We start from the raw sequence: 57,671 nt of genomic DNA on the forward strand, positions 1-57,671 counted from the left end.
GCCCCGTCGCCACGGGTTCCAACGGCAAGGTGCCGGTCCCGCCGGCCGCGCCGTCGCCCGGCCAGACCGGGGCGTGGGGCGATGACGACACCGCGATCCCCACGGCCATTCCGAGCGCCGCCCCCAACTCTGCGACATTCGCACCGGCCCGCAGCGCGGCCTCGTCAGCCACCATGGTCGCCCCGCCGCCGGCACGACCGATGCGCGACCCGGACGACGTGACCGACGGTGCCGATGCACCACCGACCAAGGACCGGATCGAGTACGTCCTGCCGCCGATCACGGCGCTCGAGGACATCGCCATCCCGTTGCATGCCGGTGGGGACGAGGCATCCCACAAGCGCAACGAGGAGATCATCGTCAAGAAGCTGGCCGGCTTCGGGATCCCGGCCAGGATCGTCGCGCGCAATGCCGGCCCGGTGGTCACCCAGTACGAGGTCCAGCCGGCACCCGACGTCAAGCTGAGCCGGGTCGAGGCGCTCTCCGACGACCTTGCCATGGCCCTCGCCGCGCGCTCGCTCCGGATCGAGGCGCCGATCCCGGGCAAGAGCGCGGTCGGCATCGAGATCCCGAACGCGGACTTCAACATCGTCGCGCTGCGCCGGATCCTCGAGGATGTCGACTTCAAGGCCTCGGGCTCCACGTTGACCTTCGCCCTCGGGCGGGACGTGGCGGGCAAGGCCCAGGCCGTGGACCTCGCCAAGATGCCGCACCTGCTGATCGCCGGCGCGACCGGTTCCGGAAAATCCGTCTGCGTGAACACGATCATTACGAGTCTCGCCTATAGGCATACGCCGCGCACGCTGCGATTCCTGATGGTCGATCCGAAAATGGTTGAACTCAGTGTCTACAACACGCTACCGCATCTGCGCCACAAGGTGATCACCGACAATCGCGACGCAGCCTCGGTGCTCAAGTGGGCCGTCATGGAGATGCAGGACCGCTACCGGTTGCTCGAAGCGAATGCCTGCCGCAACCTGCAGGAGTTCAATCGTCGCGTGCAGCAGCACGCCGACGGCGAGGGGGCATCGCTCCAGAAGCCGCGCAATCTCGAAGTGGCCTTCGAGGATCGCACGTACACCGGCGGCGTGTTGCCGTACATCGTCGTCGTGATCGACGAAATGGCCGACCTCATGATGACGGTGCAGGGGGAAGTGGAAACTCCGATCGCGATGCTGGCGCAAAAAGCGCGTGCGATCGGTATTCACCTGATTCTGGCCACGCAACGTCCCAGTGTGAATGTGATCACGGGCCTCATCAAGGCGAACTTTCCGTGCCGCATTGCCTTTCGCGTGGCATCGCAGGTTGACAGCCGCACGATCATCGACGGCGCCGGCGCCGAGGCGCTGCTCGGCAACGGCGACATGTTGTTCCTCCCGCCCGGCAAATCGGAGCCTGCGCGACTGCAGGGAGCGTATCTCTCCAGTGAGGATACGGAGCGCTTGCTCAAGTGGTACGAGGACGCTCGAGCCCGTCATGAGGCGGGCGAGGGGATCACGGCCGAGCCGGACATTCTCGAAACGGTGCGAGCCCTTGAAGCCAAGGGCGACGGTGGCGATGACGAGGATGGGGACCGCGCGTCGGACGAGCGAGATGTACGTTTCCGTGAAGCGGCTGAAGTCGTCATTCAGCATCGGCAGGGATCAACGTCGCTTCTGCAACGTCGGCTGAAAATCGGCTACGGGCGCGCCGCACGGATCATCGACCAGTTGGAAGCGGCCGGCGTGCTGTCACCCACCGAAGGCGCGGCGCGACCGCGCGAGGTGCTGGTGGGTGCGCAGGATCTGGATCGCATCTGCGGGTCCTGACGTTTGCAGATTCTCAGCCGTCTCTCGGTACGACGTATTGACGGGGTGTAACGGTCCGGCGAACATTGATGCGGTTAGTCCCTCCTCCTCCCGCTCCCCCTCCCGCGGGCCGCCGGACCTCGACGTTTTTCCTCCCTTCCGAGGTGTTAGATGTTTCTTCTTCGCGTTCGACGAGTACTGACTTCGACCTTACTTGCGCTCAGCGCGCTGCCCATCGTAGCGGCCGGAGTGGCGGCCCAATCCGGAGCCATTTCCGGTAAGGTGACGAACGCCGAGAGCGGTCGCCCGATCGAGAATGCAACCATCAAGGCCTTGGTTTCCGGAGGCACTGCGTACGGGGCCGTCAGCGGCGCCGATGGTGCGTTCCGTATTGTGAATCTTCCAAACGGCTCCTACACGGTGAGCGTGTCGGCCATCGGCTTTGCGCCCAAGAGTTCGGCCAACGTACAGCCGGGGGCCGCGCTCACGATTGCGATGACGCCACGCACGAACGTTCTCGAACAAACGGTCGTCACGGCCAGTCGAAGCCGCCCTGAAAAGGTGCTGGATGCGCCGGCCCAGATCCTGACAGTCACGAGCCAGCAGATCGAGGAGCGCCCGGCTGTCACTGTCACCGACCACCTGCGCTCGACGCCCGGCGTGGACATCAACCGCGGTGGTATCGCGCAGGCAAACGTCGTGGCACGCGGGTTCAACAATGCATTCAGCGGTAGCATGCTCATGCTGCAGGATTACCGCTTCGCTGGTGTGCCGTCGCTCCGAGTGAACGTGCCGTTCCTGTTCACCGGTACGAACGAAGACATCGATCGCATGGAAATCTTGCTTGGACCGGCATCGGCCTTGTTCGGACCGAACAGTTCAAACGGCGTGCTCCACGTGATCACGAAGTCACCATTCCAGTCGCAGGGCACCACCATCAGTGTTGACGGTGGCGAGCGCTCGGTGCTCCGCACCGGTCTGCGCCATGCGGGCAAGATCAACGAGAAGGTCGCCTACAAGCTTTCGGGCGAATACATGCAGGGAAACGACTGGGAGTACAACGACCGATCGGAGCCGGCACTCTTTCCGAACACGGCCAACGTGCCGGAATCGCGTCGGGGTAAGGCGAACCAGCGTGATTTTGAACTCCAGCGCTACACCGGCGAAGCGCGGGTCGACGTTCGTCCGCGCGAAGGCATGGAAGCCATTTCAACGCTCGGTTACACCAAGGTCGGCAATGGGATCGAACTGACTGGTGCCAACGGGTCATCTCAGATTAAAAACTGGACGTATCTGAGCTTGCAGCAGCGGTTCCGCTGGAATCGTCTGTTCGCACAGGCTTTCATCAACAGCAGCGACGCGGGCAACGATGCGGCGTCGTCGGACAAAGGTACGTTTCTGCTGCGATCGGGCCAGCCGATCGTCGACCAGTCTCGCGTGGCTTCAGCGCAGTTGCAGCACGGCTTCGACCTTGGCGCCAAGCAGAGCTTCACGTACGGTGCCGACTATATCTGGACCAATCCCCGCACTTCGAACACCATCAACGGCCAAAACGAAGACGTGGACAACGTGACAGAGTATGGTGCGTACATCCAGTCTTCGACCAAGCCGATTAAGCAAGTTGAACTGCTGCTGGCTGCCCGAGGCGATGCGAACACAGTGATCGCAGGTACGTTTTTCTCGCCTCGCGCGGCGCTCATCTTGAAGCCGAGCGCGAACCAGAATATTCGGTTCACATTCAACCGCGCCTTCTCCACGCCTGGCAATTTCTCGTTCTTCCTCGACCTTATTCAGTCACCGAACGCCGGTGGATCGGGCTTTGACGTACGGGCGCGGGGTAACCCGCCCAAGGAAGGTCACCAGTTCAACCGCAGTTGCGGCACGGGAAGCGCGTTCGGCACGTACTGCATGAAGTCGGCATATGCCTCTCAGGGTGCGTTTGTCGGAGCCAGCGCAGCGGCGGCGTTCCCGGGCGCCATCCAGGCACTTGCCCCGCGACTCACGCCCGGCATCGCTGGCGCGCTGCAGCAGGCTGGTATCCCGGCCAGCATCGCCGCCACGCTCGCCGCAGGCGCGGTACAGTTCCTTGGCACCCGCACGCCGACCAACGCCGACCTGTCGACCCGCGTCTCGTATCTGTCGACGGCCACGACCGCACTGCAGACCACGCAGTTGCCCGATATCAACCCGCTGCAGGCATCTTTCAACAACACGTTCGAAGTCGGCTACAAGGGCACCGTCGGCGGCAACGTGACCTTCGACGTGGCGCTCTGGGGTCAGGAGCGTGGCGATGTCGGCACGCCGGCGGCACTGGCAACACCAAACGTGTTCTTCGGTAACCCGCAGCAGCTGGGCGGTTACCTCGGCGCGCAGCTCGCGGCAAACCTTGGACCGCAGCTCGCACAGCTCGGCCTCACACCAACGCAAATCGGTGCGGTCGTGAACGGTGTCGCCGGAGCGCTGACGCCCAGCGTTGCCTCGCTGCCGGTGGGTGTGGTCACCTTCGCGAACGGCAACACGCTGCCGAACGCCGTGTACGCGACGTACTTCACGTCGGCCGGGAAGCTGTGGGTGCGTGGCCTTGACCTCGCCACCTCTGTGGCGGCCACCGAACGCGTCACCGCCGATCTGGCGTACAGCTATCAGAGCCAGAACGTGTTCCGGGGCCTGAACGGCGGCAACGGTCTACCGCTGATGTCCAACTCACCGAACTCGCGTGGCTCCCTCGGCATGCGCTATCGCAACGAAGACAACGGCGTTGGATTCGAACTGAGAACGCGCTACAACGAGGCGTATCCGGTGAACTCCGGGGTGTACGCGTCGAACTTCGCGTTCCCGATTGCCGCCGGCCAAGCGGGTGCAACCACCACGGCGACCGCGGGCGGACCGGGGCGATGCTCGCCGGCACCGGCTGGCACGTTCTGCTACGAGAACGTGCCCGAAGCGTTCACGTTCGATGCTCAGGTGACGAAGCGCTTCAACCTCGGTGAGAACAAACTTGCGTGGACGCTGAATGCGACCAACCTGTTCGACAATCGCGTGCGCACTTTCCCGGGCGTGCCCGAGATCGGACGCATGATCATGACGCGCTTGCAGTATTCGTTCTAATCGGATTCGGTCGGCGGCCTGGTCGCCGGCCGTCGTCGAGTTCGATGTTCGCGCGGGGGCGGTGCACACGGTGCGCCGCCCCCGCGTACGCTTCCGCTATCTTGAAGGATGATTTTGCTCGACCCCAACGCCCGACCCGTGATCGGCCATCGCGGGAATCGTGCGTATGCCCCGGAGAACACCCTCGAGTCGCTGCAGGAGGCGGTCGCGCTTGGCGTGGATGCCGTCGAGTTCGATGTGCAGCTCTCGAGCGACGGCGTGTTGCTGCTCATGCACGACCGCACGATCGACCGGACCACCAGCGGCTCCGGCGCGGTCGCCACGCAGACGTTCTCGGAACTCCGGGCGCACGATGCCGGCGCTTGCTTCACATTGAATCGCGGTCGGACATTCCCTTGGCGCAATCGCGGCGTCGTGATTCCGACCTTCGATGAGGTTGTGGACGCGCTGCCGAGCACGCTCCCGTTGATCGTGGAGTTGAAAACGCCCGCGGCGGCGGCGGCACTGCATGCGGCCATCGTTCGGCATGGGATGCAGAAGCGCGTGATCGTGGCCGGATTCGAGGCGGCCAGCACACAGCCGTTGCGCGGACAGGGGTTCGCACTTGGCGCGAGTACACCCGATGTCGTTCGCCTGCTGCTCCCGTCGCTGCTGCATCGGCCGATCCCGACACCGTGGTATCAGGCCCTCTGCATTCCGCCAATGCACAACGGCATTCCGTTGCCGATCGCCGCGATTGCGCGTGCCGTACGCACGTCGGCGGTGGTCACGCACATCTGGACGGTGAATGATCCGGCGAAGGCCATGCGGCTCTGGGCGGACGGCGTACAGGGAATCATCAGCGACGATCCCGCATCGATCCTTGCCGCACGATCGCGCGTGGCGTTCGTTTGAGTCCCCCTGCGCAGTTCTGGTGACACACGTCGCGGGCAACCGCGATACCGTGCACCATGACCAAACAACGACAAGCGCTCGGGTTGCTGGGCGAACGCATCGCCGCGCGATGGATGCGACGCGACGGATGGGAATTCGTCGCGCATCGCTTCCGCAGCGGGCATCGCGATATCGACCTCATCATGCGACGCGCAAACGAGATCGCGTTCGTGGAAGTGAAGGCCAGACGAGGCGACGCCTTCGGCCATCCGGTGGAAGCGGTCCACTTCCGGAAACGCCGGGAACTCGGCCGGAGCGCCCGTGTTTGGGTCGATCGACATGGCGCTCCAGAGCTCGTCTATCGCTTCGATGTGATCGGAATCCTCGTTTCCGGTCAGAATGTCCGAGTCATGCACGTCGAGAATGCCTTTCTGTTGCCCTGAAATCAGACAGTGCAGGGGAGTTGTCCACATCGAAAGTTCTTCGTATTTTATTCGGGTCTTGGTCCTGGTCGCGTTCCCGGTAGATTCTCGCGAGCCAGGGCATGGCGGCTTCACCACTCACGACGGCGGTATCTATGGCGGGCACAGTGATGTCAGACGACAAGCGCAAGGCCCTGGCGCTCGCAGTCGCGCAGATCGAAAAGAGCTGCGGTAAAGGTTCGATCATGCGCCTCGGTACCGATTCCAAAGTGCGCGTCGAATCGATCCCCACAGGCGCGATTAATCTTGACGCGGCAATCGGTGTCGGCGGTATTCCGCGCGGCCGCGTCACCGAGATCTACGGACCGGAGTCCAGCGGTAAGACCACGCTCTGTTTGCATGTGGTCGCCAACGCTCAGAAGCTGGGCGGGGTGGCCGCCTTCATCGACGCCGAACACGCACTCGACACCGAGTACGCCAAGAAGCTCGGCGTCGATGTGGAGAACATGCTGATCTCCCAGCCCGACACCGGTGAGCAGGCACTTGAGATCTGCGAAATCCTTGTGCGCTCAGGTGCCGTCGACGTGATCGTCATCGACTCCGTCGCCGCGCTGGTACCCAAGGCGGAAATCGAAGGCGACATGGGCGACTCGCATGTCGGTCTACAGGCGCGCTTGATGAGTCAAGCGCTGCGCAAACTGACCGGTGCTATTGCCCGATCGAAGACCTCCGTGATCTTCATCAATCAGCTGCGCGAAAAAATCGGCGTCATGTTCGGCAATCCGGAAACCACCACCGGCGGTAAGGCACTCAAGTTCTACGCCTCGGTGAGACTCGATATCCGCCGCATCGGTCCGGTGAAGGACAAAGAAGAAGTGGTCGGCTCGCACGTCCGCGTAAAGGTCGTCAAAAACAAGGTCGCGCCCCCGTTCAAGCAGGCGGAGTTCGACATCATGTACGCGGAAGGCATCAGCCATACCTCGCTGCTCGTCGATATCGGCTCGGAAGCCGGCATCATCGACAAGGCCGGCGCCTGGTACAGCTACGGTACCCAGCGTATCGGACAGGGCCGCGAGAACGCGAAGATGTTCCTCAAGGACAACCCGGTGCTCATGGCGGAGATCGAAGAAAAGGTCAAGGTCTTGCTCGGCGTGAAAGTCGCGGAAGTGCCCGGCGCACCCGAAGAGACCGAGGAGTAGGACACAGGATCTGTCGCATGTCTGAACGTAAAGAGGGCCGAGGGGTCGCTCGCGATGTGAAGTGGTGCCCGGATCACCACGGCTCATTGTGAGTAGCCCCTCGGCTCTTTTTGTACCCCCTCCTGAGCCAGCGAGTGGGCCCGGCACGGTCAAGCACGTGCTGGAATCGTCGCGTCGACCGGGCCGGTTTGTCGTCACGTTGGCCGACGGACGCGTATTCACGGTCACGATTAGCGCCCTGAACGAAACGGGCGCCGCCCGGGCGGGCGTCGAGCTCGACGCGAACGCCGTGGCATACCTCGGCCGAGAATCGCTCATCACCGATCTCAGTGATCGCGCCGTCAATGCGCTGGCGCGTGGCCGAAAAACGCGCCGCGAACTCGAGATCCGCCTCCGTCGGTTGCAGCCTGACGCCGCGCTGATCGCCGAAGCGCTCGACCGACTGACCGCCATTGGTGTTCTCTCAGATAAGGAGGTCGCGCACGCCGAAGCCGCGGCACGGCTCCGGCGCGGTGAAGCCCCGGCAAAAGTTCGCCAGACGCTTCGGCGAAAGGGGGTCGACGGGCGCATCGTCCATGAGGCCGTCAGCGCGGCGATCAGCGAGGATGGCTTCGATGAGCTGGCCGCGTGCCGCGCCGTGGCGGAAAAGCGCGTGCGCGCCCTCGGTGCGAAGGAGCCCGCCGTGCTGCGACGCCGTTTGGTCGCGTTTCTGCAACGTCGCGGCTTCGGCAGCGGCATCATCGGCCAAGTCCTTCGCGAGCTGCTTGGACGACGATATGACAACGAGAGTGCGTAGCCTCCGCACAAAGCACGACCTCTCGTCTATATTTTCGTCTATGCTTGCGTCCGACATCCGCGCCCGATTCCTGGCCTACTTCGAGAAGAATGGCCACGCCATCCGCCCGAGCTCCGCGCTCGTTCCGGCCGATGACCCCACCCTGCTATTCACGAACGCAGGGATGGTTCAGTTCAAAAAGGTCTTTCTCGGCATGGAGGACGCTCCCGATGGAAGTCGGAGAGCGACCACGTCGCAGAAATGCGTCCGCGCCGGAGGCAAGCATAACGATCTCGAGCAGGTCGGCCACACGGCGCGCCACCACACCTTCTTCGAGATGCTCGGCAACTTCTCGTTCGGTGACTACTTCAAGCGCGATGCGATTCGCTTCGCCTGGGAGTTCATTACCGAAGACCTGAAGATTCCTCGTGAGCATCTGCGCGTCACCGTCTTCCACGAGGATGACGAAGCGCGTCAACTATGGAAGGACGTGGCCGACGTCCCGGACAACCGGATCTACGGGCTCGGCGCCAAGGACAACTTCTGGCAGATGGCCGATACCGGTCCCTGTGGTCCGTGTACCGAGATCTACGTCGATCTCGCGCACATGGCCCCCGACTGGGCATTTCCGAACGATGCGCACGGTGAGTGGACGAACACCGACATTTCGGACTATTCGCTCGATGCCTTCGTTGAGGGCGCCGAAGCAGGCCGCTTCCTGGAGATCTGGAACCTCGTCTTCATGCAGTTCGACCGTCAGCAGGACGGAACGATGGTGCCGCTTCCGAAGCCATCGGTCGACACGGGTGCGGGGCTCGAGCGGATCGCCGCCGTGATGCAGGGCGTCACGAACAATTTCCATACGGATCTCTTCCGCCCCCTGATCGCGAAGGTCGAGGACGTCGTCGGAATCGGGTACCCGTATCGTCCGGGTGTAGGCCTCGGAACCGCCGTGGGCAAGGATGGTCGTGAAATCGATCCGGCGTCCTTCCGCGTCATTGCCGATCACGCGCGCGCGACCGCGTTTCTGTTGGCCGATGGTGTCTTTCCGAGCAACGAAGGGCGGGGCTATGTGCTCCGCCGCATTTTGCGCCGCGCCGTGCGCCATGCGTGGCTGTTGGGACGCCGCGAGCCGACGCTCGTGCACGTGGTCGACGTCGTCATCGAAACGATGCGCGACCTGTATCCCGAGCTGCATGTGCGTCGGAAACACATCCTCGAGACGACGCGCGCGGAAGAGGAGCGCTTCCTCACCACGATCGACGCGGGCATGACGCGTTTCGAAGAGTGGGCGCCTGCCGCATCGACGCAGGGTTCGACGACCATGCGCGGCACGCTGTCCGGAGAAGACGCGTTCCGGTTGTACGACACGTTCGGATTCCCGATCGACCTCACCGAGCTCATGGCACGTGAGCGCGGGTATCTCGTGGATATTGCCGGCTTTGAGCAGGCGCTGTCGGCGCAGCGCAAGCAGTCGCAGGACGAACGGAAGTCACGCCAGATCACGGTCAGCGCCGATGATTTCGGTGATCCGACCCAATGGACGCACGACCAGCAGCATGCGGCTAGCCTTGGTCGGTTCGTCGGCTACAACGTGACGGAAGCGGAAACGGTCGTGACCGCAGTACGAGCGCTTCCTGACGGACGCGTGGCCGTTATGCTGCGCGAGTCGCCGTTTTACGCGGAGTCGGGTGGACAAGTGTCGGACCACGGTACCATTACCGGTGCCGGCTGGTCGGTGAGCGTGTCCGACGTCAAGAAGCTCGACGGTCGCATCGCTGCCATCGGCGTGGCCACCGGCGAGATCACGTTTGGTGCCGCGCACGCCGTGGTGCCGCGCGAGCGTCGTCACGATACGGAGCGCAATCACACGGCCACTCACCTGCTGCACGCGGCGCTACGCCACGTGCTCGGCGAACATGTCCACCAGGCCGGCTCGCTCGTGTCGCCCGACCGTTTGCGCTTCGACTTCACGCACCACGGACCGCTTACCCACGATCAACTGGTCGCGATCGAAGCGCAGGTGAACGCGGGTGTCTGGACCGCCGCCCCCGTGAATACAAGGGAGTCCGCGTACACCGACGCGGTGGCGCAGGGCGCTATGGCCCTGTTCGGTGAGAAGTACGGTGATGTCGTGCGCGTGGTCGAGATTTCGAACCTTTCGGTCGAGCTTTGCGGCGGCACGCATGTGCGAAACACTGCCGAGATCGGCCTGATGCGCATTGTTTCGGAGGGAGGTGTCGCGGCCGGCGTGCGTCGCATCGAGGCCGTGACCGGACCGCGAGCGTTCCAGTTCCTCGCCGATCGCGAGCGCGCGCTGGTGCAGGTGGCTACGCGGCTCAAGGTGCCGATGGCTGGTACCGCCACGAACCTCGAGCAGATCGAAAAGAAGATCGATGCGTTGATCGATGAGCGGAGGCAGCTCGAGAAACGCCTCGACGAGGCGATGCGCGGCGGCGTGTCCGGCGGGGGGGTGGCGCAGCAACTGGCCGCTCAGGCCGCCGAGGTTCACGGCATTCGATTCATCGCGACGCGGGTCGAAGTAGTCGATGTGAAAGCGCTCCAGTCGCTCGGTGATTCGCTCCGAGAGGCACTCGGCAGCGGCGTGGCCGTGCTTGGCGCGGTGCTGGCCGATGGAAAGGGTGCATTGCTCGCGGTGTCCACCGATGACGCTCGCGATCGCGGTCTTCGCGCCGACATCGTCGTGCGTGAGGTGGCGGCAACCGTGGGTGGACGCGGCGGCGGCAAGCCGCACATGGCTCAGGCTGGTGTCGATGCAGACAAGTTGGATGCCGCGATCGCCGCGGCGGCCGGGATTCTCGCTCGACTGGCGGCCGCCGGGTGAGCACGGCGACCGGTGCGGTAAGCGTGGCGGAAACGAGCGTGACCACGGTTGGCGGATGGTTCGAGGCCTTGTCGTCCGCTCCCCCCGACGGATTGCGAATTCGACTGGCGTCGTTGCTGCTCCCATTCGCGCATCTGCCCGTACAGCAGGTGCCTGAGGCTTGCCTCGACGCGGGAGAGCGATTGCTGGACGAGTTGTTGGCATCGGGATCCACCTCGCGCGCAACCGCTCTCGATCTGCTCGCGGTCGATGCGTTGGTGACCTACGCGTTTCAGGCCGCCGCTGATGAGCCGGCGCTGCTGGATGCCAGGGCAGCTCGGGCCCTCGCCCGAATCGCCGCGCTCCCTGGAGCATTGGGCGCCTGAACAGACGTATGCGAGCGGTGTCCGCATCGCCGAGCCACGCCAGCCGGGGGGACGCGTCATGATCGACATTCACTCGCACCTGCTGCCGGGAGTCGACGATGGTTCGCCGTCGCTCGAGGTCTCTATTCCTGTACTACAGCGATTTGCGGCGCAGGGCGTTACGCTGCTCATATGCACCCCGCACTTAAATGCGAGCCAGGCCGCCAGCGCACCATACGCTCATCACCAAGCTCTCCACAGGCAGTTGCGGGCCGAAGCTCCCGCCGGTCTCGAGATTCGGCTGGGGTGGGAAATCATGCTCGACAGTCCCGGGGTTGAGCTAACCGCTCCGGAATTGTGCCTGGGGCACTCGCGCGCGCTGCTCGTGGAGTTCACCCGCGGCGGGCTCCCCCGCGGCGCCACGAGCGAGCTACGCCGAATCGCCCGGAGCGGGCGGACGCCAATTCTGGCCCACCCCGAGCGGTACTTCGGCTGTACCCTTGAGCTCGTGCGGGAGTGGAGGGCACTCGGCGTTGTCATTCAGACCGACGCCTCGGTGCTCATGGGGCGCGGGGGCCCGGCCGATCTCGCGAAGGCGATGCTGGCTGAGGGACTTATCGACATCCTCGCCTCGGATAATCATGGAGATGGCCGGTCCCTTGGTGCCGCCCGTGACTGGCTCACGGAGCGCGGAGCCGACGAACAGAAGGACTTGCTGCTTCGGGCGAATGCCGCGCGGGTGCTCGGCGACGAGGATCCCCTGCCAGTTCCCCCCCTCGGAGCCGGGCTGGTCGGACGACTCAAGCGTATCTTCGGTCGCTGACACGATCAATCCTTAAACCTTCCCCAATCCATGTCCAACGCCGATCGAGGCTCCCAGAACGCGCCAGGGGCGTCCGTTGCACCATTACTGACCGCCCTGACTGAGCTCGCGCAGACGGCCGAACGGGTCGCGCGCGATCTGGCACCGGAGATCGAGCGCGCACTGGAGATGGTCCGCACCGCGGTAAGCCAGGGAGGCACGCTGCTGTTCTGCGGGAATGGCGGGTCGGCTGCCGACGCCCAGCACCTCGCTACAGAATACGTGGTCCGGTACATGCGAAACCGTCGAGCCTATCCTGCGATCGCCTTGACCACAGACACGTCCCTGCTCACCGCGGTGGGGAATGATCTGGGCTTTGATCACATTTTTTCTCGGCAAATCGAGGCGCTCGGGAAGCGTGGGGATCTGCTGATCATCCACTCTACGAGTGGGAATTCACCGAACGTCTTACGCGCCGCTGAGGCCGCGAAGGAGAAAGGGATTCCCGTGTTGGCGTTGACCAAGCGGGATGGCGGCGCGCTGAGGGTGATCGCGGATCACACTATTGTGGTGCCGACCGATCGAACGGACCGCGCGCAGGAGATTCATCTGTGCATCCAACATGCGATCTGCGACGCGATCGAGCAGACGCTCTGAGCGAGTCGTCTGTCAGAGCGCGCGAAGCGCCAACTTCGATGAATGTTACCGCAGAAGACACTCTACACTTTCTCAGGCCTATCACGACATGATTTCACTGAAAGGGAAGCGAGCACTGGTCACCGGCGGCTCTCGGGGCATTGGCGCTGCGGTGGCGCGTTTACTCGCGCAGGCCGGAGCCGATGTCGGGATCGCGTACCGGAGCCGATCTGCTGATGCCGAGAGCGTTCTGTTTGATATCACAAATCACAAAGGCATCTATTTTTCGCACATGGGCGATTTATCCACAAAGGCAGCGAATGATTCGTTTGTGGATAAAGCAGTTCAACTGTTCGGCGGTGTTGATATCTATGTGGGAAACTCTGGTTTTTGGCCACCTGATCCGCTCCCCGTGTCGATGTTGGATGACGAGCGCTGGCGGTTTACGATGGCCACGAACCTCGATGGCATGTTTTACGGAGCGCGGGCCGCGGCGCGCGCGATGAGCGATGGTGGTCGAATGATTTTCGTGTCCAGCACGGCCGGGCAGCGGGGCGAGGCTGGGCATGCGGACTACGCCGCGAGCAAGGGCGCGATGATCGCTTTCACGAAATCGATGGCGGTTGAGCTTGGTAGCCGACAGATCACCGTCAACGCCGTGGCGCCGGGCTGGGTCGACACCGAGGCCGTCGAAAAGCCGTTCGCCGTCGGACGCCAACAGATCGAGGCGGCGATCCCGCTCGGGCGCGTGGCCTCTCCGTTGGATATAGCCGGCCCGATTCTGTTCTTGGCGAGCCCGCTGGCCCGCCACGTGACCGGCGAGATCCTGAATGTGAATGGCGGGAGCGTGCTCTGCGGATAGCGCGCTCAGGCGCTGGCCATAGCCTCCGGGTACCCGACCAGGTCATCGAAATCGCCCGCACGCTCCGGCAGGCGGGCTTCGAAACCTGGTGCGTCGGCGGAGCCGTGCGTGACGCCCTCTTGGGCGAGGCCCACCTCGATTGGGATCTGGCGACGGCCGCGACGCCGACGCAAGTGCGCAAGCTGTTCCGTCGAACGGTGCCCGTCGGGATTGAGTTCGGAACCATTGGTGTGTTCGATCGCGACCATCGCATGCATGAGGTCACAACCTTTCGTCGGGATGTGAAAACCGACGGCCGTCATGCAGTCGTGGAGTTCGGCGCGTCGTTGGACGAGGATCTGGCGCGGCGAGATTTCACGATCAACGCGATCGCGTACGACCCGATCGACCACCGCCTGCACGATCCGTTCGGCGGGCAAGTTGACCTGACCCGTCGCGTCGTGCGCGCCGTTGGCGACGCCGAGGCCCGGCTGCGCGAAGACCGGTTGCGGGCGCTGCGGGCGATCCGTTTCGCAGCGCGTTTCGGCTTTGACATCGACCATGACACGTGGCAGGCCATCGTCGGGAGCGCGCCCTTTTTGACACGTTTGTCACCGGAGCGTGTGAAGCAGGAGCTGGAGAAGACGATGGCGCAGGTGCTCGCGCCCTCCACCGCGTTCGTGCGCTGGCGTGACGCCGGGGCCTTCGCCTCCTTGGTGCCTACGCTGGCGCACATCGATACCAGGACACTCCGCGCGATCGATGCCTTACCCCGTCCGGGGCTGCTTGGGCGTCCGCTACGCAAGACCTTACGTTTTGCGGCGCTCTTCAGCGAGGCCGGCGGCAAGCAGACCGAGCGGGCGCTGCGCGATCTCCGCTTCTCCAATCAGGACATCGCGAACGTGTCGGCGCTCGTAGACCGCTGGAGCCGGTATGCGCCGACGCTCACCGAGATGCTCTCTGAAGGTACCTTGCCAGATGATGCGGGTCTGCGGCGACTCGCGGCCGGCGTTGGGCGGCTGCGGGTAGCGGCCTTCGTGCGGTTGGCGGCGGCCCGTTGGAGCGCGGCCGGCGCCGTGCAGCCGTCTTTGGTTCGTCGACTGCATCGTCGGATCATTACGATGGCGTTCCGCGAACCGATCGAGCTCGCGGATCTCGCGGTAGATGGCGACGACCTCCGAAGCGCGGGCATTGCGACGGGGCCGGCCTTGGGGCGAACCTTGCATGCGCTGTTGCAGGTGGTAATCGAAAATCCTGCACTGAACAGCCGAGAGGCCCTGCTCAAGATCGCGCGGACGCACGAGCCCCCTTCCGAAACGGACTGCCGGTCCGCATGAATTTTCAGCTGCGAAACGAGTGGTCGCCGGCGGACGGTGACGAATCGTTACGATTCCGCCCGCCATCGGATTGGTTCGTCGCATCCGTGCGTGACGGAGTATTCATCGCGCGCATCGGAACAACGGCCGAACGGGTGGTCGATCTGATGCACTCGCTAGCGATCCATCTTGATCCGGCCGTCGACGTCGTCATGAGCGACTGGCGAAGCGGAACGGAATGGGTGGGCGTCGGCGTGGCGCTGCCGGATTTCCGTGATGCGCTCGGTCGGCTACGCTTTCCGTTGGCGACGTATGGCGGCGTGGAGCTGACGGTGTTGAACCCGAGCGATCAACTGTCGCTGACGCCTGAGCTCCTGCTCGTGATTTACTCGCGTTCCGATCGCTGGTACTTCTTGCTCGACGGACTTGGACTGTCCGAACGCGCCGTTCCGCCGCCACCGGTTTGGATGCCGACGCGCTCCATGCTGACGCACTCACCGGAGCAGTCGACCGCTCTGGCCGCGGCCGCGGCGCGACTGGGCTTGAGCGCGGGCACTGTGTCGATCCAACGATGAGTCCGACGTTATTTGCGGCGAGCTCTCCAGAACCGTTGGCGGCGCGCATGCGCCCGGAGCGCCTTGACGACGTGGTTGGGCAGCAGCATCTGCTGGCGCCCGGCCGTCCCCTTGGCGACGCGATTCGCAATGGCTCGATCGGTAGCGTCATTTTGACGGGGCCGAGCGGAACCGGAAAGACAACGATCGCCAGCCTGATCGGGCGGTATACGCAACAGACGGTCGTTGTCCTGAACGCGGTGACCGACGGTATCCCACGTCTTCGTGAAATCGTTGCCGACGCGGAGAAGCGTCGCCGCTACGAAGGACGTCGCACGCTGGTGGTGATCGACGAAATCCATCGCTGGGCGAAGTCGCAGCAGGACGCGTTGCTTCCACATGTCGAGACCGGCGTGATCACGTTGTGTGGGGCAACCACGGAGGTACCGGGATTTGCCGTCGTGGGGGCACTCCTGTCGCGGTCTCGCGTGTACGCGCTACGTCCACTCACGGTCGACGATGTGGTGAGTGTCTGCGCGCGAGCGCTCGCCGACGAGCCGCGAGGACTTGGGGCGCAGGGGCTGCAGGCCGACACCGATACCCTCCGCTGGCTCGCCGAGCACGCGGACGGCGATGCGCGTCGTGCCCTGGGTGCGCTCGAAGCCGTGGCACAGGTGCTGCCGGCGGGCGCCAGCCTGACGCGCGACACGCTCGCCGATGCCCTCGGTACACGAGTGGTCAGCTACGATCGCGTCGACGTCGACCGCAATGCAGTACTGTCGGCGTTTCATAAATCACTTCGCGGCAGTGACCCGCATGCCGTCCTGTACTGGCTGGCGCGCGGGCTACAGGCGGGAGAAGATCCGCAGATTTTCCTGCGCCGGTTGGCCGCCATGGCGACGGAGGACATCGGTCTGGCTGATCCGCAGGCGGTCGGTATCGTGATGACGGCGTGGGACACCTTCCGGCGGCTCGGTCCCGCCGAGGGCGAACGGGCGGTCGCGCAGGCGGCCGTGTACTGCGCGGTGGCTCCCAAATCGAACCGCCTGTATCTCGCGTGGTCGGCGGCCCGCGCCGCCGCGGCTGACTCACCGTCGGTGCCAGTGCCGGCGCATCTGTTAAACTCCGAGATGCACCTGCGCGCCGACCCCGATCGCCGTCTGCCGTACGAGTATCCCCACGATCATCCCGGAGCCTTCGTGGCGCAGCCGTACCAACCACCGGACCTTCAAGGTCAGACCTACTATCATCCCTTGTCGGTTGGCGAAGAAAAACAGATCGCCAAGCGACTCGCGTGGTGGGCGGAGCGGGGTGGTCCACCTGTCGCCGAATAGCGGTCGAACGATGTCGATTCCGGTGCGACGGTCGTCGGCTGTACGGAACACGACCGTCGGCACGGGTATCAGACGTCGACGTGCTGCACGGCCGACAATGGCGGCATCGAGCACTTCGAGCAGACCTTTCAGCTCCTGGGGATATGAGATGCGCATGACGAGGGCGGTACGGCGCTGGATGACCGGTGGTGCGGTCGTGGCATTGGCCGCGGGCGGTGCAGCCTGCGCCTCGCTCGGGCGCGCCACGTTCAACGAGCCGGTGGTCACATTGCGTGAATTCAATGTGACCGGACTTGGCCTTACCGGCGGGAGCGTGGATGTCGTCCTGTCGGTCTATAATCCGAACGGCTACAAGCTTGACGCGCTAAGCATGACCTATCAAGTGGACGTCGACACTATCAGGCTGGGCAGCGGTGCGCTCGATGGACGCTTCGTGGTCCCGGAAAAAGACTCCTCGCTGGTGCGATTGCCGGTACGTTTCACCTACGCCGGACTGGGAGCGGCTGGTCGGTCGCTGCTCACGGCGGGAACGGTGAACTATCGGGTACGCGGTGATTTCACCGTGTCCACGCCGCTCGGCAATTTCACCCGTCCGTACGATCGGACGGGACGCTACTCCTCGGTGTCCGGCAACGGACGCTGATCGGCTTCGCCCTCTCAGATTAGGTAGACGCACATCAGCCGCGAGATCATCTCCCTTACGCCGCCAGTCGAGCGCGCGGTGCTCGTCAGTGCACCGTCAAAGCGTGGCCACGCGCGTCATCAGTCCGACGAACACCTCGAAGAACTCGCGCGCTTGGCGGACACGGCGGGCGCGATCGTGGTGGGCCGGCTCACGCAGGCGCTCGATCGACCGCACCCCGCGACGTATCTCGGCAGCGGCAAGGTCGAAGAGCTCAAGCTGAGAATCAACGAACTTGGCGCCACGCTGGTGATCTTCGACGACGAGCTTACGCCGGCGCAAGGCAAGAACGTCGAGGCGATCGTCGGTACGCGTGTGATGGACCGTGCCGAGCTGATTCTCGACATCTTCGCCACGCGGGCGCGTTCTAGCGAGGCGCGTAACCAAGTGGAGCTCGCGCAATTACAGTATCTGTTGCCGCGCCTTACCCGCATGTGGACGCACCTCGAGAAATTTCGTGGTGGTATCGGCGTGCGCGGTCCGGGCGAAACCCAGCTCGAAACCGACCGTCGACTCATCCAGCATCGTATTCGCGTGCTCAAGGCGCGGCTGGCCGACGTCGAACGGGCGCGCGAAGTGCAGCGCGAAGGACGCAAATCGCACTACCGGGTCGCCCTCGTCGGCTACACGAACGCGGGCAAGTCGTCCATTTTGCGGCAGATGGCGGATGACGTACAGGTTTTCGTGGAGGATCGACTCTTCGCCACGCTCGATCCGCTCACACGCGAAGTCGAGGTGGGCGACGGGTACACGGTGCTGCTCACCGACACCGTCGGATTCATCCGAAAGCTGCCGCACCATCTGGTCGCATCATTCCGCGCCACGTTGTCCGAGGCGAAGGAAGCGGACTTGCTGTTGCACGTGATCGACGCAAGTCATTCGGTGTGGGAAGAGCAGCGCGATGTTGTGGACGGTGTGCTGGCGGATCTCGGTCTGGCCGATCAGCCAAAGCTGTACGTGATGAACAAGATGGACTTGCTGCCCACCGAGGAGGCATCGGCCGTTCGTGAACGGGTGACGAACATTCTCCCGAATTCGCTGTTCGTGTCGGCGATCGAGCAGGGTGGTCTCGATGTGCTTCGGGCATCGCTGCTCGATAGCTTGCGGCGCCAGCGCCCCGTGCTCGAGGTCCGACTTCCGGCGGCCAATGGCCGGATGATCGCGGAAATGCATCGCGATGGTGAAGTGCTCGACCAGCGTACCGACGAGGATGTCATCGTGCTGCGGGCGCGACTCGACGACCGCACCATCGGTCGGCTGCGACAGGCCGGCGCGCGGATCACCGTGCTCAGGGGCGTTGAGCGGGTCAAGGCTCCTATCGAGGCGGTCGAAGCGTTCTAAGCGTGCCGCTCCGTCCTGCTATGCAAACGGCCGATCATCAGTGACGATGACCGGCCGTTTACGATGTAAGGCAATGGCAATGGCAATGGTGATGGGCGTGCAGGGACTCGAACCCCGGACCTCTGCTGTGTGAAAGCAGCGCTCTAACCAGCTGAGCTACACGCCCGAAACATCCCGCGCTCGACAACTCAACGCGCGGATCAAGAACGTAACGGAGGGGATCGACGCTGGGAAGGCCTCTCGCCTTGCGAAAAGACAAACGCCCCGGTGCAGGGCACCGAGGCGAATGGTCCGGGTGGGACTTGAACCCACGATCCTTCGATTATGAGTCGAGCGCTTTAACCAACTAAGCTACCGGACCGAACGTGACAAACATCCGCCAACGCCTGTGGCAAATGTACGTCAATCGCCCGCAATGTGTGCGTCGTAGGCTTCGAGGACTTCGCTCGGCGTCACCGTCGCGGCGCCAAGCTTTCCCACCTCGACCCCGGCCGCGTAGTTAGCCACGATGGCCGCTTCGAGCGTCGTGGCTCCGGCGGCCAGCATCGTCGCCAAGTAGGCCGTCACCGTGTCGCCAGCGCCGACCACGTCGTACACCTCACGGGCGGTCGTGGGAACGCGGTGTACGATACCGTCCGAGGAGACGAGCGCCATACCGCGCTCGCCGAGGGTCAGCAGCAAGTGATCGACGCCGAGGCGCGCAAATGTTTCCGGCAGCGCCGCCGGATGCTCGAGATCAACCGCGGCGCCGAGTGCGCTTTCAAGCTCCCGACGGTTCGGCTTGAACACGGTGGCGCCGCGAAACGCGAAGAAATTGCGGAACTTCGGATCGACGACAATCGGCAGCGCGCGCGCACGGGCCAGTGCAATCGCACCTTCGATCACCGCCGGTACAAGCACACCCTTGTTGTAGTCCTCGAACACGAGCGCGGTGGCGTGCGGCATCGCTCGTTCAATGGCGTCGAGGACGCGGGCGACGTCAGGGTGCTCAAGATCCGCGTCGTCTTCCTCGTCGAAGCGCACCAGCTGCTGGGAGCGTGCCATCACTCGGGTCTTGGTCGTGGTGGGCCGACCGACCGTGACCAGCGATCGTGACTCCATTCGGCCGGCCTCGAGCCGATCGCGCAACGTCCGGCCGGCCCCGTCATCCCCGACGACGGCCACGAGGTCGCACCTCGCCCCAACGGCGGCAACGTTCTGGGCGACGTTGGCGGCGCCACCGAGCGCTAACTTCCGGTCGCGCACTCTGACGACGGGGACCGGCGCCTCGGGGGAAATTCGATCGACGTCCCCTCTGAGGTACACATCGAGCATGGCGTCGCCGATGATAACCACATGCTGCGAGGCGGCGTCAGCCAGTAGCGCCTCGAGCCGAGCGCGGGAGATGGTGGGCGTCATGGCGAGGAAACTAGTCGCACCGATTAGCTTCGTCACCGGTCGTGCTGTTCCCGTGCCCCTTCCCACCGAGATGTCCAACTCGTCATCCCCACGCGCATCCCCACGCGCATCCGCTGTCTCGCGCCGATCGCCGGTGCTGGTTTTGGCCGCCTCACTGATCGGCATCTCGTTCGCCGCACCGCTGATACGGCTCTCCGCGAGTTCCGCCATCGTGATCGCCACGTGGCGACTCGGACTGTCGATGCTCATTGTTGCCGCCGCCCTGCTGATCACGGGATCATGGCGCGAGTGGCGAGTGCTCTCCCGACGTGAGCTCCTACTCGCCAGTGGCGCCGGCATCTTGCTGGCGCTTCACTTTTGGAGCTGGAACGCCTCGCTGCGATACACGAGTGTGGCGGCGTCGGTGGCGTTGGTCAATCTGCAGCCCGTGATCATTGCCGGTGTGTCGGCGCGGTGGCTTCAGGAGTCGCCCTCCGGTCGCCAGTGGCTCGGTGTCGTGATTGCCGTGATCGGCGCCTTGGTGGTGGGGTTGGCCGACGTACCAGGGGGGCTCTCGGGAATGCTGTCCGCGATCTCGGGTAGCGCGATGGCCGACGGCAGCAACCGCGCCCTGTTCGGTGATTTCCTGGCGCTGGTCGGCGCGGTCACGGCGGCGATGTACTACCTCATCGGACGCCGACTTCGACAGCGCGTGGGGGTGTGGCCGTATGTGTCCATCGCCTACGGCGCGGCGTTTTTGACCTGCGTGACGATCGCCTTCGCGACGGGAGAGGCGCTACTGCCTCAGCCACGTCGCGAGCTGTCGATCTTCGCCGGTCTTGCCATTGGACCGATGCTGCTCGGACACACGGGGATGAACTGGGCGCTCGGCCACCTACCGGCCTTCGTGGTGAACCTCACCACGCTGGGCGAGCCGATCGGCGCCACGATTCTGGCGGCGCTCCTGCCGGGGATCGCCGAGGTGCCAGGTGTCGGGACCATCGCTGGCGGGGCGCTGGTGCTGGGCGGTGTGTTACTGGCGTCGCGCCGCTCCCCGGATCAGCCGGACCGCTGATCCGGGCCTAAAAACGTCTCGTCTGCCGCGCCTCGGTTATCTTTCGGTGGTGAGCGAAACTCGATCGATATTTTCTGGGGCCGGTGCACACTACGCCGACCGTGATGACGCGTCACCAGAGGGGCCGTATGCATCGGCGGCACCGGTGGTGTTTGCTGCGGCCCTTCGTGAGCGCAGTTTCGATGTCGTGGTCACGCGCGGTGGGACCGTGGAGTCGCGGCACCGCGTACATGCCGCGGTCGTCGACGCAAGCGGGACGCTGCTCGAGGCGGCGCGGGATCCACACGCCGACACGTGGTGGCGCTCCTGCGCCAAGCCGTTTCAGGTCATGCCGCTGGTGCGCTCTGGTGGCTTGGAGCGTCTGGGATGGGGCGCCACCCAGCTGGCCTTAGCCTGTGCGTCGCACGGGGGCGAGCCGGAGCACGTGGCGCTCGCCGAATCCATGCTGGCGGGAATCGGCCTCGAGGAGGGCGACCTGGCCTGTGGCGCCCACGAACCGCTGGCGGCGCGCGGCGCGCGGCTGCTGCGTGAGTCAGGCGATCGGCTCACGCGCCTCCACAACAACTGCTCCGGAAAGCACGCCGCGATGCTGGCCCGGGCGCTGTTGCTTGGGGAACCGACCGCCGGCTACGAGCAGGGGTCGCATGCAGTGCAGCGGGCGGCGCTCAATACGGTCGCCCTGTGGTCGGGCATGACCGCGGAACAGATTGGGGTCGCGGTGGACGGCTGCGGCGTCACCGTCTTCTCGCTTCCGTTGGCGAACATGGCGCTTTCGTACGCGCGTCTCGCACACGCGTCGACGCACGGCGACGAGCCGAGTCGCCGGATTCTTCAAGCGATGACGTCGCATCCGTTTTTAGTGGGGGGCAGCGACCGCTTCGACACGCGCCTCATGGAAGCGGTGGGCGGCAATGTCGTTTGCAAAGTCGGCGCTGAAGGCGTGCACACCTTCGCGATCATCGACCGGGGCATCGGTTTCGCGCTGAAAGTCGAAGATGGTTCGCAGCGCGCACAGTTCGTCGCGGTACTGGCGATGCTGTCCGAGTACGACGGCTTGCCGTCACCGTTGCCAGAGAGTTTGCGTGAAGCGGCGGTCCGAGTGGTTCGGAATACGCGCGGAGAACAGGTGGGCGAGGTGTTCGTAAGCATGGCGCCGCTCGGTGCGCCGGCCCGCACTCATGCTTGATCACGGTGCGGCAATGATGCGCGAAGCCGATGCCGGGGGTGGCCGCCACGACCACGACGTGAGCGCGAACCACGCGCGTACGGGCGAGCCAGCTGGCGTTGTTATGGTGACACGGCACGGCCATGTGTCGGTTACACTCGATGCACTTGATGCGGAGACGGCCGCGCTCGTTCGACTGGCGGCGGTGCTCGCCGGTGGGAACGAGACGGAGGTGCGCGCGGAGCTGTCGGCGGTGAATGGGGTGGTCAATCCGATCTGGGTGGAAGAAGTCATTCTGCAGACCTACTTGTTTGCGGGATTTCCTCGGGCGCTCAACGCGGCGCGGGATTGGCGTCGCGTCTCCGGTCGCAAGGCACCGATGTCAGCCGATGATGACGAGCGAGATGTGGTGGACTTTTCTCAGCGCGGCGAGACGACGTGCGCCACTGTGTACGGCGAGTTCTACGATCGGTTGCGCGTAAATATTCGTGGACTGCATCCGGCACTCGATCGATGGATGATCACGGAAGGGTATGGCAAGGTGCTCGGTCGACCGTTGCTGGATCTCGCCCGTCGTGAGTTGTGTGTGGTGGCCGCATGCGCCATCGCACGACAGGATCGGCAGCTGCATTCGCATCTGCACGGTGCCGTAAATGCGGGAGCCAGCGTGGGAGTTGTTTCTGCCGCGCTGCAGGTAGTGGCACCGTTAATCGCCGCTGACGACATGCGACGGTATGTTGGTTTGTGGGCGCGCGTGCAGGGGAAGTAGGTCCGCAGGATCGTTCATGCCGCAGGACACGCAGCACGTCGTGCACTCGTAGGTTTCTGGCGGCGCCTCGGTGGCCGGCTGCCTCTCTCGTTTCGGAAGTGATTCATGTTCGTAGATCGCGTACTCGTGAAGGTCGAAGCAGGAACTGGTGGATCGGGACAGACCTCGTTCCGGCGCGAGAAGTTCGCTCCGATGGGTGGCCCTGATGGCGGTGACGGCGGACGAGGCGGCGACGTCATCGTGCGCGGCGACCGCAACCTGACCACGCTGCTCGACTACACGTATCGCGATGCCTGGAAGGCCGAACGCGGGCAGCACGGCGAGGGGTCGAATCGGACCGGTCGCTCCGGCGAAGACATCGTGCTGCCCGTCCCTCCCGGCACGGTCGTGCGAGATGCTGAGACGCAGGAGTTTCTGGGCGAAGTCATGGAGGATGGACACACCATTCTCGTGTCAAAGGGCGGTCGCGGCGGTAAGGGGAATTCGTTCTTCGTCACACCCACGCACCAGTCGCCTCGCGAATGGCAACCAGGCGAAGAGGGACACGCCCGGACGCTCGAACTCGAGCTCAAGCTGATTGCCGATATCGGCCTCGTCGGCCAGCCGAACGCGGGTAAGAGCACGCTGCTCTCGGTGATCTCGGCGGCCCGTCCCAAGATCGCGGACTATCCGTTTACGACTCTTTCGCCGAACCTCGGCGTGGTGCCACTCAGCGACCATCGCTCGTTCGTGGTGGCCGACATTCCCGGCATCATCGAGGGCGCGTCCGAGGGCAAGGGACTCGGCTTGCGTTTTCTCCGCCATATCGAGCGTACTCGCATGCTCGCGTTCATGATCCCGATCGATGCGGAAGACTGGCAGGCGGAGTTGGATCAGTTGCGTCACGAGATTTCCTCGTACTCCACCGCACTCGCGACCAAGCCGTATTGCGTCGTGTTCACCAAGCTCGATTTGCTGGGCGAGCATTACATCCCGGATATCGAAGCACCGGATGCCTTCGGCAAGTATGCCATCAGCGCGGCCGGGCGCATGGGACTCGACGTGGTACTCGACGCGTGGTGGCGTGAGCTGCTCGCGATGCGCGTGGAAGCCGAGAAGCCGGCACGCGATGCGCAATTCCTTCCCTAGCGAGTCGGCGGCCCCGTTGGCGTCCGTGTCGACGGAGGTTGCGCAGCGACTTCAAGCGCGTCGAGAAGTGATTGCATTGCGTCAGGTCAGCGGGCTCGGTGACGTTGGCATGGCACGACTGTTGTCGCTGCATGGCGACGTCACACGAGCGCTGCAGTCGGTCGCAAGGGCGCGGCGCGACGAGGCGTTGCAAGAGGCCGACCGTATTTTGTCGGACCTGCAGCGTATCGGCGCCGACGCGTTGCCGGCGGGGAGCGATCGTTACCCCGCCCGACTGCTCGAGCTGCCCGATGCCCCGCCGGTGATCTACGCACAGGGCACGTTGGCCAGTGCCTATCCGCCAGCCGTGGCCATCGTGGGCACCCGTGCCGCGTCGGCCTATGGACTGCGCGTCGCTCGCGCCATAGCGACCGCCTGCGCGCGCGCCGGCGTGACGATCGTGAGCGGACTGGCGCGTGGTATCGACGGCGCCGCGCATGAGGCAGCGCTGGCGGCCGGTGGGCGCACCGTCGCCGTGCTGGGCACGGGTCTCGATGTGCACTACCCACGTTCGCATCGAACACTACAAGAACGCATCGCGCGCGATGGGCTGCTGCTCACCGAGCAGAAGCCGGGTGACGCGGGCCACGGCGGCACATTTCCCCGTCGCAATCGCATTATTGCGGCGCTGGCCGACGTCACGGTTGTTGTCGAGGCCGGGAAGGGAAGCGGTGCCCTGATCACGGCTGACCATGCGCTTGAATTGAATCGGATGGTGGCCTGCGTACCGAACGCCATCGATCAGGTCTCCTCGATGGGCAGCAACGCGCTACTCAAGATGCACGCCGAACCCATTCTGGCGATCGACGACGTGCTCGCGCTGCTGCGTATCGATCGATCTCCGTCCATCCACGTTGCCCTCGATGGCGATGCCGCGCGGTGCTGGGATGCGCTGCAGCGTGGCGCTCGTGACGTCGATCAGATCGCCGCGGTCGCGAAGTTGCGCCCACGCGAAGCGGCGGCCGTATTGAGCGCACTCGAAATCGACGGGCTCGTACACTTTGGCCCGACTGGGCAAGTGCACCCGTCCGTCAGTGTGTCGTGAGCGCACCGGGCACAATCCACGTGGGGTATCGGCACCTGTACGTGCATGTGCCGTTCTGTGCGCGACGCTGCAGCTATTGCGATTTTTCGATTGCGGTTCGCAAGCAGGTCCCGTGGCGTGCGTTCGCCGATTCGGTGGAGGCGGAGCTGCGCCTGCGTGGTGCGTCGCAGTCCTGCGATGTCCTGTCGACGCTGTATCTCGGCGGCGGCACGCCCTCACGATTGGGTGGCGAGGGCGTCGAGCGCCTTTTCGAACAGTTACACCGACACGTCCGTCTCCATGCGCACGCCGAGGTGACGCTGGAAGCGAACCCCGAAGACGTGTCGGTCGATGCCGTGGCGGCGTGGCGTCGGGCCGGTGTGAATCGCGTGAGTCTCGGCGTGCAGAGTTTCGACGATCGCGTGCTCTCCTGGATGCATCGCGTGCACGATGCCGCCACGGCGGTGCGCGCGGTCGACACGCTACGTGCGGGCGGCATTGACGCGATGTCGCTCGATCTCATCTTCGCCGCGCCGTCCGCGCTTGAGCGCGACTGGAGCGGCGACATTTCGCGCCTCCTCGCGCTCGCCCCCGACCACATCTCGCTGTACGGACTCACCATCGAACCGCACACACCGCTGGGGCGCTGGCACGCGCGGGGCGAGGTCGAGGAAGCGCCAGAGGAGCTTTACGAGCGCCAGTTTCTCGAGTCACACGAGCGGTTGCGGGCCGCCGGCTTCGAGCATTACGAAGTGTCGAATTTCGCGAAGCCCGGCCGTAGGGCCCGACACAACAGCGCGTACTGGCAAAGCGTGCCGTATCTGGGCATCGGCCCGTCGGCGCACGGATTCGACGGCTCGGAGCGGCGGTGGAATCAGGCCGCACTCGCCTCGTGGGAAACGGCGCTGATCGCCGGACTCGACCCGGTAGGCGGCTCAGAAACGTTAACCGGTCAGAACCGTGAGGCAGAGATGGTGTACCTTGGATTGCGCACGATCGACGGACTGGAGCTTCGGGAAGGTGAGGAAGCCCGCGTCGCCACGTGGCGTCGGCAGGGGTGGATCGAGTCTGTTGTTGGGACCGCCGGATCGCATATCCGGTGCACCGCCTCCGGGTGGCTTCGGCTCGATGCCTTGGCCGCCGACTTGACAGCACTTCGAAGTCGTTCGTAGCATTACACTTATGGCAATTAGCGGGGAGCTCTCCGAGCGGGAGCGACAGGTACTGGAAGCGGTAATCCACCGGTACGTGGCAACGGCCGAGCCCGCGGGCTCTCGTACGTTGTCACGGCACTTCAGTTTGGGCATCTCTCCAGCCACCATTCGGAACACGATGAGTGATCTGGAGGAGAAAGGATTCCTCTTTCATCCGCATACGTCGGCCGGACGCGTTCCCACCGATAAGGCGTATCGGGTGTACGTCGATTCGCTCATGCGCGTGGAGACGATTACCGGAGATGCGCAGCGGCGATTGCAGGCCGACATTTCGGCCGGCGGGTCGGCCATCGAGGCGATCCTCCGCCGTGCTGCGCAGTCACTGGGTATCCTGACGCAAGAACTCGGTGTGGCCCTCGGCCCTCGGTTCGAGCGGGCAACGCTTCGTCAGGTCGAGCTGGTCCGCATCTCGTCGGAGCGTCTGTTGATGGTGCTCACGCTGCACGGTGGCGCGGTGCGCACGGTGTTCGTGGAAGTGCCGGGCGTCATTGCGGACGAGGCGCTGATCGAAGTCACGATCGTGCTCAACGAGCGCCTCTCCGGGCTTACCCTCGAGCAGGTTCGCACCACGCTCCCCTCGCGGCTGCGTGATGTCCACCTCAAGCCGGACACGGCCGAACTGCTGCACATTTTCGTGCAGGAGGGTGAGCAGGTGTTCGGGCGTGTCTCCGATCCGTCGGAGACCGTGGTGCTTGGACAGCCTTCATTGTTGGCTGATCAGCCGGAGTTCGCCAGTGGAGAGCGTTTGCGTCAGTTGATCGAGCTCACGGAAACACGGCAGCAACTTGCCTCGTTGCTTGAGAAGAAGCCTGGGGCGAACGGCATTTCGATCACGATTGGTAACGAGCACGGCGACCCACGACTTGAACCGTTTACGGTGGTGACGGCGGAGTACCAGGCGGGATCGTTGAGCGGTGTAATCGGCGTGATCGGTCCCACGCGGATGCCCTACGACAAAGTGATCGCGCTGGTGGGTCACACGTCCCGACTTGTGTCCGATCTGCTCTGCTAACTTCCCTCCCCTCGCCTCAGGTGGGCGGAGCGGTCGATATTTCGCGTCGGCTTCTCAGTTCGACTTTGACTTCACCGACGGGCGACCGGTTTCCGGCACCCGCCGTTCGACTGCGCCGCGCTCTGGCGGCGCGTTTTTCCGGGTTTCGATATGGCCGATTTTTACGCGGTGCTTGGAGTGCCGCGCGATGCATCCGACGACGACATCAAAAAGGCGTATCGTCGCCTGGCGATGCAGTGGCACCCTGACCGCAATGCGGGCGCCAAAGAGGCCGAGGAGAAGTTCAAGACCATTACCGAGGCCTACGACGTACTGCGCGACCCGCAGAAGCGCGCGGGATTCGATCGCTACGGCGAGGCCGGTCTCCGGGGTGCTCAGCAGCAGTATGAGCACGTCGACTTGTCAGAGGCGCTGAACATTTTCATGCGCGACTTCGGCGGATTCGGAGATTTGTTCGGTGGTCAGGCCGGCGGTCGGCGGAACGGGTCGCGTACGGGAGCCGACGTCAAACTGCCGTTGCCGCTGACGCTCACGGAAGTCGCGACGGGCGTCGAGAAGTCGGTCGTGCTCAAGGTGCTCGAGGCGTGTGACAAGTGTGACGGCTCTGGCGCCGAGCCCGGTACTAAGCCCCAGACGTGCAATACGTGCGGCGGCGCCGGCGAAGTGCGACGCGCACAACGGTCGTTCTTCGGCCAGTTCGTGTCGGTGGCGCCGTGTCCGACGTGCGCCGGCGAAGGGGTGGTGGTGTCGTCGCCGTGCAAGAAGTGCCGAGGCGAGGGGCGCGCGCGGGCCGAGCGCACGCTCAAGATTCAGGTGCCGGCGGGTGTCGCGACGGGTCAGTACATGACTCTGCGCGGAGCGGGCAATGTGGGACCGCGCGGCGGCACCAAGGGCGACGTGCTCGTGGTGTTCGAGGTGGAGGATGACGAGCGCTTCGATCGTGACGGAGAAGATCTGTTCTGCGAAGCGTTGGTCACGTACTCGCAACTCGTCTTCGGCGCCGATATCCGGGTTCCCGGTCTGACTGGTGACCTGTCGCTGCGCGTGCCAACGGGCACGCAGAGTGGCATGGTGTTCCATTTGCGCGGCCGTGGATTGCCACGCGTAAACGCGACCGGCACGGGTGATCTCCACGTGAAGGTGCAACTCTGGACACCGCAGGACGTGGAGGGTGAGGAGCAGGTCGTGATCGAGCGACTGGCCACGTTGCAGGGGCAGGCACCGCCGCAGCGCGAAAAGGGCTTCTGGTCGAAGATGAAGGAGGCGCTGGGTGCTTGATGCGTCCTCGCGTTGGGTCAGCGTCCGCGTGAGCCCCGGAACAGGCGATGTCAGCCGTGAGGCCTGTCTCGCCGCCCTGTTCGCCGTCGGCGCGCAGGGCGTGCACGAAGACGGCACGTCGCTGGTCACGCACTTTCCGCCGCAAACGAACCTCGAAGCGGTGCATTTCGCGCTGACCGAGGCAGACGAGAGTGTCACGATCGAGACCGCACTGGTGCCCGATATCGACTGGAGCGAGGCCTGGAAGTCGCGCCTCAACGCGCATGATTTGGGCTCGCTGACGGTGACGCCGCCGTGGCTCGCGGAGGGGCGCGATCCGGCGCGCACGATCGTGATCGAGCCGGGTATGGCCTTCGGCACCGGCGAGCACGCCACCACGCGCGGCGTGGTGCGTCTGCTTCCCACCGTGATGCGCGACGGCGATATCGTTGCCGACCTCGGCGCCGGCAGCGCGGTGTTGGCGATCGCGGCGGCCAAACTCGGTGCCTCGCGTGTGTACGCCGTCGAGCTCGATGCCGAAGCGATTCCCAACGCCGAAGAAAACGTGCGCCGGAATGGTGTCGCCGACCGTGTGCATGTCTTCGAGGCCGATGCGGGTGTGCTCCTGCCGCTCCTGGCGCCGGTCCGGGTCGTGCTCGCGAACATCATCTCGTCGGTGCTGGTCGAGTTGCTGCCGATAATTGCGGACGCGCTAAGCGCCGACGGCGGGGCGATCCTGAGCGGAATCCTGCAGGAGGAGCGCGAGCAGTTGCTCGCGGTCTTGGCCGCCACCGGCTGGCGCGTGCTTGATGAGGATGCGGAGGACATCTGGTGGTCGGTCTCGATCGCGAGGGCGTAGCCGCCGGACGACCGAACTTCGTCACGACCGAGCCGTTCGCGGTCGGGGTGACGTGCGTACTGGACGAGCACGCGGCGCGCCACATGCGGGTCTTGCGCCTCGTCGCGGGGGCCGAGGTCGGCGTCCGTGACGGGCAGGGGCACGTGGGTGGCGGGCAGCTCGTGCGCCTGACGAAGACGCAGGCGTACCTCGAGATCCGCCATGTCGAGGTCCTCGCGCCGCTCCCTGAGGTGCACCTGCTGGTGCCGGTCGCCGACCGCGACCGCATGCTGTGGTTGGCCGAGAAGGCGTGTGAGCTTGGTTGCACGAGCTGGCGGCCCGTTCTCTGGCGGCGATCACGAAGCGTGTCGCCGCGCGGGGAAGGCGTCGCGTTTCAGCAGAAGGTGCTGGCTCGGATGTCGAGCGCGCTCGCGCAGTCGGAAGGGGCGTGGTTGCCACAACCGTTCCCCGAGGCCACGCTGGAGCGCGCGCTGATGGCGGCTCCTCCAGGAGACCGCTTGGTGCTCGATCCCGCGGGAACGCCGATGGTGGGCCCCACCGCGACCTCCCTGCAGGACCCCATTGTGCTGGCCATCGGACCCGAGGGCGGAATCGAGGTCGATGAGCTCGAGGCGTTAGTGGCCTCCGGATTCCGTCCAGTGCGACTCGGTCCGACCATCCTCCGGTTCGAGACCGCCGCCGTGGCCGCCTTGGCGATCGCCCGGACAGCGCTCGGTGCCCGCGCCACGATTCACGAGGCCTAATGTCAGACCACTGCATCTTCTGCCGCATCGTCGGCGGGACCATCCCGGCCACGCTCGTGGCGAGTAACACGCATGGCATCGCGTTCCGAGACCAACATCCGCAGGCGCCATCACACCTCGTGGTGATCCCGCGCCGCCATGTCGCCTCACTGGCCGACGCGTCCGACGGCGCTGAATTGGGCGCCCTCTTGTTGCTGGCGGCTGAGGTCGCTCGATCAGAAGGCTTGTCGGAAACGGGCTATCGGGTGGTGGCCAATACCGGAGATGATGCCGGTCAAACGGTCCACCATCTTCACTTGCATGTGTTGGGAGGCCGGGTAATGCACTGGCCGCCGGGATAATTGGTCGCGGTCCTCTGGAATTATCGCTGTTTGCGCCTTGACCTCCCCCCGTTGGTTGGGTAGGATTTAAGGCTGTCGTTCTATCGCAACGTGTCTGTCACGCCATCATTTACGAGGTTCCGTTTGTCCGAAGTCATCATCCACGAGGACGAGAATTTCGAGCGTGCGCTCAAGCGCTTCAAGAAGAAGTGCGAGAAGGCCGGTATCCTATCCGACCTGCGCAAGCATCGTCATTATGAGAAGCCCTCGGAGCGCCGCAAGCGCAAGATGAACGCGGCCGTCCGCAAGAATCGGCGCACCCGTAACGGGTGAGCAGTCCTGTGGATCCCGGCGGTTCATTGCTGGCGCGTTTGCAGCGTGATCAAGCCAATGCACGACGGGAGCAGCTGAAGGATCGCGTGCTCCTCCTTGGGATGATCATTTCCGAGGTCAAGAACCGAGAGATCGAACTCCGCTGCGATGCCACCGACGATGACGTCCTTGATGTCGTTCGAAAGGGCATCAAAAAACGGCGCGAATCTGTCGAGCTTTTTGGCCGAGCAGGACGCACTGACCTGCTCGAGAAAGAACAGCGTGAGGTCACGGCGCTCGAGGTGTACCTCCCTGCCGCCGTCGACCCTGAAGACTTGCGCGTCGCCGTGCGCGCTGCGATGCAGGATGGGCCGGTCAACATTGGCGCCGTCATGGCCAAGGTGATGCCGCAGTTTAAAGGGCGGGTCGACGGTGGTACGATCAACGCCATCGTGCGCGAGGAACTCGCGCGCGGGTGACAACGACAACGCACGACACGTCGTGGCGGGCCGAATGACAGCACACAGCAGATCTCGAACCCGGACTAGCGCCCTCGGCGGTCCGGGTTCGTGCCGTTTAGGCCGCGACGCACCTCGACGTTTACACTCCGTATGATGAACGCCCACGCCCTCGACGTCCTCGAGTTCCCACGCATGCTCGCGCATGTCGCCGGACGGGCAAATTCGGCTTCTGGCGCGGCCGCGGTGCGCGTGCTCACGCCTCGAATCGATCGCGAATGGCTGGAGGCTGAACACGCGCGCGTGGGCGCCATGCGCGCGCTCGTCTCGTCGGAGCTCACTTGGCCAACGGAGCCGATTCCAGAACTCGGTGAGCCGCTCCGTCGGCTGCGCATCGAAGGGCTGACCTGGACCGCCCTCGAACTGCTGCAAGGCGCGACGTTGATTCGCTCCTCCCGCCGCGTGCGCGACGCGCTGCGAGACCCGCGGCGCCCGCGTATTACGGTCGCGTATCTGCAGGCGTATCTCGACCATCTCCTCGATCTCCGCCCGATCGAGGAGTCGATCGCGCGTGCCGTCTCCGATGATGGCACCGTGCGTGACGATGCCTCACCAGCGCTTCGTCGCGTGCGTCGCGAGCTTCGGCAGGCCGAGGGCGAGTTGGTCCGGTTGCTCGAGCGCGAAATCGCGAAACTCGAATCGCATCATCAGGTCAGCGACCTGTCGGTCACGATGCGTAACGGTCGCTGGGTGATGCCGATGCGCCGCGAAGCGCGCGGCTACGTCGGAGGCATCGTGCATGACAGCTCCGGCACCGGCGCCACGATTTTCGTGGAGCCGCCTGCCGCCGTGGAGTTTGGGAATCGCGTGCGCGAACTCGAGATCGAGGAGCTACGTGAAGTCGAGCGCGTGCTGCGCGCACTCACCGAGCAGCTGCACCCGTATCACGACCAGCTGATCGCCGCGTTCAGTGCGCTTGTCGCGCTGGATGCCCTGTATGCCCGCGCGCGGTACGCCATCGAAGCGCGTTGTGCTCCACTGGCGTTCTGTACGCCGGCCGAGGGGCTGGCAATTGTGGATGGCCGCCATCCGCTGCTGCTCTCGCGTGGTACGCCGGTGGTCGCGTTTGATCTGACGCTCTTCGAACACGAGCGAACACTGCTCGTTTCGGGTCCAAATACGGGCGGTAAGACGGTCCTGCTGAAAGCCATCGGTCTGCTCAGTGCGCTGGCGCAGTCGGGCGTGCCGGTGCCGGTTGGCGCGACCAGCCGTCTGCCCGTGTTCGACGATGTCTTTGCCGATGTTGGCGACGAGCAGAGTATCGAAGCGAGTCTCTCGACGTTCAGCGCCCACCTCAAGAATCTTGGCGAGATCCTGCGGTCGGCGACGCCCGACTCACTGGTGTTGATCGACGAACTCGGATCGGGTACGGATCCGGCCGAAGGCGCTGCACTTGGCGGCTCCATTCTCGAGACCTTAACCCGACGGTCGTCGACCACGATCGCCACCACGCATCTTGGGCAGCTCAAGCTGCTCGCCACTGAAGTGGCGGGTGTCGTGAATGCGTCACTGCAGTTCGACGCGGTGCAGTTGGCACCGACCTATCGCCTGCTGAAGGGCATTCCGGGGCGGAGCTATGGTCTGAGTATCGCGCGTCGACTGCAGCTGCCCGAGGACGTCATCGTGAGCGCCGAAGCGCGGCTGCCTCACGGCGAGCGCGATCTCGCGGTGTTGCTCTCGGATGTGGAAGCACGCGACGGCGCACTCGGCCTGCGCGAACAGGTGATGGTCCGCGAGCAGGAGCAGCTGCGTGCACGAGTGGCGACCGTGACCGATCGCGAGTTGAAGGTGCGCGAACGCGAGCGTGAGTCCGAGAAAATGGCTCGTCAAGAGGCGCGGAAGTATCTGCTCGAGGCGCGTGGGCAGGTCGAGCGCGCGATTGCCGAGATTCGTGCCAAGGCCGGCGAACAGGCCGACGCGCTCGAAGAATCCGCGCGCGCGGCGCGCCGCGCGGTCGAGGAGGCCGCGGCGGTGCAGGGCCTTGCGGTCGAGGCCGTGCAGCAGCGTGCGGCGCGCGAGAGGGTCCGCACGCAGGTGCGTCAAGCGCTCGATGGGGCGACGCCGAGTGTCGGAACGCTACCGAGGGCGCAGCCGCCGCTCGCCGAGGGCGATCGCGTGCTGGTGGGCACGCTCGACAACAAGACCGGACTAGTACTCTCGGTACGCGGCAAGGACGCGCGCGTCATGGTCGGCTCGCTCACCGTGACGGTGCCGTTGTCCACACTCACGCGTTCGTCGGCGCCACCACCACCGGCGGTAAAGGTGACCTACGCTAGCAGCATCCCCGAGTCTGATCCACGGCGCGAAGTCGACGTGCGCGGACTACGCGTGGATGAAGTGGACGATGAGGTGCTGCAGGCCCTCGATGCCGCGGTGCGGTCGGACATGCGCGAGCTTCGCATCATTCACGGCAAAGGAACCGGTGCGCTGCGGTCCCGCGTGGGTGAGATGCTCAAGAGGGACACGCGCGTGGCGACGTTTCGTCTTGGCGCATGGAACGAAGGGGGGGCGGGTGTGACCGTGGCAGAGCTGACGTGATTTCGGACGAGATCATCGAGCGCGTCCGCACGGCGGCGGACATCGTGCAGATCATCAGTGAGTTGGTGCCGCTCAAGCGCGCTGGCGGAGACTATCGCGGACCCTGTCCGTTTCATGGCGGCACCAATCCGAATTTCTCGGTGTCGCCCAAACGCGGGAGTTACCACTGCTTCGTCTGCCACGAAAGCGGTGATGTGTTCTCGTTCGTGCGAAAGCGTCTCGGCCTCGACTGGCCATCGGCCGTGAAGATGATCGGCGAGCGGGTCGGCATCGAGGTGATCGACGTGCCGATGCGAGCGCAGGCGCCCGATCCCAACGCCCCGAATTTCGAAGTCCTCGCGGCCGCTGCCGAATGGTTTCAGCGCCAGCTCACCGACGACGACGCGGGGCGCGATGCGCGGGCCTACCTGCAGCAACGGCAACTCGACGAAGCCTCGTGGGAACGCTTCGGCCTCGGCTTCGCGCCGCGCGATCTGCAGGCGCTTCGCCGGTATCTGCATTCCCTCGGCGCCGACGATGCGCGTCTGATCGAAGCGGGATTGTTTGTGGTGCGTGAGGGCGAGACAGAGCCTCGCCCTCGCTTTCGCGGCCGCGTCATGTTTCCGATTCTCGACGAGCTCGGTCGACATGTCGCCTTCGGCGGACGCGCGCTCGGGGACGACACCCCGAAATATCTGAACAGTCCGGAATCGGTGGTCTTTCAGAAGCGGAAGACCCTGTACAACATGCACACCGCCAAACAGGCGATGCGTCGTGCGAATCGTGCCATCGTGGTGGAGGGGTATCTCGACGCGATTCGCTTGGTGCTGGCCGGCATCGAGGAAGTCGTCGCGCCACTCGGGACGGCGCTGACTGATGAACAAGCGCAGTTGCTTGTACGCTATGCGCCTGAAGTCTTCCTGCTGTACGACAGCGATGAGGCTGGACAGAAGGCGACGTTTCGCTCTGGCCTGGAGTTGCTCGGTCACAAAGCCACCGTCCGGGTCGTGACGCTGCCGCAGAACGAAGATCCGGACACGTTCGTGCGCGACCATGGACGTGTCGCGATGGATGTGCAGCTCGGTCTGGCGATCGACCTGTTTGACCGACAGGTGCAGATGCTCGAGCGTCTCGGGTGGTTCTCCGATCTGCGTCGTCGTCGCATTGCCATCGACAAGCTGTTGCCGACGATTCGCGCCGCGCGTGATCCGCTCACGCGCGACTTGTATCTGGCCCGTCTCGCCGATGTCTCGCACCTCGACAAAGTCACGCTGTCGACGGAGGCCGACGCGGTCACCGAGCAGGGGCGTCGCCGCGCGTCCGGCGGACCGCCGGAACGCTCCAATGACGAACCTCAGCCGGAGTTCGAGGGGCCGCCGGCCGAGCCCGAGCCGGCGCCGTTACCGCCGCCCGACGGCGACAAGCCCGTTTGGAAGGGGCGCAAGAACAACAAGTACGGCGGAGGGCCGGAGTGGAAGACGACCAATATTCCACCGCGTCCGCGACGGGATGAACCGGTCGAGCGATCGCTCGTGAGAGCGATGTTGGCCGATCGTGGGATCGCGGAACGCGTCTCGGAGCGACATCCGCCGAGCTCGTTCCGTCACGCGCAGTACGGGGCGTTGTTCGCGGCGCTCCTCGCCGCGCCCATGAGCGACGACCTGGATCAGATTGCCGATCGACTGGCTCCGGACGCATTGACCGTGCTTCGTGAACTTACCGATGGGGCCGTGGCGATCAGCGTCGAAGCCTCGGACATCGGGCTCAGCCTCAGCAAGCTGGATGCGCGTGTGTTGGAGTACCGGGTCGATCAGATCCGTGAGGCGATGCGAACTGCAACGCGAGAAGCGCAGGACGCGTTGATGAAGGAGCGCCTTGAACTTGAGGCCGAAATCCGTCGGCTCTTGCCTATCCGCAGTCCGCGGGCTAAACCGAAGGGGTGATGGTCGATGATCGACCGGATCTCCCTCCTGGAGGTGTAGTGAATACCGAGCTGCAAGCATTGTTGATCGTTCAGCAGGACGATGAAGTGATACGCGCGATCGAAACTCGGCGCGATGCGCTGGCCCCTCGTCTCGCCACGCTGGACAAGGCGCGTAAGCGCGCCGCCGACGAGGTGAGCCGGACCGATGGCGCGCTCGAACGCGAACTCGAGAAGCATCGTTCACTCGAAGCGCGCATCGTCGAACACAAGCTCCGGCACGATAAGAACGTTGAAGTCTTGAACTCGGCGCAAAAGCTCAAGGAAGTCACCGCGGCGGCCGCACAGGTTGAGGCGACGCGCAAGGTGCTCGCGGATGAGGAAAGCGAGTCCTTGGCGATCTCGCGTCGCATCGTTGATCTGCGCAACGCGCTCGCCGTCCACCGGGAAGTGCTGGAGCGTACGTCGGCCGATCAGGAAGCCGCCCGTTCAACGCTGGCCGCTGAGTTGGCGGTGATCGACAAGGAACTCGGCGTCGCGCGCGGCAAGCGCAATAAGTCGTCGGAAGGCGTCGGCCGTTCGCTGCTCAGCAAGTACGATCGGGTCCAAGCCCGGCGCCGGACGATCGTCGTGTTCCAGCTGCATGACGATTTCTCGTGCGGGAGCTGCGATACATCCATCCCGTTGCAGCGTCGCCTGCCGATGTCGACCGGCGCGATCATCGAACCGTGCGAAGGGTGTGGTTGCTTGCTGTATTACATCCCGGCGCCGCCGGCGCCCCCGCAGGCACCGCAAGACTGATTTGACGTCGATCGGCCGCGTCGGGGGTACGGTTGCAGCCCTTCGGGTGCATCCCCCGCCGCTCTGCCGGTACATTGCGGGTGTGCCCCCGTCCTCCGCCCAACTCGACCGCCGCCTTGAAGGTGGCTCCGTTTCGACCTTCCTCCCGCCGGCGCGGCTGCGGCCGGAGACACGGTGGATCGCCACCGTCCCCGCCGCGAGCGACGGCGTGAGTGGGCTCATGCAGGCGCTGCTGCTGCCCGAACCCGTCTGTCGGTTGCTGGTGTCGAGAGGCTACGCCGACGTCGACGCGGCCAAACGGTTCCTCCGCCCGCGCCTCGAGCACCTCGCGGCCCCCGACACCATGCGCGATCTGCCGCGGGCGGTCGAGCGCATCGCCGACGCGGTCCGGGCGCAGGAAACGATCGTTGTGCACGGCGACTACGACGTTGACGGGATGAGCTCCACCGCCCTGATGGTTCGGGTGCTGCGCGGCCTCGGTGCCGAGCACGTCGTGCCGTTCGTTCCGAACCGACTCACCGACGGTTACGACCTTGGCCGCGCTGGGGTGGAAGCGGCGCAGCGCGCGGGGGCGACGTTGGTGGTGACGTGCGACTGCGGCACGAGTGCGCGGGATGCCGTTGCGACGCTCAACGCCGCGGGAATCGACGTGATCATCACCGATCATCACTTGCCGGGGCACGCGCTGCCGGCGTCGTACGCGATCTGCAACCCGCGGCATCCGGAGTGCCCGTCGGCCGACAAAGATTTGGCGGCCGTCGGCGTGGCCTACAAAATCGCGCTCGCGCTCTGCGAGGCGTTCAACGTGTCCCCCGCGCTTGCGCATCGGCAACTCGATCTGGTGGCACTCGCCACGATTGCTGACGTCGCGCCGCTCCGCGGCGAGAATCGCGTGATGGTGCGCTACGGACTCAAACTGCTGGCCGAAACGACGCACCCTGGACTTCGCGCGCTGATCCGCTCCTCCGGACTCGAAGGAAAGCCACTTACGGCCGGTCGCGTGGGCTTTGTGCTGGCACCACGCCTCAACGCGGCGGGCCGCATCGCCGACGCCAAGCTCGGACTCAAACTGCTGCTGGCCGAACGGGAAGACGAAGCGAACGTGATCGCCCGGGAGCTCGAGGAGCTCAACCGCGCCCGTCAGGAGCTCGATCGCACCGTGCTCGATGATGCCATGCGACAGGTTGAGGGTCCAGGCATGGGCGATCGATACGCGTACGTGTTGTCACGCGAAGGTTGGCATGCCGGCGTAATCGGCATTGTCGCGTCGCGCATCGTTGAGCAAACAGCCCGCCCTGCGGTCCTCGTGGCGGTACAGAATGGCATCGGGAAGGGGTCAGGTCGATCGATCAGTGCCTTCGACCTCCACGGGGCGCTGAGTGACTGTGCGATGCATTTTCAGCGCTTCGGCGGGCACCGTGCGGCCGCGGGCCTCACGATGGACGCTGCTCAGCTGCCAGCCTTCGCCGAGCGCTTTGACGAAGTCGCGCGGGCAAGATTGACGCCCGACGATCTGATACCGGAGCTCCGTGTAGATCTTGATGTCCCGATCGACAGTGTCGGCGAAGAACTCGAAGCGCTGGTGCGGCACTTCGAGCCATTCGGCATCGGCAATCCGTCGCCGATGTTTCGGACCACCGGCGTCCGTCTGGCAGCGGCGCCGCGGAAAGTGGGCGGTGACGGGCTGAAGCTGTCCCTTGACGCACCGCGTGGCGTACTCGAAGCGATCGGCTGGGGGATGGCCGCGCTCGCTCCGACCCTCAGCGTCTCGCGACCGGTAGACCTCGCCTATCGGCTCGACCGCGATGAGTATCGCGGGGTGTCGCGCCTTCAACTGCGGGTCGCCGGTGTGCGACCCGCTTCGGAGTAACTCGTGCGGATCATTTCCGGCAAATGGCGCGGGCGTCTCATCGAGGCGCCGGATGGTGGTGCGGTGCGACCCACCGGCGATCGGGTCCGCGAATCGTGGATGAGCATCGTGCATCAGATTCTGCCCGAGGCCCGTGTGCTCGATCTGTGCGCAGGCAGCGGTGCCCTCGGACTCGAAGCGCTCTCTCGCGGGGCGGCCAGCTGCGACTTCGTCGAACAGTCGCCCAAAGTCTTGGCCGTCATTCGGTCCAACCTCGAGAAGCTGGGTGGGCATCCGGAGGCACATCTACATCGTGATGACGCCGTCCGGTTCGTTGAGCGGCTGTCGGCCGGCGCGTACGACGTGGCGTTCGCCGATCCGCCGTATTCCACGCAGACCGTCCCGCAGCTCGTCGAGTGTTGGATGGCGGTCCCTTTCGCCAACGTGTTCGGCATTGAACATTCGTCGTCGGTGATTCTGCCGGCAATCGGCGAGAGCCGTCGATACGGCTCCACGTCTCTGACCTTCTTCCGCGCCCCTTCGTGACGCCGTTCCCAGCCGCATCCGCCGAGCGTGTTGCCCTGTACGCCGGTTCCTTCGATCCCATCACGCATGGGCACGAGGACCTGATTCGGCGCACCCTGACGTTTGCCGATCGCGTGATCGTGGCCGTCGCGAACAACGTGAGCAAGCAGCCGCTCTTCTCGGTGGATGACCGCGTGCGCCTTATCACGGACATCATGGGGCATGACAGTCGCATCGAGGTGCGTGCGTTCAGCGGTCTGCTGGTCGACTTCGCGCGCGAGGTTGGCGCCCAGGTCAACGTGCGCGGACTGCGTGCCGTCAGCGACTTTGAATACGAGTTCCAGATGGCGCTGATGAATCGTCATCTGCTTCCCGAAATGGAGACCGTGTTCATGACGCCGTCGCTCGACACGACGTACATCAGCTCGAGCATGGTGCGCGAAGTGGCGCGATTCGGTGGTGACGTGAGCGGGCTGGTGCATCCGCTGGTTGGCAGGGCGCTCGTGACGCGATTCGCTGAGTTGCGATGAGTTCCGTGCCCAACTTCGATGATGCCGCGGGTGCGTTCCTTCGCTCGGTGCACGAACGTGCCGCGGCGGCGCCTCGCACGATTCTCTTCCCGGAAGCCACCGACATTCGCACCGTCGAAGCGGTGATCGTACTCGGGAAGCTTGGCTCGGTCGTCCCCGTGCTGGTGCGCCGCAACGATGCGCCCACGGGCGTTGTGCCGTCGCGCGTCATTGAGATGGTCGATCCACTGATGGATGACCGCACGCCGCGCGTCGTTGAGCACCTGCTGGCACGTCGTGGAGCGAAGGGACTGAGTCGCGAAGACGCCGAGCGCCTTGCCCGTGACCCGTTGTACTTCGCCGATTCACTGGTGGCGCTGGGGGAAGCCGATGGCTGTGTGGCTGGGGCGGTGCACACCACCGCCGACGTGCTACGCGCGGCCATCTGGACGATCGGAGCCGCGCCGGGCGTACGCACCGTGTCCTCGTCGTTCTACCTGATAGTGCCACCGTTCCGCGGTGGCGAGACCGAAGTGCTGACGTTCACGGATTGCGCGGTCATTCCCGATCCCACGGCGCGACAGCTCGCCGATATCGCGATCGCGGCGGCGGCTGATCGTCGTCGGATCGTCGGTGACGAGCCGCGGGTGGCGTTTCTCTCGTACAGCAGCATGGGCAGTGCTGATGGACCGTCCGTGAGCAAGGTGCGCGAGGCGGTCGCGATCGTACGCGCCGAGGCGCCCGGGGTGATCGTGTCCGGGGAGTTGCAGGCCGACGCGGCGTTGTTGCCGGAAATCGCCCGTCGCAAGGCCCCAGGCGAACGCGCAGCGGGTACGGCCAATGTGCTGGTCTTCCCGTCACTCGACGCCGGGAACATCGCGTACAAATTGGTGCAGCGTGTGGCCCATGCAACCGCCATCGGGCCGATCCTGCAGGGGCTGGCGCGTCCGTGCAGTGACTTGTCGCGGGGGGCCACGTCGCACGACATTGTGCATGTCGCCGCGATCACCGCCCTGCAAGCCGGCAATCACGATCGTTCCTCCACCGCTTCCTGAGCGCCTTATGAGCTTCATTCTGGATCAGAACGACGATGTGCTCCTGGTGGAAGTGGAGGGGCAGCTGGTGGTGACCAATCGCCAGGAGTTCAAGCAGGCGATCCTCGATGCCGTCGAGCAGGGCGCCCGCACGGTCGTCATCGATTTCACGCGTTCGGGATATATCGACAGCTCAGGGTTGGGTGCGCTGGTTTCGCTCAGCAAGCGGGTGCGTGATGCCGGTGGCGATTTGCGGCTCGCGGGGCTCAATGATGATCTGCGGACGCTCTTCGAACTCACGCGACTCGACCAGCTTTTCCCACTCTACGCAACCCGGGCCGACGCGCTCGCGGCGCGCTGACGGCGTGGCGACACGCCTCAAGTCGCGATCCGTGCGGGACGCGGCGGATCCCATGACCGGCCCCTCTGCGCCGCGCCCCGCGTCCGACCGATCGACATCGATCACGCGTCGGTGGACGTTGGCGTCGGATCTGTCGCTGATTGAGCCGGTGGTCGAGACGATTGTCGCTCTGTGCGTGAGCGTCGGTTTTTCGGCACGCCATTGCCAGCTCAATGTGCCGGTGGCGATTTCCGAAGCACTGGCCAACGCCATGCTGCGCGGCAATCGCAGCGAGCGGTCACGCTCGGTGGTGGTGAGCGTTGCCATCGACACGCAGTCACTGCGTGTCGACGTCACCGATGAGGGCGGGGGATTCGACCTCTCGGCGCTGGCACAGAGTCCCGATGAGGCCGACTGGTTCGAGCGCGAGGATGGCCGAGGCGTGTTCCTGATGCGATCGCTGATGGACCGTGTGGAAAGCGCGGGGCCCGACGCCGAGTCCGGGCACTGCATCCGCCTGATTCTCCACCGCACATGATCGAGGTCGCTGCGCTCCTGGCCGCGTTTCTCGAGGCCACCGGACGCGAGGCGGTCATCTGGGAACGACGCGAAGATGGATCACCGATGCTCCTCGGGACGTCGTCGGCTTCGTTCGCGGCTGCCACCGAAGCGGGTGTCGGAGCCTGGGATGCGATCGCCTGGGCACAGTCGCAGGGGCTGCACGCGCAGCTGGTCACCACGAGTGAGAGCGTCGCCTGGCTCTTTGTGGAAGCGGGTCACTCGCCCGATGCCGACCGGCTCTTGGCGCGCCTCGTGCCACAGGTGCGCCGGCTGACGCGCGAACGCGATGGCGCCACCGGCGAACTGGTGGAGCGTTACGAAGAGATCAGCCTGCTGTATGCGATCGGCGAGCTGCTGGGCGGTACGACGTCGGTGGAGAATGTCGCCGACACGTTGCTGCGCGAACTGGCCGTCACGGTGGGAGCCACGCGCGCGGTTTTCCTACAGAACAATCGCACCACAGGAATGCTCTCGCCGATCGCCACCCTCGGTCTCGACGACGTGGAATATCCGAGCCTTGCGTTGGATCAGATGGGCCATATCGCGGTAACGGCGTACAGCAGTGCCGGCGCGATTACCGACGAGGGGGCGGCCGCGCGCGCGGCCGATCCCGTGTTGACGGTGCGCGGTGGCGCGTTGATGGCCGTGGCGATCACGCGCCCCAGCACCGGTGTCGGCATCACCGGCACGCATCAGATTCCGATCCGACGCGGCAATGCGGTGGAGCCGCGCACGCCAGTACCCCTCGGTGTGCTCGTGCTGGGCGGACGCGCGAACGGACAGCCGTTCAGTGCCGGGGATCGCAAGCTGGCGGTGGCCGTGGGTACCCAGATCGGCACGGCCATGCACAACGCGTCGCTCGTGCGCGCTGCCGTCGAACGGCAGCAGCTGGTTCGGGAAATGCAATTGGCCCACGATCTGCAGCTCAAGCTGCTGCCCAAGCCGGCGGTCGTCGGCCCCGAGGCGCGGGCGGCGGCTCGACTGGTGCCCGCCGAAAGTGTGGGAGGCGATTTCTTTCTGTTGGCCCGCCTCGACCGCCATCGCACCGGTGTTCTTATCGGCGACGTGTCGGGTCACGGGTATCAGTCGGCGCTCGTGATGGCGCTCGCGCTCAGCGCCGCCGCGATTCACGTGCAGGCCGCCTTCGATCCCTCCATCGCGCTTGACGCGGTTCGGCGGTCTCTCGACGACGAACTCTCCTCCACCGAGATGTCGATCACGATGTGCTATGCGGTAATCGATACGCGGGCCGGCGAAGTACGCTTCGCCAACGCTGGTCATCCGCACGCGTTTCGTGTGGGCGCTGATGGCCAGTGCGTGCGACTCGCCGCCGTCGTGCCACCCATCGGCTTCAGCGATGCGCCGATCGAGGAGTGCGTGATGTCCTGGCGTCGCGGCGACCGGCTGGTGCTATTCACGGACGGGATCACCGATGCGCGCGATGCGCGCGATCAGCGGCTCGGGGAAGGTGCGGTCCTCGACATGCTCGCCACGATGACCCACGGCGAATCGCCGGAGACGATGCTCGAGGGCTTGTTCGCACAGGTTGAATCACACACGCGCCGGACGGCGCTGCGCGACGATCTCGCCGCCGTCATCGTGGATCGTCCATTCGAGGAACGCTCGTGAGTCAGAAACACGGATTTGGCACGCGCGGCGCGCGCCCGCCGCGGCCCGACGGTGCACTGCCCGCCGCGCGAAAGCGATTCGGTCAGCACTTTCTCAAGGACGCGCGCGTCCTCGAGAGCATCGTTGAGGCGCTCGGACCGCTCGAGGGTCGCACGGTCGTGGAGATCGGACCGGGACGCGGCGTGCTCACCGATCGCCTCGTGGAGCGGGCCGGGCGGGTGATCGCCATCGAGCTCGATCGGGATCTGGTGCAGCATCTACGCGCCCGATACGCCGACATGCCGCACGTGGAGATCGTCGAGGCCGATGTGCTGACCGTGTCGTTACCGACGCTCGCGAGTGGTCCGTATGTGCTGGTGGGCAACGTGCCGTATTACATCACGACGCCGATCATCTTTCACGCGCTCGAACTGCCGCGTCCCGATGTGGCCGTGTATTTGGTGCAGAAGGAAGTCGCGGAGCGCATGGCGGCACCGCCGGGCGACAAGACGTACGGCGCGCTGAGCGTCAACCTGCAGGCCGTCGTCGACGTCGAGATGCTGCGACGCGTTCCGCCATCGGCCTTCAATCCGCCGCCCACGGTCGATTCGGCGGTGGTGCGCGTGACGCCGCGCGCGGTGCCATCGGTCGAGCCCGAGATCGAAGCGCGCTTTCGTAGCTTCGTACTGGCGGCGTTCGGTTTGCGCCGGAAACAGCTGATTCGCGTGGTGCGCACCGTCGCATCACTCGATGCCGCACGCGCGGCGGCCGTGCTGCAGGAAGCGGGACTGCCAAACGAAGTACGACCGGAAACACTCACGCCCGCCGATTTCGCACGGCTGGTGCGTGTGCTTACGCCACACTCTGACCCGACATCGCGTTCGTAAGGGCAAACGACAGCCCTTCGAGTTCCATCGCCATGTTCACCGACTTGAGTGAGACGTGCGGAGGTACGGTGATCTGCGTCGGAGCAAAATTCAAAATCGCCCGGATGCCGGCGCCGACGAGTCGGTCAACGACCGCCTGCGCATCGTCAGACGGGATCGCGAGCACGGCGATCGGGACTTCTTCACGTTGGATGTCGTGCGCGAGGTCGGCCATGTCGTGCACGATGGCCTCACCCCACGGCTGGCCGATCTTCGACGGGTCGTTGTCGTAAACGCCCACGATCTTGAAGCCGCGCTGCCGGAAGCCACGATAGTTTGCCAGCGCCGCGCCAATCTTGCCGGCGCCCACGATCACGACTTTCCACTCCCGCTCGAGCCCGAGAATCTCCCGAAGGTGTGCCGTCAGCTCATGCACGGGATAGCCGAGACCTCGCTTCCCGAAGGACCCGAAGAACGACAGGTCCTTTCGAACCTGCGCCGGGGTGGTCCCACAGAGATGTGCGAGCTCGTCACTGGAGGCCGTTTGCTGGCCCTGAGTGTCAAGATCTTCGAGGTACCGCAGGTACATCGAGAGGCGTCGGACGGTCGAATCGGCGATGCGTTTCACGGCAGAGTCGGTGGCTTGTGAAATTCTTCACAAAGTTAGACCGCTCGCGCATGATTTACCAGCGGCGCTGAGGCTGATCGCTATCTTCCCCCATATGTCTCGCCCAACGACGCTCTCGGCGCGCGCCGCCCAGCGATTGGCGTCCGGTCCGCTCGACCCGGTCACCCTCATGTGCGACGTCTGCCGAGTCGACCGGCTGCAGGTCGACGCCGCCGAGCGCATGGCGGTCGCCCTGCTGTCAAGCCATCCTGAGTTCGTCCGGTTGCCCAGCGGGCACTGGGCACTCCGATCGGCGACCACCGCCACGCCGTCGGACGAGCTGGCAAACGACGGGAAGCCGGGCTCGCTGCTCGACGTGAACTTCGCCGTCGTCGACGTGGAAACCACCGGGACGAGCTCCGTGGCCGGTGATCGAATCACCGAGATCGCCGTCGCGCAGGTGCGTGGCGGCGAAGTGGTCGACGTGTACGCGCAGTTGGTCAATCCGCAGCGTCCGATCCCACCGTACATCACGCAGCTCACGCGAATTTCGGGGGAGATGGTGCGGGATAAGCCGACGTTCCGAGAAATCGCACCAGCCGTAGTCGATCGACTCGCCGGCCACGTGTTTACCGCACACAACGCGGCCTTCGACTGGCGTTTCGTGGGCGACGAACTCGATCGCGGCATCGGCCACCGGCTGGCGGGGCCGAAGCTGTGCACTGTCCGGCTCGCTCGTGTCCTGCTGCCCGGCTTGCCGCGCAAGTCGCTCGACCATGTTACGCGATACTTCGGCATTGAGATCGAAGCGCGACACCGTGCCGAGGGCGACGCGGTCGCGACCGCGCACGCGCTCGTTCGGATGCTGCGCATGGCCGAGAATGAGGGCGTGCGTTCCTGGCCCGCACTCGAGACGATGCTGTCAACGCCGTCGGCTAAACGTCGGCAGACCGCGAGCGATCGCCGTCGCCGCGCGTTCCCGCTTCCTGCTTCCGAGGACTACATCGCGTGAGTTTCCCACATCCGTTGCTCGATTCCCGTACCCTGGGCCGCTGGCGCATCCATGCCATTCAAGCCGGCGGCCAGCGTCTCGACGGAGGTGCCATGTTTGGCGTTGTGCCCAAGACCCTCTGGGAACGACGCCTTTCGGCCGATGACAAGAACCGTATTCCCCTGGGCATGCGCTGTCTGCTGGTGGAGCATGATGACGGCCTCGTGCTGATCGACACCGGACTGGGAAATAAGGAGAACCCGAAGTTTCACGAGATCTACGGCGTGGAGAACGACGGGACCGACGGGCGTACGGCGCTCGAAGATGGCATCCGCGAGGCCGGATATACGCCCGACGACGTGTGTCTCGTGATCAACACTCATCTCCATTTCGATCACGCGGGTGGGAACACGTGGCGCAATGCGGCCGGTGAAGTGCAGTCGGCATTTCCGAAGGCGCGGTTCGTCGTGCAGGCGGGCGAGCGGGCCTACGCCGAGCACCCGAATGAGCGGACCTCCGCCAGCTACTTCGGGCCGAACTGGGCACCGATCGTGGCGGCCGACCGCTTCGATTTCATCACGGGCAACCGGGAGATTGTGCCGGGGATCTCCGTGCGCCTGACGCCGGGACATACACCATACCATCAGAGCGTCATCCTGCAGTCCGGCGGCGAGACAGCGTGCTTTCTAGGAGACGTCGTCCCCACCTCGCACCACCTGCCGCTGCCGTGGATTATGGGGTACGACGTGGAGCCGCTGGTGACGCTCGAATCGAAACGGGCGCTGCTGGCCGACGCCCTGCGGGACGACTGGCTCCTGATCTTCGAGCACGACGCCACGGTAGGTTTCGGTCGGGTGATGCACGACGGCAAGAGCTACCGCCTGGCAGAGTGAGTCCAAGACGGGGAATGGCGCGCGGAACCGGTGGTACCCCTTGACGCGGCGCGTTGAGCGTCTAGGTTTCTGAGGTTATCCCTGCCGTAACGGTTTTTCGGCAAGTTCGAGAGCGGGAGCGATTCCGTCTTCATAATTGAGAAGCGGACCGGCAGCGACGCCGGTCCCACCCTTCGGCCCTCAAGTCAGGCTCAGTCCTGCGGAGGTGTGCTGCTGGAGTCGATCGACACCGTGTCTCCTGTTTGCGCCCGTGGTGGGTGTCGAACGGGGGCTAGATGGTGTGCGACGCGGACTCCTTCAGGGGTTCGCGTTTTCTGTTTCTTCTACTGGAGCACGGTTTATTCAGGATTCGACGAAGCGTCCGCCACGGGTGAACCGGCAGATCCGGATCAGCCCCGTTCGCGTGATCGGCGCCGACGGAAGTCAGCTCGGTATCATGGAAGTCGACGTGGCGCTCGCCCAGGCAGTCGAGCAAGGGCTGGATCTCGTCGAAGTGGCGGCTGCCGCGCGGCCGCCCGTCGTCCGCATTATGGACTTCGGGAAGTTCAAGTTTGAACAGGCCAAGCAGGCGCGAATCGCGAAGAAGAAGCAGCATGTGATTCATCTGAAAGAGGTCAAGTACCGACCGGGCATCGATGATCACGACTTTGAGACGAAGACCCGCCATGCGCGGCGATTCCTCGAGGAAGGCAACAAGGTGAAGGTGACGCTGATGTTCCGCGGTCGACAGATCGCCCATCCTGAGCTTGGCAGACAGGTGGTCGATCGGGTGGCGCAGGAGCTCACCGATCTTGCAAAGATCGAGAGCGCGCCGTCCATGGAAGGAAAATCGATGACGATGATTCTCGCGCCGAAGTAGGCAGCGCGTAATCACATGCAGGGCCGCTTCCGCATCGGAGCGGTTGACCGTAGCCGTGAGCAGAATATGCCAAAGATGAAGACCCACAGCGGCGCCAAGAAGCGCTTCACCGTGACGGGATCGGGGAAGGTGCGGCGTCTGAAAGCCTACAAGAGCCACATCCTGACCAAGAAGACGTCGAAGCGTAAGCGGAACCTCCGCCGTCCGACCATCGTCGAGACGAACGGCGAAGTGAAGCGTATCAAGCGTCTTATCCTGGCCTGAGGACCTACTATGCCCCGCGTAAAATCGAACGTCGTCCGCCTCAAGCGGAAGAAGCAGATCCTCAAGCACGCCAAAGGTGCCTTTGGTGGCCGGTCCAAGCTCTGGAAGGCCGCCAAGGAAACCGTGGAACGTGGCTGGCGCTATGCGTACCGCGATCGCAAGAACAAAAAGCGCGACTTCCGTCGCCTCTGGATCGTGCGTATCAACGCTGCCGCCCGCTTGCATGACATGTCGTACAGCGTGTTCATCAACGGCCTCCACGCCGCTGGTATCGAGATTGATCGTAAGGTGCTCGCCGACCTCGCCGTGCGCGAACCGGAGGCCTTTACGCTCATCGCCGAACAGGTTCGCCAGGCGATCGAAACCAAGTCGGCCGCCGCGTAACGAACATGGGCAACAACGCGTGAGCGGCCGCGCCGTTCATGGTTAAGTTGTAGGGCCGGCATCGACGCGATGCCGGCCCTTCGTGTTTCCGCGGCGGACCTGCTCCGCCATCCGTCGCGATCCCCCGATTTCCGATTTCGTCTCGTGCAACTTTCCGAGTATCTCGCCCAAGCGAATGCCCTCGCGCAGGACGCACGCGCACTCCTTGACGGGCTCGAACCCGACACCCGCCTCGATGTCGCCAAGGGGCTGTTGAACGCGCTCAAGGACGACCGACTCGCGGCCCTGCAAGGGGCGCTGCGTGCACTGCCGGCCGACGATCGCCGTGCCGCGGGTACCGCTTTCAATACGCTGAAAGCGGGCATTCAGGAGGCCCTCGATGTCTTCGTGGCACGACAGGCCTCGGCCACCGGGTCCCCGACGTTTGATACGACGATGCCGGCGCGTGGCGTATGGCGCGGCTCGTTGCATCCGGTCACGCTCGTGATCGACGAAATCTGCGAGATCTTCCGTGAGCTTGGATTCACGATCGCGCTCGGTCCGGAAGCCGAAACGGAGTGGTACAACTTCGGTGCGCTGAATTTCCCGCCCGATCATCCGGCGATGGAATTGCACGATACGCTCTATCTCGGACCGGACACGTTGTTGCGCACCCACACGTCGCCGGTACAAGTGCGCACGCTTCAGCGCTACAAGCCGCCGGTCCGCGTGCTGGCGCCCGGACAGGTGTATCGCCGCGATTTCTTCGACGCCACGCACGCACCGGCCTTCATGCAGCTCGAAGGACTCGCGGTGGACGAAGGCATTTCATTCGTGGATCTCAAGGCGACGCTCGCGGAATTTGCGCGTCGGTTTTACGGCGCCTCGCGTCGCGTCCGCTTCGGGCCGTCGTATTTCCCGTTCGTCGAACCCGGCGCCCAGATGGATGTTGAAGTGGATCTGAACGACGGCAAGGGGTTGCGCTGGGTCGAGATTCTTGGTTGCGGGATGGTGCATCCGCATGTGCTCGAGGATGCTGGCCTCGACAGTGAGCAGTTCACCGGATGGGCGTTCGGTATGGGGCCGGCACGCATTGCCATGTCGCGCTACAACATCAGCGACATCCGCGTCCTGTACGATTCAGATGTCCGTTTCCTGGAGCAGTTCGCTCGATGATCGTTTCTCATGAATGGCTCAAGCAGTTCGTCCCCCACACGCGCTCCGCACAAGACATCGGCGACGCGCTCAGTCGCCACTGTGTGACGCTCGACAACCTCGAGCGTCTCGGTGGCGAACTGGCGTCGTTCGTCGTCGCACAGGTGGTCGAAGCGGGACGGCATCCGAACTCCGATCATCTGTGGGTCACCAAAGTCGATGACGGCAGCGGCCTGCTGCTTGATGTCGTCTGTGGAGCGCCAAATGTCGTGGTGGGCACCAAGTATCCCTTCGCGCGCACCGGCACGCTGATGCCCGGCGGGCTCAAAATCGAAAAGCGTAAGATTCGCGGTGAGACGAGCAATGGCATGCTCTGTTCAGCACGTGAACTTGGCCTCGGGCAGGAACACGACGGCATCCTCGCGCTCGAGACGGACGCGGATCCAGGTACGCCGTTGCTCGACGTGCTCCCGCTCGCCGATGCGCGTCTCGATCTCGACGTGTTGCCGAACCGTCCGGATCTGCTGTCGCATCTTGGCGTGGCGCGCGAGATCGCGGCGGTGCTCGGCGTGCCGATGACCGCGCATCCGGCCGACATCGCGCCGACGGCCGTGAACGTGCCGGTGCATAGTGCACCGTCGAATGCCGCTGGCTTGCACGCCACGGTGCGAATCGATGATGCCGTGAGCTGCCCGCGCTACATCGCTGCGGTCATTACCGGCGTGCAGGTCGGCCCCAGTCCCGATTGGCTGCGTCAGCGTCTCGAGAGTATCGGACAGCGCAGCATCAGCAACGTAGTCGACGCCACCAACTACGTGCTGCACGGACTCGGACAGCCCGTGCACGCCTTCGACCTCGCCAAGTTGACCGGCAAGGGCATCGTGGTGCGGCCCACCATTCAAGGTGAATCGATCGTGACGCTCGATGGCACGACGCGCGCGTTGGCGATCGGCACGACGGTGATCTGCGACGGGGACCGTCCGGTGGCACTGGCCGGCGTGATGGGTGGATTCGACAGCGAAGTCACCGCGTCGACCACCGACGTGCTGCTGGAAGTTGCCGTGTTCGAACCACGCTTCGTGCGGCGTGTGCGTCGCGCCGTGAATCTTTCCACCGACGCCTCGTATCGCTTCGAACGTGGAGTGGACGGCGGCCGCACGCTCGATATCGCGCGCACGGCGGCGACGTTGATTACGCAGGTGGCCGGTGGTCAGGTCGTCGAATTCATCGACGTTGGTGAACCTAGGCAGTCGCGAAGCGTGGTGACCGTGCGCCCGTCACGCCTCGGGCGCGTGCTTGGCGTTGTCGTCGCCCCGTCGGAGATTCGGCATCGTCTTGAATCACTCGGCTGCACGGTGGTGGAGGATGCGCACGGATTGGTGGTCACTCCGCCTACGTGGCGACACGATCTGCTCCTCGAAGTGGATTTGATTGAAGAAGTCGCGCGACTGGTCGGATTCGACAGCCTCCCCGACGAGCTGCGTCCGTTCCGGCCGGGAAATGCGCCGGATCACCCGCTGCATCTCGCGGGTCGGCGCGTACGCGATCTGCTGGTCGGCATGGGACTCGCCGAAACTAGACCGATGCCCTTCACCAGCACGGGCGAGGAACACACGCCTCGGGTGCGAAACCCGCTGGCCGACGACGAGCCATTCCTGCGCGCGTCGATCCTCGACACGCTCGCCCGTCGCGCGGAGTACAATCTCACGCGCATGCAGGGCAACCTCAGGCTGTTCGAAATCGGCAACGTCTTTCTCGGCACGTCAGCTCGACTCCCGCGAGAGGAAGTGCACGTGGGAGCACTGATCATGGGCAGTCGTCGTCCGGCGCATTTCACCGAACCGCAACCACCCGCGTTCGACCTGTGGGACGCAAAGGAAATCGCCGGACGGGTGCTCGCGGCGGCATTCCCCGGCCAGGCTGCCACGTTGTCGGCTGGTGCCACGCCCTCCATCTGGACGCTCGCCGTTGACGGCCTCGGCCACGTTGGGCGAGTGGAGACGGTTGCGCTCGATCGTCCGGTGTGGGCCAGTGAAGCGTTCGGCCTTGAGGTCACGCTCGGCGTCATGACTTCGGCCGATGTCGCGCCGCCTCGCACGAACGGACATAATGCCGCCCCGTTCGCACGGGAGGCTTCCGCCTCGGCCGGCATCCGCTTCCAGGGACTGCCGACCACGCCGGCCGTCGAAATCGATCTTGCCCTGCTGGTGCCGGACAGCGTCGACGCCGCCACCGTGGAGCAGGCCCTGCGGACTGCCGGTGGCGAGCTGTTGGAACGGGTGAGCCTATTTGACGAATTCCGCGGGGCCGGCGTACCGGCGACTCATCGGAGTCTTGGGTGGCGGTTGACGTTCCGGCATCCGGAGCGCACCCTGCGAGACAAGGAAATCGAAGGTCGGCGCGCCCGCCTGCTGGATCTCCTCGACAAGGAACTCGGTATCCGTCCACGTGCGACCTGACACCGCCGCGTTTCGCGAACTCGATACGCTGGTCCGCAACCTCAGCGACCAACTGGCGGGTTACCGCCGACGCGCGCTGTCGGCCGAGTCGCGTACCCGCGAGCTCGAACAGTTGGTGGCTGAGCGTGACGGCACCCTGATCGAGGTGCGGGCCGACGGGCAGCGCACGAATCAGGCGCGGGCATTGCTGGATGCCAAGGTTCAAGAGTTGAAGGCAACGGCCGAGCTGGCCAATGCTGAAGTGGCGCGGGTCCAGTCGGCGTTCACGGCGGCGGCTGAGGCCGCTACGCCGCAGTCCGTCGAAAGCGAACTGTCGCGGGAGAATGAACGACTGCGCGCCCGATTGACCGAGGCGGGGGAGAAAACAGCGCAGCTCGGCGAGCGCCTACGCTTTCTCCGCCAGCAAATCGGACACGGGGCGGACCGGTGATCGATAACAAGTTGGTGGTGAAGGTCCGGATCGTCGGTGAGGAGTACACGCTTCGTACGGAGGCATCGCCCGAGCACACCAAGTCGGTGGCGGACCACGTGGACCGGACCATTCGGGCCATCATGGGCGCCGGATCCACGGTGGAAACACAGAAGGCGGCGATCCTGGCTGCCCTCCAGATCACCGACGAGCTGTTTCGCGAGCGGGCCGCCATGGAAGCGCTGACGGCCGACATTCGGCAGCTGGCATCGGACATTCGCCCGCTGCTTCCGCCCGCCAAGCGTGGCGAGGACGGCCATCCGGTCTGACGGGCGAATCGAATCGACCGCCGAAACGAGCAAGCGGAGCAGCAGCGGTCTGCTGCTCCCCGTTGCGGGCCTCTCGGCGCGTCCGTACGTTCTGAAAGTCAACGGCATGCGCGCACCCCTGTGCCGCGGCAGCGGAGGTCGCTCCCTCTCCGCCGGCCGCGGCGCATCGTGATAGTCGCCCGTGCCGTGCGCACGATAGATCTGCTGGAAAACGATCAAGAACCCGCGCTTAGCCGCGGTGGAGCATATATCCTCATGGGCGAGATTCCCGCAGCGGCGCTAGTTGGCGCCCTTGGGTTGATCGCGGCTGTCGTCGCATATGTTGTCGGACGGCAGTCGTGGCGTGCGGTAGAGACGACAGAGCAGCAGCGAGCCCTCCTCGTCGCCGAAGCAAGCGCGATGCGCGTGGTCGACGACGCGAAGCGCGAGGCGGAGACGCTTCGGCGCAGCGCTATTGTCGCGGGAAAGGAAGAAGTGCTCCAGCTTCGCGACTCGCATGAACAGGATGTGCGGCAGCGTCGGGTCGAACTCGAACGCGAGGAGAAGCGTGTCCTCGAACGCGAATCGCAACTTGATCGCGCCCGCGATTCGCTGGAGAGCCGCGAACAGGAAGTCCAGCGGCGTGGCTCCGAACTTGGTCGGCGCGAGTCGGTGGCGATCTCGAAAGAGCAGGAACTCGACAAGCTCATCGCTGAGGAACGACACAAGCTCGAACAGCTCGCCGGTGTGAGCGCCGATCAGGCGAAAGCCGAGTTGATTCGTCGCTTGGAAGACGAAGCACTGGCGGACGCGGCCAGCCGTCTTCGCGAGATTCGCGAGTCGGCCAAACGCAATGCCGATCGAGAAGCCAGAAAGATTGTGGCGCTCGCCGTGCAGCGAGTGGCTGCCGAGACGACGGCCGAGACCACGGTGTCGGCCGTCTCGCTACCCAATGATGAGATGAAGGGGCGCATCATCGGTCGGGAAGGCCGCAACATCCGAGCCTTTGAGCTGGCGACGGGTGTGGATGTGATCATCGACGACACGCCGGACACCGTGGTGGTCTCCTGCTTCGATCCGGTCCGTCGCGAGACGGCACGGCTCGCGCTCGAGAAGCTCGTCAGTGACGGGCGCATCCACCCAGGTCGCATTGAAGAAGTCGTCGCCAAGGCCCGCAAGGAAGTCGAAGTCGCGATCATCGAAACAGGCGAGCAAGCCGCCTATGACGTGGGGGTGGCCGGCCTGCATCCGGAGCTCATCAAGCTCATCGGTCGTATGAAGTGGCGCACGAGCTACGGGCAGAATATCCTCGCGCATTCCAAAGAGGTCGCGTGGTTGGCCGGTATGATGGCGGCCGAGCTCGGGCTCGATGTCGCCCTCGCGAAGCGAGGGGCGCTGTTGCACGACATTGGCAAAGTGCTCACACATGAACACGAAGGCACGCATGTGCAGCTCGGCGTCGAAGTGGCCACGAAGTACGGCGAGAATCCGCTGGTGGTGAATTGTATCGCCGCGCACCACGACGACGTGCCACACGAAAGTGAAGTGTCGGTGCTCGTGCAGGCGGGCGACAGCATTTCCGGGTCGCGTCCAGGCGCGCGGCGCGAAGCGTTCGAGACATACGTCAAGCGGCTCGAAGGACTCGAGAAGATCGCCTCGAGCTACCGCGGCGTGGAGCGGGTGTTCGCCATTCAGGCCGGTCGCGAAGTGCGCGTCGTGGTGACGCCGGAACAGGTCGACGACACGCGCATGACGGCGCTCTCGGAAGAGATAGCGCGTCGAATAGAGTCCGAGCTCCAGTATCCAGGCCAGATCAAGGTTGTGGTCATTCGAGAGAGCCGGGCGGTTGATTTTGCGCGCTGAACTGATCGACGGAAAGGCGATCGCGGCGGCCGTCCGAGGGGATGTTGCGCGTGACGTGGACGCCCTGCGCGAGCGCGGTGTGGTCCCCGGTCTCGCAGTGGTGCTCGTTGGCGACGATATCGCCAGCGCGACCTACGTGGGAGCAAAGGAGAAGGCGTCCCGCGAGGCGGGCATGGCTGGTGGCACGATTCGTCTGCCGGCCGACGCGACGCAGGCGGACTTGCTCGCGCTGGTGGAGCAGCTCAATGGCGATGTGTCGGTACACGGGATTCTCGTACAGATGCCGCTCCCGAAGCACATCGATCCTGATACGGTTATCCGGCACATACGGCCCGACAAAGATGTTGACGGCTTTCATCCTGAAAACGTCGGGAAGCTGTTGATCGGTCACACCGACGGTTTCGTGTCCTGCACGCCGGCGGGCGTGGTCGAAATGCTGTTGCGCAGCGGCGTCGATACGCGCGGCGCAGAGGTGGTGGTCGTCGGACGCAGCAACATCGTTGGGAAGCCGATGGCAGCGCTGCTGGTGCAGGCGCGCGCCGGCGGCGACGCGACGGTCACGATCTGCCACAGCCGCACGAAAGATCTGGCGTCGCACACGCGTCGCGCCGATATCCTGATCGTGGCCGCTGGTCGCGCCGAGATGATCACCGGTGACATGATCAAGCCCGGCGCGGTGGTGATCGACGTGGGCATGAATAGCGTGCCGGATGCGACGCGCGCCAGAGGCCGTCGACTGTGTGGTGACGTGCACTTCGCGAGCGCCGTGGAGGTCGCGTCGCGTATCACGCCCGTTCCCGGCGGCGTCGGACCGATGACCATCGCGATGCTGTTGCGCAACACCGTGCGTGCGGCTGAACGCACGCTCAACGCACGCTGAGCTGAGTCGCGTGGCCGGACGCCGCACCAGCGGATCACAGAGCTACGGACCGCCGGTCCCTTCCGAAGAGGCGCCGGGCAGTGCGCCGGAATCGGCGATCGCCGTGCACACGCTCACGAGCGCGGCGAAGGATCTGATCGAAGGCGCATTTCCGCCGCTGTGGGTGCGCGGTGAAGTGAGCGATTTCAAGGCGCACCGCAACGGTCACTGGTATTTCGCGTTGCGTGACGCCGAAGCGCAGGTGAAGTGCGTGATCTGGAGCTCGGCAGCGAAGCGCATTCCGGCCCCCCCGGACGACGGTATGCAGGTGCTCGCCTACGGCCAAATGACCGTTTGGCCAGTGCGCGGCGATCTGCAGTTTTCGGTACGCGCGCTCGAAGCCGAAGGAGATGGCCTCTGGCGGAGAGCGCTCGAACGTACGCGGCTCAGCCTCGAGAAGGACGGGCTGCTCGATCCGGCCCGCAAGCGCGCGTTGCCGGCGTTTCCACGCCGGATTGCCGTGATCACGAGCCCGGATGGCGCCGCCATGCACGACATTATCACCGTGGCGCGGGCCCGCAGTGCGGACGTGGAGATCGTGATCGTGTCGGCGAAGGTGCAGGGGGAAGGGGCACCGGAATCGCTCGTAGCGGCGATCGAGCGCGTGAGCCGGTGGCACGACGCCGATGTGCTCATCATCGGGCGCGGCGGCGGCGCACGCGACGATCTCTGGGCGTTCAACGACGAACGTGTGGCTCGAGCGCTTGCCGGCTGTCCTATCCCGACGATTTCTGCCGTCGGTCACGAGGTCGACGTCACCATCTGCGACCTGGTCGCCGATGTGCGGGCAGCGACGCCGTCTGCCGCGGCCGAATTGGCGGTGCCGTCGCGTCGAGAGGTCATCGCCCGCGTGGATTCGCTCGGCAAGCGACTGGCGGCCGCCGCCCGGCGCCGCGAGGAGCGCGCGATCGCGTCACTGTCTCAGGTGCAGAAGCGGTTAGTATTGGCGGCGACCCGAGTTGTAGAGCGCCGTCGGTCTCGCGTGGAATCGTTGGCCGGTCAGCTGAACGCGCTCTCGCCCTTGGGCACGTTGGCCCGAGGGTTTGCGGTAGCGCGAACGCCCGACGGCGCTACTTTGAGCGGACGGGATCAGTTCGTTCCAGACGCCCCGTTTGATCTCTGGCTCCGGGATGGCATCGTTTCGGCGACGGCCGGTGCGGGGCGTCCACTCCCCGCACCGGTTCCGGGGTTTCCATCTGAGGAGGGCGTATGAGCTTTGAACAGTCACTGACCCGCCTGGAGGAGATCGTGCGTGAGCTCGAGCGCAACGACGTTGATCTTGAGCAAGCCCTGCGCCTGTTCGAGGAAGGCATCACTCATCTGCGCTCGGCCGGCGGGGCCCTCAAAACGGTCGACGCCCGTGTGCAGCAGCTCGTCGAGGCGGCCGATGGTTCGTTCTCAGTCGTCGAGCTGGGTGGCTAGCGCCATGGCGCCCGTTGGAACCAGCACCGAAACGTCCGCCCCTTCCTTCGCGATTGAGCGCGCGGCGGTGCAGCAGGCGCTCGACGCGTTTTGCGCACGGTGGCTCGGCGACATTGCCCCGCTGACGGCGGAGGCGATTCGTTACTCGCTGCTGGGGGAGGGCAAGCGACTGCGCGCGATCCTGCTCATGGAAGCCTACCGCGCCTGCGGTGGCACCGGTGATGCCAGAGATCTCGCCGCCGCGGTCGAAGTCGTCCACGCGTACTCGCTGGTGCACGATGACCTGCCGTGTATGGACGACGACGACGTTCGGCGTGGTCGTCCCACCGTGCATCGCGTGTACGGCGTACCCGTTGCGACGGCTGCCGGCCTGGCCATGGTGCCAATGGCGGCCCGCAGCGCTTGGCATGCCGCCAAGGCGATGAGTCTCTCCGACACCGTCGCCGGCGACATCGTGCGCGATCTGATGGACGCGTCCGGTGCGGGCGGAATGATCGGTGGTCAGCTGCTCGATCTGGAGGCCGAAGGCGTGCACCTCACGCTCGATGCGCTGGAGCGGGTGCACCGCCTGAAAACCGGGGCGTTGATCATGGCCGCCGTCACACTGGGGGCCCGCGCCGCGTTGGCTCCACCGTCTCGGCGGCTCGCGCTGGCACAGTACGGCGCCGCGATCGGGCTCGCGTTCCAGATTGCCGACGACGTACTGGACATCACGGCGACAACGGATCAATTGGGAAAGACGGCCGGTCGCGACATCGCCCTGCATAAGAGCACCTATCCAGCGCTGCTAGGTGTAGTTGGAGCGATTGAGCGCGCGGTGGCGTTGGTTGAGGAGGGATGTCGGGCACTGGCCGACGAGGGTCTGCTGACCCCGACGCTCGACCAGTTGGCTCGCTATATCGTTGAACGGCGCTCGTAGGCAGACGCTGGTGTATTCAGTCCGTGAAGCTGCAGTTC

Annotated in this window: 56 protein-coding genes and 2 tRNA genes; 54 read left to right on the plus strand and 4 right to left on the minus strand. The window is 64.8% G+C overall.

What is annotated here, in order from left to right:
- From ACLL97_RS21380 to hflX, 16 genes are all read left to right on the plus strand, one after another.
- Positions 1–1,808 (plus strand): DNA translocase FtsK (locus ACLL97_RS21380; protein ID WP_411282513.1); only part of this gene is annotated, 1,808 nt, incomplete at its 5' end.
- A 150-nt stretch (positions 1,809–1,958) separates the two neighbouring features.
- Positions 1,959–4,895, plus strand: a complete 2,937-nt coding sequence (locus ACLL97_RS21385; RefSeq protein ID WP_411282514.1) for a TonB-dependent receptor domain-containing protein — start codon at positions 1,959–1,961, stop codon at positions 4,893–4,895.
- A gap of 108 nt (positions 4,896–5,003) precedes the next feature.
- Positions 5,004–5,789 carry a glycerophosphodiester phosphodiesterase family protein gene (locus ACLL97_RS21390; protein ID WP_411282515.1) on the plus strand — a complete coding sequence of 262 codons (786 nt, stop codon included), beginning with the start codon at positions 5,004–5,006 and terminating at the stop codon, positions 5,787–5,789.
- A 56-nt stretch (positions 5,790–5,845) separates the two neighbouring features.
- Complete coding sequence (locus ACLL97_RS21395; protein ID WP_411282516.1) at positions 5,846–6,211, plus strand: YraN family protein; 366 nt, start codon at positions 5,846–5,848, stop codon at positions 6,209–6,211.
- A 101-nt stretch (positions 6,212–6,312) separates the two neighbouring features.
- Positions 6,313–7,389, plus strand: a complete 1,077-nt coding sequence (recA, locus tag ACLL97_RS21400) for a recombinase RecA (protein WP_411282517.1) — start codon at positions 6,313–6,315, stop codon at positions 7,387–7,389.
- Positions 7,390–7,546: 157 nt separating this feature from the next.
- On the plus strand, positions 7,547–8,185 hold the full coding sequence (locus ACLL97_RS21405; protein ID WP_411282518.1) for a regulatory protein RecX: 639 nt from the start codon (positions 7,547–7,549) through the stop codon (positions 8,183–8,185).
- A 40-nt stretch (positions 8,186–8,225) separates the two neighbouring features.
- Positions 8,226–11,009 (plus strand): alanine--tRNA ligase, encoded by a 2,784-nt coding sequence (gene alaS / locus ACLL97_RS21410; protein WP_411282519.1) that lies wholly within the window; start codon positions 8,226–8,228, stop codon positions 11,007–11,009.
- Positions 11,006–11,374, plus strand: a complete 369-nt coding sequence (locus ACLL97_RS21415) for a hypothetical protein (RefSeq protein WP_411282520.1) — start codon at positions 11,006–11,008, stop codon at positions 11,372–11,374. Before alaS ends, ACLL97_RS21415 begins: the two co-directional genes overlap by 4 nt.
- 58 nt (positions 11,375–11,432) lie before the next feature.
- Positions 11,433–12,176 (plus strand): tyrosine-protein phosphatase, encoded by a 744-nt coding sequence (locus ACLL97_RS21420; protein WP_411282521.1) that lies wholly within the window; start codon positions 11,433–11,435, stop codon positions 12,174–12,176.
- 30 nt (positions 12,177–12,206) lie between these two features.
- Positions 12,207–12,812 carry an SIS domain-containing protein gene (locus ACLL97_RS21425; RefSeq protein WP_411282522.1) on the plus strand — a complete coding sequence of 202 codons (606 nt, stop codon included), beginning with the start codon at positions 12,207–12,209 and terminating at the stop codon, positions 12,810–12,812.
- Between the two features lie 88 nt (positions 12,813–12,900).
- Positions 12,901–13,653: an SDR family NAD(P)-dependent oxidoreductase gene (locus tag ACLL97_RS21430; protein WP_411282578.1), complete on the plus strand. Its 753-nt coding sequence runs from the start codon at positions 12,901–12,903 to the stop codon at positions 13,651–13,653.
- Between the two features lie 50 nt (positions 13,654–13,703).
- On the plus strand, positions 13,704–14,969 hold the full coding sequence (locus tag ACLL97_RS21435; RefSeq protein WP_411282579.1) for a CCA tRNA nucleotidyltransferase: 1,266 nt from the start codon (positions 13,704–13,706) through the stop codon (positions 14,967–14,969).
- A gap of 86 nt (positions 14,970–15,055) precedes the next feature.
- Positions 15,056–15,523, plus strand: coding sequence for a hypothetical protein (locus tag ACLL97_RS21440; RefSeq protein ID WP_411282523.1), 468 nt, complete (start codon positions 15,056–15,058; stop codon positions 15,521–15,523).
- A complete protein-coding gene (locus ACLL97_RS21445) occupies positions 15,520–16,836 on the plus strand; it encodes a replication-associated recombination protein A (protein ID WP_411282524.1) in 1,317 nt (438 codons plus the stop codon). The genes ACLL97_RS21440 and ACLL97_RS21445 overlap by 4 nt, the downstream gene beginning before the upstream one ends.
- Positions 16,837–16,990: 154 nt before the next feature.
- Positions 16,991–17,479, plus strand: coding sequence for an LEA type 2 family protein (locus ACLL97_RS21450; RefSeq protein ID WP_411282525.1), 489 nt, complete (start codon positions 16,991–16,993; stop codon positions 17,477–17,479).
- A gap of 78 nt (positions 17,480–17,557) precedes the next feature.
- Positions 17,558–18,859, plus strand: a complete 1,302-nt coding sequence (gene hflX / locus ACLL97_RS21455; protein WP_411282526.1) for a GTPase HflX — start codon at positions 17,558–17,560, stop codon at positions 18,857–18,859.
- Between the two features lie 92 nt (positions 18,860–18,951).
- Here hflX and ACLL97_RS21460 read toward each other — a convergent pair.
- The 3 genes from ACLL97_RS21460 to ACLL97_RS21470 all read right to left on the minus strand — a co-directional run bounded on the left by ACLL97_RS21460 (position 18,952) and on the right by ACLL97_RS21470 (position 20,257).
- A tRNA-Val gene (locus ACLL97_RS21460) sits at positions 18,952–19,025 on the minus strand.
- Between the two features lie 121 nt (positions 19,026–19,146).
- Positions 19,147–19,220 (minus strand) — tRNA-Ile (locus ACLL97_RS21465).
- Between the two features lie 41 nt (positions 19,221–19,261).
- Positions 19,262–20,257, minus strand: a complete 996-nt coding sequence (locus ACLL97_RS21470; RefSeq protein ID WP_411282527.1) for a bifunctional heptose 7-phosphate kinase/heptose 1-phosphate adenyltransferase — start codon at positions 20,255–20,257, stop codon at positions 19,262–19,264.
- A 133-nt stretch (positions 20,258–20,390) separates the two neighbouring features.
- Between ACLL97_RS21470 and ACLL97_RS21475 the strand changes: the two genes are divergently transcribed.
- From ACLL97_RS21475 to rsmA, 24 genes are all read left to right on the plus strand, one after another.
- Positions 20,391–21,311 (plus strand): DMT family transporter, encoded by a 921-nt coding sequence (locus tag ACLL97_RS21475; protein WP_411282528.1) that lies wholly within the window; start codon positions 20,391–20,393, stop codon positions 21,309–21,311.
- 49 nt (positions 21,312–21,360) lie between these two features.
- The gene (locus tag ACLL97_RS21480) at positions 21,361–22,497 is read left to right on the plus strand and encodes an asparaginase (RefSeq protein WP_411282529.1); all 1,137 of its coding nucleotides are present in this window, start codon (positions 21,361–21,363) and stop codon (positions 22,495–22,497) included.
- Positions 22,490–23,245 (plus strand): carboxymuconolactone decarboxylase family protein, encoded by a 756-nt coding sequence (locus ACLL97_RS21485; protein ID WP_411282530.1) that lies wholly within the window; start codon positions 22,490–22,492, stop codon positions 23,243–23,245. The genes ACLL97_RS21480 and ACLL97_RS21485 overlap by 8 nt, the downstream gene beginning before the upstream one ends.
- A 105-nt stretch (positions 23,246–23,350) precedes the next feature.
- The gene (gene obgE, locus ACLL97_RS21490; protein ID WP_411282531.1) at positions 23,351–24,373 is read left to right on the plus strand and encodes a GTPase ObgE; all 1,023 of its coding nucleotides are present in this window, start codon (positions 23,351–23,353) and stop codon (positions 24,371–24,373) included.
- Positions 24,354–25,457: a DNA-processing protein DprA gene (gene dprA / locus ACLL97_RS21495; protein WP_411282532.1), complete on the plus strand. Its 1,104-nt coding sequence runs from the start codon at positions 24,354–24,356 to the stop codon at positions 25,455–25,457. The genes obgE and dprA overlap by 20 nt, the downstream gene beginning before the upstream one ends.
- On the plus strand, positions 25,454–26,608 hold the full coding sequence (gene hemW / locus ACLL97_RS21500) for a radical SAM family heme chaperone HemW (protein ID WP_411282533.1): 1,155 nt from the start codon (positions 25,454–25,456) through the stop codon (positions 26,606–26,608). The genes dprA and hemW overlap by 4 nt, the downstream gene beginning before the upstream one ends.
- Positions 26,609–26,618: 10 nt before the next feature.
- On the plus strand, positions 26,619–27,662 hold the full coding sequence (hrcA, locus tag ACLL97_RS21505) for a heat-inducible transcriptional repressor HrcA (protein WP_411282534.1): 1,044 nt from the start codon (positions 26,619–26,621) through the stop codon (positions 27,660–27,662).
- Between the two features lie 150 nt (positions 27,663–27,812).
- Positions 27,813–28,940: a molecular chaperone DnaJ gene (gene dnaJ / locus ACLL97_RS21510; protein ID WP_411282535.1), complete on the plus strand. Its 1,128-nt coding sequence runs from the start codon at positions 27,813–27,815 to the stop codon at positions 28,938–28,940.
- Between the two features lie 28 nt (positions 28,941–28,968).
- Positions 28,969–29,778, plus strand: coding sequence for a 50S ribosomal protein L11 methyltransferase (locus ACLL97_RS21515; RefSeq protein WP_411282536.1), 810 nt, complete (start codon positions 28,969–28,971; stop codon positions 29,776–29,778).
- The gene (locus ACLL97_RS21520; RefSeq protein ID WP_411282537.1) at positions 29,751–30,521 is read left to right on the plus strand and encodes an RsmE family RNA methyltransferase; all 771 of its coding nucleotides are present in this window, start codon (positions 29,751–29,753) and stop codon (positions 30,519–30,521) included. The genes ACLL97_RS21515 and ACLL97_RS21520 overlap by 28 nt, the downstream gene beginning before the upstream one ends.
- Positions 30,521–30,862, plus strand: a complete 342-nt coding sequence (locus ACLL97_RS21525; RefSeq protein WP_411282538.1) for an HIT domain-containing protein — start codon at positions 30,521–30,523, stop codon at positions 30,860–30,862. Before ACLL97_RS21520 ends, ACLL97_RS21525 begins: the two co-directional genes overlap by 1 nt.
- 123 nt (positions 30,863–30,985) lie before the next feature.
- On the plus strand, positions 30,986–31,174 hold the full coding sequence (gene rpsU / locus ACLL97_RS21530) for a 30S ribosomal protein S21 (protein ID WP_026850684.1): 189 nt from the start codon (positions 30,986–30,988) through the stop codon (positions 31,172–31,174).
- Positions 31,171–31,632 (plus strand): GatB/YqeY domain-containing protein, encoded by a 462-nt coding sequence (locus tag ACLL97_RS21535; protein WP_411282539.1) that lies wholly within the window; start codon positions 31,171–31,173, stop codon positions 31,630–31,632. Before rpsU ends, ACLL97_RS21535 begins: the two co-directional genes overlap by 4 nt.
- A gap of 132 nt (positions 31,633–31,764) precedes the next feature.
- Positions 31,765–34,209: an endonuclease MutS2 gene (locus ACLL97_RS21540; protein ID WP_411282540.1), complete on the plus strand. Its 2,445-nt coding sequence runs from the start codon at positions 31,765–31,767 to the stop codon at positions 34,207–34,209.
- Positions 34,206–36,131, plus strand: coding sequence for a DNA primase (gene dnaG / locus ACLL97_RS21545; protein ID WP_411282541.1), 1,926 nt, complete (start codon positions 34,206–34,208; stop codon positions 36,129–36,131). The genes ACLL97_RS21540 and dnaG overlap by 4 nt, the downstream gene beginning before the upstream one ends.
- A gap of 38 nt (positions 36,132–36,169) precedes the next feature.
- Positions 36,170–36,910: a zinc ribbon domain-containing protein gene (locus ACLL97_RS21550; protein WP_411282542.1), complete on the plus strand. Its 741-nt coding sequence runs from the start codon at positions 36,170–36,172 to the stop codon at positions 36,908–36,910.
- Between the two features lie 82 nt (positions 36,911–36,992).
- Complete coding sequence (gene recJ / locus ACLL97_RS21555) at positions 36,993–38,780, plus strand: single-stranded-DNA-specific exonuclease RecJ (protein ID WP_411282543.1); 1,788 nt, start codon at positions 36,993–36,995, stop codon at positions 38,778–38,780.
- A gap of 3 nt (positions 38,781–38,783) precedes the next feature.
- Positions 38,784–39,305, plus strand: a complete 522-nt coding sequence (gene rsmD, locus ACLL97_RS21560) for a 16S rRNA (guanine(966)-N(2))-methyltransferase RsmD (RefSeq protein ID WP_411282544.1) — start codon at positions 38,784–38,786, stop codon at positions 39,303–39,305.
- A complete protein-coding gene (gene coaD, locus ACLL97_RS21565; RefSeq protein WP_411282545.1) occupies positions 39,302–39,814 on the plus strand; it encodes a pantetheine-phosphate adenylyltransferase in 513 nt (170 codons plus the stop codon). The genes rsmD and coaD overlap by 4 nt, the downstream gene beginning before the upstream one ends.
- Positions 39,811–40,848 (plus strand): phosphate acyltransferase, encoded by a 1,038-nt coding sequence (locus ACLL97_RS21570; protein ID WP_411282546.1) that lies wholly within the window; start codon positions 39,811–39,813, stop codon positions 40,846–40,848. Before coaD ends, ACLL97_RS21570 begins: the two co-directional genes overlap by 4 nt.
- Before the next feature lie 7 nt (positions 40,849–40,855).
- Entirely contained in the window at positions 40,856–41,188 is a 333-nt protein-coding gene (locus ACLL97_RS21575) for an STAS domain-containing protein (RefSeq protein WP_411282547.1), read from the plus strand.
- A 52-nt stretch (positions 41,189–41,240) separates the two neighbouring features.
- Positions 41,241–41,705 (plus strand): ATP-binding protein, encoded by a 465-nt coding sequence (locus ACLL97_RS21580; protein WP_411282548.1) that lies wholly within the window; start codon positions 41,241–41,243, stop codon positions 41,703–41,705.
- Positions 41,702–43,357: a PP2C family protein-serine/threonine phosphatase gene (locus ACLL97_RS21585; protein WP_411282549.1), complete on the plus strand. Its 1,656-nt coding sequence runs from the start codon at positions 41,702–41,704 to the stop codon at positions 43,355–43,357. The genes ACLL97_RS21580 and ACLL97_RS21585 overlap by 4 nt, the downstream gene beginning before the upstream one ends.
- Positions 43,354–44,223, plus strand: coding sequence for a 16S rRNA (adenine(1518)-N(6)/adenine(1519)-N(6))-dimethyltransferase RsmA (gene rsmA / locus ACLL97_RS21590; RefSeq protein ID WP_411282550.1), 870 nt, complete (start codon positions 43,354–43,356; stop codon positions 44,221–44,223). The genes ACLL97_RS21585 and rsmA overlap by 4 nt, the downstream gene beginning before the upstream one ends.
- On the opposite strand, the gene ACLL97_RS21595 is transcribed toward rsmA, so the two are convergent.
- Entirely contained in the window at positions 44,189–44,830 is a 642-nt protein-coding gene (locus ACLL97_RS21595; RefSeq protein WP_411282551.1) for a redox-sensing transcriptional repressor Rex, read from the minus strand. The genes rsmA and ACLL97_RS21595 overlap by 35 nt on opposite strands.
- Before the next feature lie 94 nt (positions 44,831–44,924).
- On the opposite strand from ACLL97_RS21595, the gene ACLL97_RS21600 reads away from it, so the two are divergent.
- The 14 genes from ACLL97_RS21600 (at position 44,925) to ACLL97_RS21665 (ending at position 57,633) form a co-directional block, all read left to right on the plus strand.
- Positions 44,925–45,821, plus strand: coding sequence for a PolC-type DNA polymerase III (locus ACLL97_RS21600; RefSeq protein ID WP_411282552.1), 897 nt, complete (start codon positions 44,925–44,927; stop codon positions 45,819–45,821).
- The gene (locus tag ACLL97_RS21605) at positions 45,818–46,693 is read left to right on the plus strand and encodes an MBL fold metallo-hydrolase (protein ID WP_411282553.1); all 876 of its coding nucleotides are present in this window, start codon (positions 45,818–45,820) and stop codon (positions 46,691–46,693) included. Before ACLL97_RS21600 ends, ACLL97_RS21605 begins: the two co-directional genes overlap by 4 nt.
- A 340-nt stretch (positions 46,694–47,033) precedes the next feature.
- On the plus strand, positions 47,034–47,552 hold the full coding sequence (gene infC, locus ACLL97_RS21610; protein ID WP_411282580.1) for a translation initiation factor IF-3: 519 nt from the start codon (positions 47,034–47,036) through the stop codon (positions 47,550–47,552).
- 66 nt (positions 47,553–47,618) lie between these two features.
- Positions 47,619–47,816 carry a 50S ribosomal protein L35 gene (gene rpmI / locus ACLL97_RS21615; RefSeq protein ID WP_411282554.1) on the plus strand — a complete coding sequence of 66 codons (198 nt, stop codon included), beginning with the start codon at positions 47,619–47,621 and terminating at the stop codon, positions 47,814–47,816.
- A gap of 9 nt (positions 47,817–47,825) precedes the next feature.
- Positions 47,826–48,200 (plus strand): 50S ribosomal protein L20, encoded by a 375-nt coding sequence (rplT, locus tag ACLL97_RS21620; RefSeq protein WP_411282555.1) that lies wholly within the window; start codon positions 47,826–47,828, stop codon positions 48,198–48,200.
- Positions 48,201–48,344: 144 nt separating this feature from the next.
- Positions 48,345–49,355: a phenylalanine--tRNA ligase subunit alpha gene (locus ACLL97_RS21625; protein ID WP_411282556.1), complete on the plus strand. Its 1,011-nt coding sequence runs from the start codon at positions 48,345–48,347 to the stop codon at positions 49,353–49,355.
- Positions 49,352–51,793, plus strand: coding sequence for a phenylalanine--tRNA ligase subunit beta (gene pheT, locus ACLL97_RS21630; protein WP_411282557.1), 2,442 nt, complete (start codon positions 49,352–49,354; stop codon positions 51,791–51,793). Before ACLL97_RS21625 ends, pheT begins: the two co-directional genes overlap by 4 nt.
- Entirely contained in the window at positions 51,783–52,223 is a 441-nt protein-coding gene (locus ACLL97_RS21635; protein ID WP_411282558.1) for a hypothetical protein, read from the plus strand. The genes pheT and ACLL97_RS21635 overlap by 11 nt, the downstream gene beginning before the upstream one ends.
- Complete coding sequence (locus ACLL97_RS21640) at positions 52,220–52,531, plus strand: cell division protein ZapA (protein ID WP_411282559.1); 312 nt, start codon at positions 52,220–52,222, stop codon at positions 52,529–52,531. The genes ACLL97_RS21635 and ACLL97_RS21640 overlap by 4 nt, the downstream gene beginning before the upstream one ends.
- A 255-nt stretch (positions 52,532–52,786) precedes the next feature.
- Positions 52,787–54,373: a ribonuclease Y gene (gene rny, locus ACLL97_RS21645; RefSeq protein WP_411282560.1), complete on the plus strand. Its 1,587-nt coding sequence runs from the start codon at positions 52,787–52,789 to the stop codon at positions 54,371–54,373.
- The gene (locus ACLL97_RS21650; RefSeq protein WP_411282581.1) at positions 54,363–55,253 is read left to right on the plus strand and encodes a bifunctional 5,10-methylenetetrahydrofolate dehydrogenase/5,10-methenyltetrahydrofolate cyclohydrolase; all 891 of its coding nucleotides are present in this window, start codon (positions 54,363–54,365) and stop codon (positions 55,251–55,253) included. Before rny ends, ACLL97_RS21650 begins: the two co-directional genes overlap by 11 nt.
- Positions 55,254–55,263: 10 nt before the next feature.
- On the plus strand, positions 55,264–56,505 hold the full coding sequence (xseA, locus tag ACLL97_RS21655) for an exodeoxyribonuclease VII large subunit (RefSeq protein ID WP_411282561.1): 1,242 nt from the start codon (positions 55,264–55,266) through the stop codon (positions 56,503–56,505).
- On the plus strand, positions 56,502–56,714 hold the full coding sequence (xseB, locus tag ACLL97_RS21660) for an exodeoxyribonuclease VII small subunit (protein ID WP_411282562.1): 213 nt from the start codon (positions 56,502–56,504) through the stop codon (positions 56,712–56,714). The genes xseA and xseB overlap by 4 nt, the downstream gene beginning before the upstream one ends.
- Positions 56,715–56,718: 4 nt before the next feature.
- On the plus strand, positions 56,719–57,633 hold the full coding sequence (locus ACLL97_RS21665) for a polyprenyl synthetase family protein (RefSeq protein WP_411282563.1): 915 nt from the start codon (positions 56,719–56,721) through the stop codon (positions 57,631–57,633).
- The last annotated feature ends 38 nt before the right edge of the window (positions 57,634–57,671 follow it).

Origin of the sequence: Gemmatimonas sp. (assembly GCF_046594945.1) — a bacterium.
Classification (GTDB): Bacteria; Gemmatimonadota; Gemmatimonadetes; order Gemmatimonadales; family Gemmatimonadaceae; genus Gemmatimonas.

What these genes read in the sequence shown, in the direction of transcription:
- ACLL97_RS21385 (WP_411282514.1), top strand. Translation starts at nt 1,959, where the DNA reads ATGTTTCTTCTTCGCGTTCGACGAGTACTGACTTCGACCTTACTTGCG.
- ACLL97_RS21390 (WP_411282515.1), top strand. Translation starts at nt 5,004, where the DNA reads ATGATTTTGCTCGACCCCAACGCCCGACCCGTGATCGGCCATCGCGGG.
- ACLL97_RS21395 (WP_411282516.1), top strand. Translation starts at nt 5,846, where the DNA reads ATGACCAAACAACGACAAGCGCTCGGGTTGCTGGGCGAACGCATCGCC.
- recA (WP_411282517.1), top strand. Translation starts at nt 6,313, where the DNA reads ATGGCGGCTTCACCACTCACGACGGCGGTATCTATGGCGGGCACAGTG.
- alaS (WP_411282519.1), top strand. Translation starts at nt 8,226, where the DNA reads ATGCTTGCGTCCGACATCCGCGCCCGATTCCTGGCCTACTTCGAGAAG.
- ACLL97_RS21420 (WP_411282521.1), top strand. Translation starts at nt 11,433, where the DNA reads ATGATCGACATTCACTCGCACCTGCTGCCGGGAGTCGACGATGGTTCG.
- ACLL97_RS21425 (WP_411282522.1), top strand. Translation starts at nt 12,207, where the DNA reads ATGTCCAACGCCGATCGAGGCTCCCAGAACGCGCCAGGGGCGTCCGTT.
- ACLL97_RS21430 (WP_411282578.1), top strand. Translation starts at nt 12,901, where the DNA reads ATGATTTCACTGAAAGGGAAGCGAGCACTGGTCACCGGCGGCTCTCGG.
- ACLL97_RS21445 (WP_411282524.1), top strand. Translation starts at nt 15,520, where the DNA reads ATGAGTCCGACGTTATTTGCGGCGAGCTCTCCAGAACCGTTGGCGGCG.
- ACLL97_RS21450 (WP_411282525.1), top strand. Translation starts at nt 16,991, where the DNA reads ATGACGAGGGCGGTACGGCGCTGGATGACCGGTGGTGCGGTCGTGGCA.
- ACLL97_RS21470 (WP_411282527.1), bottom strand. Translation starts at nt 20,257, where the DNA reads ATGACGCCCACCATCTCCCGCGCTCGGCTCGAGGCGCTACTGGCTGAC.
- ACLL97_RS21485 (WP_411282530.1), top strand. Translation starts at nt 22,490, where the DNA reads ATGCTTGATCACGGTGCGGCAATGATGCGCGAAGCCGATGCCGGGGGT.
- obgE (WP_411282531.1), top strand. Translation starts at nt 23,351, where the DNA reads ATGTTCGTAGATCGCGTACTCGTGAAGGTCGAAGCAGGAACTGGTGGA.
- dprA (WP_411282532.1), top strand. Translation starts at nt 24,354, where the DNA reads ATGCGCAATTCCTTCCCTAGCGAGTCGGCGGCCCCGTTGGCGTCCGTG.
- hrcA (WP_411282534.1), top strand. Translation starts at nt 26,619, where the DNA reads ATGGCAATTAGCGGGGAGCTCTCCGAGCGGGAGCGACAGGTACTGGAA.
- dnaJ (WP_411282535.1), top strand. Translation starts at nt 27,813, where the DNA reads ATGGCCGATTTTTACGCGGTGCTTGGAGTGCCGCGCGATGCATCCGAC.
- ACLL97_RS21525 (WP_411282538.1), top strand. Translation starts at nt 30,521, where the DNA reads ATGTCAGACCACTGCATCTTCTGCCGCATCGTCGGCGGGACCATCCCG.
- ACLL97_RS21540 (WP_411282540.1), top strand. Translation starts at nt 31,765, where the DNA reads ATGATGAACGCCCACGCCCTCGACGTCCTCGAGTTCCCACGCATGCTC.
- ACLL97_RS21570 (WP_411282546.1), top strand. Translation starts at nt 39,811, where the DNA reads ATGAGTTCCGTGCCCAACTTCGATGATGCCGCGGGTGCGTTCCTTCGC.
- ACLL97_RS21575 (WP_411282547.1), top strand. Translation starts at nt 40,856, where the DNA reads ATGAGCTTCATTCTGGATCAGAACGACGATGTGCTCCTGGTGGAAGTG.
- ACLL97_RS21580 (WP_411282548.1), top strand. Translation starts at nt 41,241, where the DNA reads ATGACCGGCCCCTCTGCGCCGCGCCCCGCGTCCGACCGATCGACATCG.
- ACLL97_RS21585 (WP_411282549.1), top strand. Translation starts at nt 41,702, where the DNA reads ATGATCGAGGTCGCTGCGCTCCTGGCCGCGTTTCTCGAGGCCACCGGA.
- ACLL97_RS21600 (WP_411282552.1), top strand. Translation starts at nt 44,925, where the DNA reads ATGTCTCGCCCAACGACGCTCTCGGCGCGCGCCGCCCAGCGATTGGCG.
- rpmI (WP_411282554.1), top strand. Translation starts at nt 47,619, where the DNA reads ATGCCAAAGATGAAGACCCACAGCGGCGCCAAGAAGCGCTTCACCGTG.
- rplT (WP_411282555.1), top strand. Translation starts at nt 47,826, where the DNA reads ATGCCCCGCGTAAAATCGAACGTCGTCCGCCTCAAGCGGAAGAAGCAG.
- pheT (WP_411282557.1), top strand. Translation starts at nt 49,352, where the DNA reads ATGATCGTTTCTCATGAATGGCTCAAGCAGTTCGTCCCCCACACGCGC.
- rny (WP_411282560.1), top strand. Translation starts at nt 52,787, where the DNA reads ATGGGCGAGATTCCCGCAGCGGCGCTAGTTGGCGCCCTTGGGTTGATC.
- xseB (WP_411282562.1), top strand. Translation starts at nt 56,502, where the DNA reads ATGAGCTTTGAACAGTCACTGACCCGCCTGGAGGAGATCGTGCGTGAG.
- ACLL97_RS21665 (WP_411282563.1), top strand. Translation starts at nt 56,719, where the DNA reads ATGGCGCCCGTTGGAACCAGCACCGAAACGTCCGCCCCTTCCTTCGCG.